General features: G+C 67.7%; 51 protein-coding genes and 1 pseudogene (1 of these 52 only partly in view). 31 read left to right on the top strand and 21 right to left on the bottom strand.

The genetic code is table 11. From position 1 onward, the window contains the following. Nucleotides 1-6: 6 nt before the first annotated feature. The 5 genes from DBO33_RS33455 (at nt 7) to DBO33_RS33475 (ending at nt 4973) form a co-directional block, all read left to right on the top strand. Nucleotides 7-756 (top strand): SDR family oxidoreductase, encoded by a 750-nt coding sequence (locus DBO33_RS33455; RefSeq protein ID WP_107658607.1) that lies wholly within the window; start codon nt 7-9, stop codon nt 754-756. Nucleotides 757-1004: 248 nt separating this feature from the next. Next, nucleotides 1005-1697, top strand: a complete 693-nt coding sequence (locus DBO33_RS33460) for a hypothetical protein (protein ID WP_107658608.1) — start codon at nt 1005-1007, stop codon at nt 1695-1697. Nucleotides 1698-2074: 377 nt separating this feature from the next. Continuing rightward, a complete protein-coding gene (locus DBO33_RS33465) occupies nt 2075-3241 on the top strand; it encodes a transcription termination factor Rho, short form (protein ID WP_107658609.1) in 1167 nt (388 codons plus the stop codon). A gap of 76 nt (nt 3242-3317) precedes the next feature. Continuing rightward, nucleotides 3318-4535, top strand: a complete 1218-nt coding sequence (locus DBO33_RS33470) for an MFS transporter (protein WP_234391176.1) — start codon at nt 3318-3320, stop codon at nt 4533-4535. A gap of 36 nt (nt 4536-4571) precedes the next feature. After that, complete coding sequence (locus DBO33_RS33475; protein WP_107658610.1) at nt 4572-4973, top strand: PaaI family thioesterase; 402 nt, start codon at nt 4572-4574, stop codon at nt 4971-4973. A gap of 169 nt (nt 4974-5142) precedes the next feature. Here DBO33_RS33475 and DBO33_RS33480 read toward each other — a convergent pair whose 3' ends face one another. Further along, entirely contained in the window at nt 5143-5580 is a 438-nt protein-coding gene (locus tag DBO33_RS33480) for a DoxX family protein (protein WP_107658611.1), read from the bottom strand. Nucleotides 5581-5679: 99 nt separating this feature from the next. Here DBO33_RS33480 and DBO33_RS33485 point away from each other — a divergent pair, with 99 nt between their 5' ends. Continuing rightward, nucleotides 5680-6270, top strand: coding sequence for a TetR/AcrR family transcriptional regulator (locus DBO33_RS33485; protein ID WP_107658612.1), 591 nt, complete (start codon nt 5680-5682; stop codon nt 6268-6270). A 71-nt stretch (nt 6271-6341) separates the two neighbouring features. Beyond that, a complete protein-coding gene (locus DBO33_RS33490) occupies nt 6342-6734 on the top strand; it encodes a hypothetical protein (RefSeq protein WP_159080654.1) in 393 nt (130 codons plus the stop codon). Here the strand turns inward: DBO33_RS33490 and DBO33_RS33495 are convergent, their stop codons facing one another. Then, nucleotides 6735-7562: a helix-turn-helix transcriptional regulator gene (locus DBO33_RS33495; RefSeq protein WP_107658614.1), complete on the bottom strand. Its 828-nt coding sequence runs from the start codon at nt 7560-7562 to the stop codon at nt 6735-6737. A gap of 112 nt (nt 7563-7674) precedes the next feature. On the opposite strand from DBO33_RS33495, the gene DBO33_RS33500 reads away from it, so the two are divergent. The 5 genes from DBO33_RS33500 to DBO33_RS33520 all read left to right on the top strand — a co-directional run bounded on the left by DBO33_RS33500 (nt 7675) and on the right by DBO33_RS33520 (nt 13152). Then, nucleotides 7675-8562 carry an NmrA/HSCARG family protein gene (locus DBO33_RS33500; RefSeq protein ID WP_107658615.1) on the top strand — a complete coding sequence of 296 codons (888 nt, stop codon included), beginning with the start codon at nt 7675-7677 and terminating at the stop codon, nt 8560-8562. A 151-nt stretch (nt 8563-8713) separates the two neighbouring features. Next, nucleotides 8714-9877 carry a sensor histidine kinase gene (locus tag DBO33_RS33505; protein ID WP_107658616.1) on the top strand — a complete coding sequence of 388 codons (1164 nt, stop codon included), beginning with the start codon at nt 8714-8716 and terminating at the stop codon, nt 9875-9877. Continuing rightward, nucleotides 9874-10545, top strand: a complete 672-nt coding sequence (locus DBO33_RS33510) for a response regulator (RefSeq protein WP_107658617.1) — start codon at nt 9874-9876, stop codon at nt 10543-10545. Before DBO33_RS33505 ends, DBO33_RS33510 begins: the two co-directional genes overlap by 4 nt. A gap of 374 nt (nt 10546-10919) precedes the next feature. After that, nucleotides 10920-12218 (top strand): MFS transporter, encoded by a 1299-nt coding sequence (locus DBO33_RS33515; RefSeq protein ID WP_107658618.1) that lies wholly within the window; start codon nt 10920-10922, stop codon nt 12216-12218. Nucleotides 12219-12603: 385 nt separating this feature from the next. Beyond that, on the top strand, nt 12604-13152 hold the full coding sequence (locus tag DBO33_RS33520) for a hypothetical protein (RefSeq protein ID WP_159080655.1): 549 nt from the start codon (nt 12604-12606) through the stop codon (nt 13150-13152). 541 nt (nt 13153-13693) lie between these two features. Here the strand turns inward: DBO33_RS33520 and DBO33_RS44245 are convergent. The 7 genes from DBO33_RS44245 to DBO33_RS33560 all read right to left on the bottom strand — a co-directional run bounded on the left by DBO33_RS44245 (nt 13694) and on the right by DBO33_RS33560 (nt 22899). Then, nucleotides 13694-13834: a hypothetical protein gene (locus DBO33_RS44245; RefSeq protein WP_234391177.1), complete on the bottom strand. Its 141-nt coding sequence runs from the start codon at nt 13832-13834 to the stop codon at nt 13694-13696. 1175 nt (nt 13835-15009) lie between these two features. Further along, nucleotides 15010-15774, bottom strand: coding sequence for a 3-oxoacyl-ACP reductase (locus DBO33_RS33535; RefSeq protein WP_107658621.1), 765 nt, complete (start codon nt 15772-15774; stop codon nt 15010-15012). A 28-nt stretch (nt 15775-15802) separates the two neighbouring features. Next, entirely contained in the window at nt 15803-17164 is a 1362-nt protein-coding gene (locus DBO33_RS33540) for an aldehyde dehydrogenase family protein (protein WP_107658622.1), read from the bottom strand. Then, entirely contained in the window at nt 17161-17928 is a 768-nt protein-coding gene (locus DBO33_RS33545) for a gamma-glutamyl-gamma-aminobutyrate hydrolase family protein (RefSeq protein ID WP_234391178.1), read from the bottom strand. The genes DBO33_RS33540 and DBO33_RS33545 overlap by 4 nt, the downstream gene beginning before the upstream one ends. Then, nucleotides 17909-19273: a glutamine synthetase family protein gene (locus DBO33_RS33550; protein WP_107658624.1), complete on the bottom strand. Its 1365-nt coding sequence runs from the start codon at nt 19271-19273 to the stop codon at nt 17909-17911. Before DBO33_RS33550 ends, DBO33_RS33545 begins: the two co-directional genes overlap by 20 nt. A 74-nt stretch (nt 19274-19347) precedes the next feature. Further along, on the bottom strand, nt 19348-20940 hold the full coding sequence (locus DBO33_RS33555) for a type 1 periplasmic-binding domain-containing protein (protein WP_234391179.1): 1593 nt from the start codon (nt 20938-20940) through the stop codon (nt 19348-19350). Nucleotides 20941-20967: 27 nt separating this feature from the next. Next, complete coding sequence (locus DBO33_RS33560) at nt 20968-22899, bottom strand: hypothetical protein (protein WP_159080656.1); 1932 nt, start codon at nt 22897-22899, stop codon at nt 20968-20970. A gap of 737 nt (nt 22900-23636) precedes the next feature. On the opposite strand from DBO33_RS33560, the gene DBO33_RS33565 reads away from it, so the two are divergent. The 9 genes from DBO33_RS33565 (at nt 23637) to DBO33_RS33605 (ending at nt 30944) form a co-directional block, all read left to right on the top strand. Continuing rightward, complete coding sequence (locus tag DBO33_RS33565) at nt 23637-24035, top strand: TOBE domain-containing protein (RefSeq protein WP_107658627.1); 399 nt, start codon at nt 23637-23639, stop codon at nt 24033-24035. Nucleotides 24036-24046: 11 nt separating this feature from the next. Next, nucleotides 24047-24823 (top strand): molybdate ABC transporter substrate-binding protein, encoded by a 777-nt coding sequence (gene modA / locus DBO33_RS33570; protein ID WP_107660812.1) that lies wholly within the window; start codon nt 24047-24049, stop codon nt 24821-24823. Continuing rightward, the gene (modB, locus tag DBO33_RS33575) at nt 24820-25623 is read left to right on the top strand and encodes a molybdate ABC transporter permease subunit (protein WP_199856831.1); all 804 of its coding nucleotides are present in this window, start codon (nt 24820-24822) and stop codon (nt 25621-25623) included. The genes modA and modB overlap by 4 nt, the downstream gene beginning before the upstream one ends. Further along, a complete protein-coding gene (locus tag DBO33_RS33580; protein WP_107658628.1) occupies nt 25620-26669 on the top strand; it encodes an ABC transporter ATP-binding protein in 1050 nt (349 codons plus the stop codon). Before modB ends, DBO33_RS33580 begins: the two co-directional genes overlap by 4 nt. 138 nt (nt 26670-26807) lie before the next feature. Next, nucleotides 26808-27662 carry a hypothetical protein gene (locus DBO33_RS33585; RefSeq protein WP_107658629.1) on the top strand — a complete coding sequence of 285 codons (855 nt, stop codon included), beginning with the start codon at nt 26808-26810 and terminating at the stop codon, nt 27660-27662. A 26-nt stretch (nt 27663-27688) separates the two neighbouring features. Beyond that, entirely contained in the window at nt 27689-27913 is a 225-nt protein-coding gene (locus DBO33_RS33590) for a hypothetical protein (protein ID WP_107658630.1), read from the top strand. A gap of 103 nt (nt 27914-28016) precedes the next feature. Then, the gene (locus tag DBO33_RS33595; RefSeq protein WP_107658631.1) at nt 28017-29186 is read left to right on the top strand and encodes a thiolase family protein; all 1170 of its coding nucleotides are present in this window, start codon (nt 28017-28019) and stop codon (nt 29184-29186) included. A 37-nt stretch (nt 29187-29223) separates the two neighbouring features. Continuing rightward, the gene (locus DBO33_RS33600) at nt 29224-30243 is read left to right on the top strand and encodes a phosphotransferase family protein (RefSeq protein WP_107658632.1); all 1020 of its coding nucleotides are present in this window, start codon (nt 29224-29226) and stop codon (nt 30241-30243) included. A gap of 122 nt (nt 30244-30365) precedes the next feature. Further along, entirely contained in the window at nt 30366-30944 is a 579-nt protein-coding gene (locus DBO33_RS33605; protein ID WP_107658633.1) for a pyridoxamine 5'-phosphate oxidase family protein, read from the top strand. A gap of 85 nt (nt 30945-31029) precedes the next feature. Here DBO33_RS33605 and DBO33_RS33610 read toward each other — a convergent pair whose 3' ends face one another. From DBO33_RS33610 to DBO33_RS33625, 3 genes and pseudogenes are all read right to left on the bottom strand, one after another. Continuing rightward, on the bottom strand, nt 31030-32976 hold the full coding sequence (locus DBO33_RS33610; protein ID WP_107658634.1) for an MFS transporter: 1947 nt from the start codon (nt 32974-32976) through the stop codon (nt 31030-31032). A 318-nt stretch (nt 32977-33294) separates the two neighbouring features. Further along, nucleotides 33295-33621, bottom strand: a pseudogene (locus DBO33_RS33615) (transglycosylase family protein); the annotation flags it as partial. Nucleotides 33622-34045: 424 nt separating this feature from the next. Next, the gene (locus tag DBO33_RS33625) at nt 34046-34513 is read right to left on the bottom strand and encodes a PaaI family thioesterase (protein ID WP_107660813.1); all 468 of its coding nucleotides are present in this window, start codon (nt 34511-34513) and stop codon (nt 34046-34048) included. A gap of 262 nt (nt 34514-34775) precedes the next feature. On the opposite strand from DBO33_RS33625, the gene DBO33_RS33630 reads away from it, so the two are divergent. Further along, the gene (locus DBO33_RS33630) at nt 34776-35723 is read left to right on the top strand and encodes an SMP-30/gluconolactonase/LRE family protein (protein WP_234391180.1); all 948 of its coding nucleotides are present in this window, start codon (nt 34776-34778) and stop codon (nt 35721-35723) included. 190 nt (nt 35724-35913) lie between these two features. After that, nucleotides 35914-38607, top strand: a complete 2694-nt coding sequence (locus DBO33_RS33635) for a discoidin domain-containing protein (RefSeq protein WP_107658637.1) — start codon at nt 35914-35916, stop codon at nt 38605-38607. 18 nt (nt 38608-38625) lie between these two features. Here the strand turns inward: DBO33_RS33635 and DBO33_RS33640 are convergent, their stop codons facing one another. Further along, on the bottom strand, nt 38626-40392 hold the full coding sequence (locus DBO33_RS33640; protein WP_107658638.1) for a gamma-glutamyltransferase family protein: 1767 nt from the start codon (nt 40390-40392) through the stop codon (nt 38626-38628). A 155-nt stretch (nt 40393-40547) separates the two neighbouring features. On the opposite strand from DBO33_RS33640, the gene DBO33_RS33645 reads away from it, so the two are divergent. Beyond that, nucleotides 40548-42134, top strand: coding sequence for a BCCT family transporter (locus DBO33_RS33645; protein ID WP_107658639.1), 1587 nt, complete (start codon nt 40548-40550; stop codon nt 42132-42134). A 17-nt stretch (nt 42135-42151) separates the two neighbouring features. Here the strand turns inward: DBO33_RS33645 and DBO33_RS33650 are convergent, their stop codons facing one another. From DBO33_RS33650 to DBO33_RS33665, 4 genes are all read right to left on the bottom strand, one after another. Beyond that, nucleotides 42152-42907: an NYN domain-containing protein gene (locus tag DBO33_RS33650; protein ID WP_107660815.1), complete on the bottom strand. Its 756-nt coding sequence runs from the start codon at nt 42905-42907 to the stop codon at nt 42152-42154. A gap of 91 nt (nt 42908-42998) precedes the next feature. Then, nucleotides 42999-43814: an RNA polymerase sigma factor SigF gene (locus DBO33_RS33655; RefSeq protein ID WP_107658640.1), complete on the bottom strand. Its 816-nt coding sequence runs from the start codon at nt 43812-43814 to the stop codon at nt 42999-43001. Further along, nucleotides 43804-44235, bottom strand: a complete 432-nt coding sequence (locus DBO33_RS33660) for an ATP-binding protein (protein WP_107658641.1) — start codon at nt 44233-44235, stop codon at nt 43804-43806. The genes DBO33_RS33655 and DBO33_RS33660 overlap by 11 nt, the downstream gene beginning before the upstream one ends. A 128-nt stretch (nt 44236-44363) precedes the next feature. Continuing rightward, nucleotides 44364-45971, bottom strand: coding sequence for a peptide ABC transporter substrate-binding protein (locus DBO33_RS33665; RefSeq protein WP_234391181.1), 1608 nt, complete (start codon nt 45969-45971; stop codon nt 44364-44366). 605 nt (nt 45972-46576) lie between these two features. On the opposite strand from DBO33_RS33665, the gene DBO33_RS33670 reads away from it, so the two are divergent. From DBO33_RS33670 to DBO33_RS33700, 7 genes are all read left to right on the top strand, one after another. Further along, nucleotides 46577-47023 (top strand): hypothetical protein, encoded by a 447-nt coding sequence (locus DBO33_RS33670; RefSeq protein ID WP_234391182.1) that lies wholly within the window; start codon nt 46577-46579, stop codon nt 47021-47023. A gap of 159 nt (nt 47024-47182) precedes the next feature. After that, nucleotides 47183-48109: an N-acetylglucosamine kinase gene (locus tag DBO33_RS33675; protein ID WP_107660817.1), complete on the top strand. Its 927-nt coding sequence runs from the start codon at nt 47183-47185 to the stop codon at nt 48107-48109. Nucleotides 48110-48182: 73 nt separating this feature from the next. Next, entirely contained in the window at nt 48183-49712 is a 1530-nt protein-coding gene (locus tag DBO33_RS33680; RefSeq protein ID WP_107658643.1) for a sodium:solute symporter, read from the top strand. After that, on the top strand, nt 49712-50884 hold the full coding sequence (locus tag DBO33_RS33685) for an anhydro-N-acetylmuramic acid kinase (RefSeq protein ID WP_107658644.1): 1173 nt from the start codon (nt 49712-49714) through the stop codon (nt 50882-50884). The genes DBO33_RS33680 and DBO33_RS33685 overlap by 1 nt, the downstream gene beginning before the upstream one ends. Beyond that, a complete protein-coding gene (locus tag DBO33_RS33690) occupies nt 50871-51746 on the top strand; it encodes a MurR/RpiR family transcriptional regulator (protein ID WP_107658645.1) in 876 nt (291 codons plus the stop codon). The genes DBO33_RS33685 and DBO33_RS33690 overlap by 14 nt, the downstream gene beginning before the upstream one ends. Nucleotides 51747-51852: 106 nt before the next feature. Beyond that, complete coding sequence (murQ, locus tag DBO33_RS33695; RefSeq protein ID WP_107658646.1) at nt 51853-52755, top strand: N-acetylmuramic acid 6-phosphate etherase; 903 nt, start codon at nt 51853-51855, stop codon at nt 52753-52755. Between the two features lie 23 nt (nt 52756-52778). Further along, a complete protein-coding gene (locus DBO33_RS33700; protein ID WP_107658647.1) occupies nt 52779-54284 on the top strand; it encodes an alpha/beta fold hydrolase in 1506 nt (501 codons plus the stop codon). Between the two features lie 22 nt (nt 54285-54306). Here DBO33_RS33700 and DBO33_RS33705 read toward each other — a convergent pair whose 3' ends face one another. From DBO33_RS33705 to DBO33_RS33720, 4 genes are all read right to left on the bottom strand, one after another. Then, nucleotides 54307-55182: an alpha/beta fold hydrolase gene (locus DBO33_RS33705; protein WP_107658648.1), complete on the bottom strand. Its 876-nt coding sequence runs from the start codon at nt 55180-55182 to the stop codon at nt 54307-54309. Nucleotides 55183-55291: 109 nt separating this feature from the next. Further along, the gene (gene ligD, locus DBO33_RS33710) at nt 55292-56260 is read right to left on the bottom strand and encodes a non-homologous end-joining DNA ligase (RefSeq protein WP_107658649.1); all 969 of its coding nucleotides are present in this window, start codon (nt 56258-56260) and stop codon (nt 55292-55294) included. Between the two features lie 31 nt (nt 56261-56291). Further along, nucleotides 56292-56897 (bottom strand): M23 family metallopeptidase, encoded by a 606-nt coding sequence (locus DBO33_RS33715; RefSeq protein ID WP_234391183.1) that lies wholly within the window; start codon nt 56895-56897, stop codon nt 56292-56294. A gap of 64 nt (nt 56898-56961) precedes the next feature. After that, a protein-coding gene (locus DBO33_RS33720; RefSeq protein ID WP_107660819.1) for a cytochrome P450 crosses the window boundary here: on the bottom strand, nt 56962-57671 show its 3' portion. 472 nt of this gene lie beyond the right edge of the window; only the last 710 of its 1182 coding nucleotides appear in the window; the start codon falls outside the window, past its right edge — the gene reads right to left on this strand; its stop codon occupies nt 56962-56964.

The following is a 57671-nucleotide window of genomic DNA, read 5'->3' on the forward strand; positions in this document are numbered from 1 at the left end:
CAGCCCATGACGAGGACCAAGATTCTGATCACCGGTGCCAGCGCGGGCCTTGGCGCCGGCATGGCGCGCGACTTCGCGAGCAAGGGCCGCGACCTCGCCCTGTGCGCTCGACGGCTGACCGCGCTCGAGGCGCTGCGCGACGAACTCGTCGCGGCCTATCCGGGGATCACCGTGGCGATCCGCGCGCTCGACGTGAACGAGCACGCGGCGGTGCCGCGGGTATTCGGCGAGTTGCGCGACGAACTCGGTGGACTGGACCGGGTCATCGTCAATGCGGGTCTCGGCAAGGGCGCGGTCATCGGCAGCGGCCGGGCCGACGCCAATATCGCCACCGCGACAACGAATTTCGTCAGCGCGCTCGCGCAGGCGGAGGCGGCGCTGGAGATATTCCGCGCACAGCATGCCGGGCACCTGGTGCTGGTGTCGTCGATGAGCGCGGTGCGCGGACTGCCGGGCAAGAAGGCCGCCTACTCGGCGAGCAAGGCGGGCCTGGACGCGCTCGGGCAGGCGCTGTCGACCGAGCTGGCCAAGTCGCCGATCGCGGTCACCACGCTGCTGCCCGGGTTCATCGCCACCGACATGGCCGCCAAAGCCGGCGATGCGCGCCTGGTCGCGCCGCTGGACAAGGGTGTCGCCGCGATGGTCGGTGCGATCGAGAAGGAACAGCGCCGGGCGTTCGTGCCCGCGTGGCCGTGGCGACTGCTGGGTCTGGCGCTGCCGCTGCTGCCCGGTTCCGTCGTCGGGCGCATCAGCTGAGCCACCGCAGCCATTTTGCGAAATAACGTGTCGCGCGCCACATTAATGGATGCTGAGAGTTAGCTAAATGTCTGAATTTATGTTTCTTTAACACAGATCACTTCTATTTGACGCTTTCCTAGCGCCTCCTGTTACTTGTCCGAAACATAGGACGACGAGCCTGTTCAAAGGTTCGTATTGATGGGCCGCGCCAGCTCGAGCCCCCTGCGGGCCGACGGTGCTCCTGCTGAGGAAAGTGTCTGAAAAGTATGAGGGTCAAGAAGTTTGCTGCCGCGTCCACCCTGGTCATCGCGGCTATCGGGATCACGAGCGGCACCGCGTACGCGGAACCTGCCGCACCGGCCCCCGCTCCGGGGTCGACCGTGCAAACCGACATTCTGCCCGGCATCCACTACACCGCGAATGTGGTCGACAAATCGGTTGTGCTGAAGACCGACGCCGGGTCATTGACGACCCAGGGCACCCAATTCCAGGTGCTGGACAATCAGGGCCGACTGGTTGCTGGCATGCCGTTGACGTATCTCAAAGACGGTATGGAATGGCCTATTGCGGCTCAAATCGACGGTAATACCGCTACTTTCACCCCGAGCACCGATGCGGCGGACGCACACCCCGCGTCGATGCTGAAGCCGGTCGCCGCGCAGGACGTCGCGGGCGCCGACTTCAACACCGCGCTGAGCACCGCCGCCACCCAGTTCGGCCTGGCCACCGCCATCGGCACCCTGGTCGGCACCATCGTCGGCGGCGCGCTCGGCTGCGTCGCGGGTGCGATCATCGGCGCTCCGCTGGTCGTGCCGACCTTCTTCGCCGGTCCGATCGGCCTGTGCATCGCAGGCGCGGGCGTCGGCATCGCGCTCGGTGCCGCGGCGGGCATGATCGTGCTCGGCGTTCCGGTCGGCATCGCCAGCGCGATCCAGTTCTACAACTCCGTCTACGGATAAACAGCACCTACCGCCGAGGCCCGGCAGGCGACGTGTCCCCCACGTCGCCTGCCGGGCTTTGTCGTATCCGGGCGGCGCATTCGCCCGGGTCACGGGAATATTCATCCGCCGGGGGTCGTTGAGCTGATAGCAGACGGTGGTGGGTGGCAGGCGGTGCCTGGTGACCGACACCATTGCGCGCCGAAGATCGAACCTGTACTCTCGGCCACGTCTTCTACTTGTGGATGTAGCTAGTTCTCCCGCAAGAATTCTGAGATCCCCCGTTCCGACCCGGTCGACAGAACCGTTCCGGAATACCCCGAGGATCTTGCTCCGCGACGTTCGTCGTCGCCTTCACGGCTGTTTCGCCGTACTCACTCCCCCTGTAAGGAAAACCCATGAACCACAACACAATCAACGACAACCCCACCGAAGCCGGGGCGGCCGAACAAGATCCGGCCCGCGCCGTCACCGGCATCCTCGACCTCACCGACAACCGCGGCACCCTGCGCCTCGACGGCTACCTGCCCGGACCGAGCGACATCCCCGTGCCGCAACGACTGATCCGCGAACACCGCCTGCGCCGAGGCGACTTCCTCACCGGCACAACACAATCCGCCGGTGTCAACGGCAAACCCGCACCGCTGCGCACCGTCGGCACGGTCAACGGGCAGCACCCGGACAAGATCGCCCACCGGCCCGCCTTCAACGACCTGGTACCGATCTACCCCAACCAACGCCTCCGCCTGGAAACCGAACGGCACGCCATGACCACCCGCGTCACCGACCTGGTCATGCCGATCGGCAAGGGCCAGCGCGCACTCATCGTCGCGCCGCCGAAAGCGGGCAAAACCTCTGTGCTGCAAGCCATATCGCACGGCATCGCGAAGAACCATCCTGAGTGCGAGCTCATGCTCGTCCTAGTCGGCGAGCGCCCGGAGGAGGTCACCGACCTGACCAGGGCCGTCCCCGCCGACGTAGCCGCGGCCACCTTCGACCAACCCGCCCGCGAACACATCGCGGTCGCCGAACTCGCCATCGAACACGCCAAACGGCTGGTCGAGATGGGCCGCGACGTCGTCGTACTGCTCGACTCGCTGACCCGCCTCGCCCGCGCCTACAACCTGGCGAGTCCCGGCTCCGGCCGGGTGCTGTCCGGTGGTGTGGAAGCCTCCGCCCTCGCCCCACCCAAGCGGTTCCTCGGCGCCGCACGCAATATCGAGAACGGCGGCTCGCTCACCATCATCGCCACCGCCCTGGTGGAGACCGGTTCGCTGGCCGACACGGTGATCTTCGAGGAGTACAAGGGCACCGGCAATGCCGAGCTCAAGCTCGACCGCGCCGCCGCGAACCGCAGGGTCTTCCCCGCTGTGGACATCGGTCAGTCCAGCACCCGCAAGGACGAACTGCTGCTCGCACCCGACGAGCTGGCGGCGACCCACACCCTGCGCAAGACCCTCGCCCCCCTGGACGCGCCGCAGGCACTCGACCTGCTGCTGGAGGGGCTGCGCAAGTCCGAGACGAACGCCGAATTCCTCGCCCCGATGCGCGCCGGGCGCGGCTGAGCGGGTTTTCGCCCTGAATACGGCGGTGGCGTAAACCCGCCGGATCAACGGCCGGCCCGCTGATGAACTGGGCGCCGTGTCCACCGTTCTCACACCCTCCCCGCCATCTCCGCGCAGCACGCTGACCGGCTGGCTCGCCGTCGTCTCGGTGATGCTCGCGATCTTCTCGATCGTCACCGCCGAGATACTGCCGATCGGCTTGCTCACCTCGATCGGTGCCGACTTCACCATCTCCGACGGTATGGCCGGCCTGATGATGACCATGCCCGGACTGGTCGCCGCCGTCGCCGCGCCGGTCACCATCGTCGCCGCCGGGCGCATCGACCGTCGAATCATGTTGTGCCTGTTCATGTTCCTGCTCGTGCTGAGTAACGTGCTGGTGGCTGTCGCACCGGCGTACTGGGTCGTGCTGGTGTCCAGGGTGCTGGTCGGCGTCTCCATCGGCGGGTTCTGGTCCATCGCGGCCGGGCTGGCCCGCCGGTTGGTTCCGGCGGCTGCGGTGAGCCGGGCCAACGCGGTGATCTTCGCGGCAGTGCCGCTGGGTTCCGTGCTGGGTGTGCCTATCGGCACATTTCTCGGTGAGATCGCAGGCTGGCGAATGACATTCGTGGTGATCGGGATGCTCGCGACCGGCGTACTGGGCATGCTGGGCATGTTCCTGCCGCCGCTGCCCGCCCAACAGGCGACCCGAATTGCCGTATTACGTGGGCTACTTCGTGGTGCCAACGTCCGATTCGCCTTGCTGACAACATTTCTCGTAGTGCTGGCGCATTTCGGCGCCTACACCTACGTGACTCCCTTTCTCGAACAGGTGACTCACCTCGGACCCGGCATGGTCAGCCTGCTGCTCCTGATCTACGGCGCCGCAGGCATTCTCGGTAATTTCCTGGGCGGCGCGGCGGTCGAGCGGCATCCCCATGCCACCTTCGGCGGTGCCGCCGCCCTGTTGGCGAGTGCCACCCTGCTGCTGCCCCTGCTCGGCCAGTGGCCGGCTGGTGCGCTGGTGCTCCTGATCGTCTGGGGTATCGGATACGGCGCGGTGCCGGTGTCGTCACAAGCCTGGTTCGCCAAGGCCGCGCCTGATACACCCGAGGCGGCCTCGGTGCTGTTCACCGCTTCCTTCCAGGCGACGATCTCCCTCGGCGCCCTGGCCGGCGGCTTCGTGGTGGACCGCGGCTCGCCCGCCGACGTCATGGTGTCCGGCGGGCTCACAGCGACCCTGGTGATCGTCGCGGTGACCACCCACGCCATGCGACACAGCCGATCTAACCGAGAAGCCTTACCTCACGGGTAATCGACCGGGCGCACCTGGTCGGGCAGGATCGCCGGCATGATCGATGAGACTGGTACCAAACTGTTCCACCAGACCATGCCGTTCACCGAGCGGCTCGACATCGAGGTGCTTCAACACAGCCCCGACCTGGTCCGCAGTCGCATCGCCTGGAACGAATCCCTGTGCACGCTGGGTGGTGTCCTGCACGGCGGCGTCCTGATGTCACTGGCGGACGCAACCGGCGCGGTCTGCGCCTACCTGAATCTGCCGGAAGGCAAGGCAGGCACCACCACCGTCGAATCGAAAACCAACTTCGTCCGGGCAGTTCGCTCCGGTTATGCCACCGCCTCGTCCACCCCGTTGCACGCAGGGCGTTCATTCATCGTGGTGGAGACCGAAATTCGCGATGACGCGAACAAGCTCGTCGCGAAGGTGACACAGACTCAAGCCGTGCTGTAACCCCGCTGCGGCCATACCGGTTGGCGGACAGTCTCTTTCGCCTTAGACGCATCGCATTGTCGCTGCGAAATCCCCAACGGTCGGCCCGAGCGGCCGATGCCTAGCGTCTGCCCAGAAGAAAGCCCGCCTGCGCAACATCTTTCGTTGCGTAGGCGGGCTTATCTGGTGCTCAGGCGAAGAGGACCACACCCAGCGCGGCGATGAAGAGAACCTGGACCAGGGCGCGCAGCGGCAGGGGCATGGTCTTGATGCCGAGGTCTGCCTTCGCGGCGCGAATGTTGGCTGGGAACAGGGAGATCAGTAGGAGGATCAGGGCTGCCGCAGCAAGTTTCGCGGTGGCGGGGATGAGTAGTCCGGCCGCGCCGGCCAATTCGAGGACGCCGGTGAGGGTGACCAGAGCGGCCGGGTTGGGCAGGGCCGGCGGCACCATTGCCACCAGTGCTTCGCGGCGCGGCGAGAGAAAGTGGGCGCTGGCGGTCAGCGCGAACATGGCCGCGAGACCGAGTGCGACGGCGTGCGGCCACGAGTCGAGCCAGTCCGGTCCGGCCAGCCGGCCGATGAGGCGGGCCAATGCGGTGACGACGGCGAGTACAACCAGCGGTGCCATCAGGGTCTCCTACGTTTCTAGCGATCAATCTTGACACTGGAAAGATTAGGATCGAGCGGCAAACTTGTCAATGACTAGATTCTCGGGCACCATCGAGGCATGGCGAAAAGCGGCTATCACCACGGCGATCTGCGGGCCACCATCCTGGCCGCGGCCGCCGACCAGATCGCGAGCGACGGGGTCGACGCGGTGTCCCTGCGCGAATTGGCGCGCCGGGCCGGCGTCTCGCACGCGGCGCCCGCACACCATTTCGGCGATCGTGCGGGGGTGCTGACCGCGCTGGCCATCGAGGGATTCGAACTGCTCGCCGCCGAGCTGACGCAGGCCGGCCCCGACTTCCGCGAGGTCGCCGTCGCCTACATCCGTTTCGCGCGGGAGCACCCCGGACATTTCGACGTGATGTTCCGGCACAGCCTGCTGCGGGCCGACGATGCGCGCCTGGCCGAGGCGCGCACGAAGTCCGCGGCGGCGCTGCGTTCCGGCGTGTCCGCCCTCAACCCCGGCGACGTCGGGCAGCAGCAGGCCACCCAGCTGGCCGCCTGGTCGCTGGTGCACGGTTTCGCCGCGCTGTGGCGCGAAGGGGCGCTGGACAATTCGAGCCTCGCCGACGAGGCCGACCCCGAACTGCTGGCCCGCCGTATGCTCGCCACCGTGCACTTCGACCGCCCGGCAAACTCTGCCGTCCGATAGCAAATCCCGGACAACGCGAGCAACCGCCGCGCGCGTACGGCACAGTGGGGCACCAGGATTGCGGAAAGGAGTTGGCGCCACCGCCGGTGGCCGCCGTCGACACCATGGACATCCATGCTTACCCGACCGAGTGCACCACCCCGGTAACCCTCGCCGAGGCCGAACGCCTTACCGAGCGTTACCTGTCCTTCGACGACGACGCTGGGCGCGGGATCACCAATCGGATCACCGAATTCGACAGCTGCTTCGTCGTCGTCGCCATCTTCACGCCCCCGCCGCCCACCGAAAACCGCACTCCGCCAAGCCCGCTGCCGATCGGCGGCACGGTGAGCACCATCGACAAGGCCACCGGCGCCATCACCCTCTGGCCGACCTACCCGCCCGACGTGGTCGCCGAACACCACGCGGCGGCGGTGCACGCCGGCCGCCTGATCATCGAGGAGAACTGGCCTGCGAGCGGCTGATCAAGCCAACGCGGCGGTGATGCGCCTGCGGTCGTCCTCGGTCGACGGCAACTGCACGACCAGGAGCAGGTCCGGGTTCTCGACCAGCCTGAGCTGGAAGAGCTCGAGGTCGAGAGCGCCCGCCGTGGGGTGGTCGATGCCGATGGTGGCGGCGCGGAATTCTTGGACCGGGTACTCCGACCACCAGGTGCGGAATTCGACGCTCACCTCGTTCAGCACCGCGACCAGCGCGGCCAGCCGCTCGTCGTCGGGTCGACGGCCGACCGCGGCACGGAACTGGCTCAGCACCGCGCGGGCGGCGGGCTCCCAGCGGCGCATGGCTTTTCGGTTGACCTCGTCGGTGAACATCATCCACACCATGTTGCGGCGTTCGGGCGCGAGCTCGGCCGGGTCGATCCGGATGCGTGCGTAGGCGTCGTTCCAGACCACGAAATCGAAACGGCCGTCATGGATTCCGGCCGGGCTCGGCATCATCGAGTCGACCAGTCGCTGCAACCGCGCCCGCTCCTCGCCCGGCTGCGGGGCGGCGACCGGATCGGCCAGCCCGGCCAGCCTGCGCAGATGCCGGTGCTGTCCGGTATCGAGCCGCAATGCGCGGGCGAGCGCGTCGACCACCTGCGGGCTGGCCGCGATCTTGCGGCCCTGTTCGAGCCAGGTGTACCAGGTGAGGCTGACGCCGGCCAGCTCGGCGACTTCCTCGCGGCGCAGGCCGGGGGTGCGCCGCCTGCCCGGCTCCATATCGGGTGGCAGTCCGACGTCGGCGGGCTGCACCCGGGAGCGCTGTGCGCGCAGGAATGCCGCGAGTTCGGCGCGGTGATTTTCGGTCATCGAATTCCCTTTGTGGGTAGCAGTATTGGTAACAGGACCAGACCGCCGCCCGTCTCTAACGTCTTACTCAACAGGAGATCGGAACACGATCACCACATCCGAGGAGTTTGACATGAACAGCAACAAAGGACCGGTCCTGGTCATCGGCGCCACTGGACAGCAGGGGCGGGCGACCACCGCGCAACTGCTCGAACGTGGCTGGGAAGTGCACGCTTTCGTTCGTGATCTCGACGCACCGGCGGCCCGCGCACTGCGCACCTCCGGCGCCAACCTGATCGAAGGCGACCTGGACGATGCGGATTCCGTGCGAGCGGCCATGGACGGCACGTACGGCGTCTTCATGATGTTGACGATGATGACCGGCGTGCACATCACCAGCGCTGGCATCGAGGCGGAGCAACGACGCGGCAAAGCGGTGGCCGACCTCGCGAAAGCGTCCGGTATCGAGCATTTGGTGTACAGCTCACTCAAAGGCGCGGACGAGAACTCTGGCGTCGAATATTACGCGGCGAAGACCGCCATCGAGGCGCACATCGCCTCGCTCGACCTGCCTGCCACCGTGTTGCGCCCGGTCTTCTTCATGGACAATTTCAACGCGTTCAATCGACCCATTGTCGACGAAAACGGTGAACTGGTCCTGAATCTCGCGGTCCGCGCCGATATCCCGCTCTCGCTCATCTCGGTACACGACATCGGCGCCTTCGCCGCCCTCGCGTTCGACCGCCCCGCCGACTACCTCGGCCGCGCCGTCCCCCTCGCGGGCGACCGCCTCACCCCACCTCAGATCGCCGAGACCTTCGGCCGCGTCGCAGGTCTGCCCGCCCGCAGCAATCAAGTGCCGATCGAGCAGGTCCGCGCCTTCGACGAACAGGTGGCAAAGATGTTCGCCTACTTCAACGACGGCCCCGACGAACCCATCGATACCGCCGCCCTCCGCAAAGACCACCCCACCCTGCAGACCCTCGAATCCTGGCTGCACACCACCAACTGGAAGCCGTGACCCGGTCAACAGACGTGGGACCGGTTGTCGGCCGAGCAGGTGGCTGACAGCACCGAAGTCGCAGCGGCCCAACCTCACCCGTAGGGATGAGGTCGGTATCAGCCCGCAGAGTGAGGCGACGAAGCTCGCGGGCAGACCAGACTGAACGCTTGTGAGGCTTACCAGTGCGGCGACCCGGACCGCGGGCGCCGTCGACGACGCGACCCGGGGCGTCATCGAACGGTTCGAGCGATTCCCGTCCCACGCGGTCGATGCCGTGCTGACCGTGGTGATCACCGTGGCCAGCGTCGGACCCGCGGTGCTCGCGCAGCAACCGTGGTGGGTGATCGTGCTGTCGGCGACCGCGTCCGTGCCGGTGCTGTGGCGGCGGCGCGCACCGGTCGCGGTATTCCTCGTGGTCGGGCCGGCGATCACCGCGCTCGCCTGTCTGCACGCCATGCCCGCCCTCCCCTACGGCACCGTCGTCTGCGCGTACACCATCGCGGCGTACAGCCCGCCGGTGCGGCGGCGCGGTGCTTTCGTGGCCGGCGCGTTCGGCATCCTGCTCTCCCTCGCCATCCCGCACGAGAGCCCGGACTCCTACGGCCACGCCGCGATGTCCTTCCTCACCGCTTGGACACTCGGCACCGGAGTTCGCGCCAGGCGCGCCCAGATCGCCATGCTCGAGGAACGCGCCCGTCGGCTCGACGAGGAACGTCTCGCGGCGCTGGCCCGGGAGCGCCTGCGGATCGCCAGGGACATGCACGACATCGTCACGCACTCGGTGGGTTCGATGATCGTGCAGGCCGAGACCGGCCCCCTGTTCACCGGTAGCGACCGCGAACGGGCGGACGCTACGTTCGCGAGTATCGCGGACACCGGCCGCGTTGCGGTGCACCAACTTCGGCGCACGCTCGGCACCCTGCGCGGCGAAACCGCCTATCCACCAGCGCAGCCCGGCATCGAGGCGATTCCCGACCTGGTCGAGCAATCGCGGCGCGGCGGACTGACCGCGGCGCTGGACGAGCACGGGGCACGTCGAGCAGTGTCCGATGACGTCGCGGTCACCGCATACCGCGTGGTGCAGGAAGCTTTGACCAACACCATGAAGCATGCGCGCGCGAGCTGCGTGCGTGTCTCCTTGCGCTGGTCGGATCAGCTGCTGACGGTGCGGGTTTGCGATGACGGCATCGGCCGGACCCGTGCGAAATCCACCGGCTACGGCCTGCTCGGCATGCGCGAACGAGTTACCGGTAACGGCGGAACGCTCTGGCACGGCCACTCGGACAACGGGTTCCACGTCTGCGCAGAACTCCCGCTGGGACAGCGCAGTTGAGCGTGCGTGTGCTGGTGGTCGACGACCAGGACCTTTTCCGGGCCGGCTTCGGCCTGATCCTCGCCGCGCAGCCGGATCTCACCGTGGTCGGCGAGGCCGCCGACGGACTGGAGGCCATCGAGAAAACTCATGCGCTGGCCCCCGACGTGGTGGTCATGGATGTCAGAATGCCGCGCCTGGACGGCGTGGCCGCTACCCACCGGATCTGTGCCGAGACCTCAGCGAAAGTATTGGTGCTCACCATGTTCGATGTCGACGAGTATGTCTACGATGCCTTGCGGGCCGGGGCCGGCGGGTTCCTGCTCAAAGATGCTCGCCGCGACGAGCTGGCCACCGCGGTGCGCGTTGTCGCCGCAGGCGAGGCTCTGCTGGCACCGACGGTGACCAGGCGCTTGATCGCGGAGCTCACCGAGCGCGGACGCCCGCGGCCCGAATTGGCTTGCCGCCTGAACGAACTGACCGAGCGGGAGCGAGATACGTTGCGCCAGCTCGCCCGTGGCCTCTCGAACGCCGAAGTCGCCGCGGCGCTGACGGTCAGCGAGCACACGGTGAAGACGCACGTCAGTTCGGTGCTGTCGAAACTCGGTCTGCGTGATCGGGTGCAGGCGGTGGTGTTCGCCTACGAAGCGGGGCTGGTCAAGCCGGGGGCCGCCGCAGCGACCGGGTGACTCACCGGATGCGAGACCGAACTCGGCCGTCGGCGGCGCGAAGGAGGCGACCACGCCGAGTTCGACGACAGGAACGTGCGCGAGGTGTTCACCGAACCAACGCTGACGATTTTCGGTCCGTTATCAATTCGTGACCATCCTCACATCCACCCCCTCCGCCGCAGGTCGCGGCACTCGCAAGAGGTGGGCACAACGGGATGCCCTGTTTGCGCCGGATGAAACGTGGGTATCGGTCTATTTCGTGCCCAGTCTCTGGTGTCAGGACCCGGAGGCGGGCCGAAACGAGGTCCGTTCAATGGACTGGAGAGGACGCGCACGTGAGTGATGGGGACCCGGGGAGTTTTCCACTGAGGCGATCGGTCGCCGCTTCCGCAATGGGCAATGCCACCGAATGGTTCGACTACGGCGTGTATGCCGCGACGGCCACCTACCTGACCGACGCTTTCTTCCCGGGTGACCTGGGCACGCTCGGCACCATGCTCGGCTTCGCCATCTCGTTCCTGCTGCGCCCGCTCGGCGGCATGGTGTGGGGTCCGCTCGGCGACCGGATCGGCCGAAAAGCGGTGCTGGCCACCACGATCCTGTTGATGGCGGCCGCCACCGGCGCCATCGGCCTGCTGCCGACCCATTCCCAGGTCGGCGTGCTCGCGCCGATTCTGCTGATCGCGCTGCGCGTCGTGCAGGGCTTCTCCACCGGCGGTGAATACGGCGGTGCCGCAACATATCTGGCCGAATGCGCCAGTGACAAGAAACGCGGCTTCCTAGGCAGTTTCCTCGAATTCGGCACACTCGCAGGCTTCGTCGGCGGGTCGGCGACGGTGCTCACCTGCCAGCTCGCCTTCGGCTCGGCCGCGATGCACGACTGGGGTTGGCGCATCCCGTTCCTGCTCGCCGTGCCGCTCGGCCTGGTCGGCTGGTATCTGCGGTCGAAACTCGACGAGAGCCCGGTGTTCACCGAGGTCGCCGAGGAGGAGAACCAGCCGCCCGGCGGCCTGCGCGGCCTGCGCGAGTTGGTCACCACCTACCGGCGCGAACTGCTCACGCTGGCCGGCCTGGTCGTCGCACTCAACGTCGTGAACTACACCCTGCTCACCTATCAGCCGACCTACCTGCAGAAAACCATCGGCATGGGCGAGTCCGACACCACCGCGATGATGCTGATCGGCCAGACGGTGATGATGCTGGTGCTGCCGTTCTTCGGCCGGCTGTCCGACCGGGTCGGCCGCCGCCCGATGTGGCTGTTCTCGCTGGTCGGCCTGGCCGCGCTGGCCGTCCCGATGTACTGGCTGATGGGTCAGGGCACCGTGTGGGCCATCACCGGGTTCGTGGTGCTCGGCCTGCTGTACGTTCCGCAGCTGGCGACCATCAGCTCCACCTTCCCCGCGATCTTCCCGACGCACGTCCGCTACGCCGGATTCGCGCTCGCCTACAACCTCTCCACCGCCGCCTTCGGTGGCACCGCACCGCTGGTCAACGAGGCCGTCATCGAGGGGACCGGCTGGTCGCTGTTCCCGGCCGTCTACATGGTCGGCGCGAGCCTCGTCGGCCTGGTCGCCTGGTGCTTCCTGCGGGAGACCGCAGGCACCTCCCTGCGCGGCACCGAGGTTCCCGACGCGGGCGACGACATCACGCTCGGCTCGCTGGTCCCCGCGAAGGCAGCAATAGCGCCGTAGTTCGACACGGAACGGGACGTGACCGGGCATCTGTTCGGTCATGTCCCGTTCACTGTCAATGATTTCGGTTGCGGGGTTTAATTATCCGCGCTTGGGGAACAAGCGCATCCGGGGTAATGACCAATTGGAATTACCGCTATGTGGGCTGGTGCGCGCAAGCGAAAGGGACTTGCCTACGGTACCGACGTCCTGCTCATTTCGAAGGATCACCACTAACGTGTTGAACGTTTGATCAGCATGTACCACTTCGAAACGAGAAGGGGCTACACATATGATTTGCAAGATCGGAGCCGCGGCCGCAGGGCTGACCGCGACACTATTGCTAGCCGGTGCCGCCGGGGCGAATACATTCCAGACCGAAGATTCGGTCGGCGGATTCACGAGGGTGAGCCAGACTGCACCCGAGAAGTGCCCAGAGAGCAAGAGCGGTACCGAAGACCCGGCCAAGAAGAAAAAGAAGCCGAGCGAACCCAGCACCAGCCAGACCGACCCGAGCGGTGCAGGTAGTGACAACGGCGCCAGCAGCGACAACGGCGACAGCGACGAGAGCGGCACCCCACAGGGTGGCGCGCCAGCCGGCTTGCCCAGCTCCGGCAGCGCCGGCCTGCCCGCCAAAGACGACGAGACGGATGACGAGTCGGCCAAGCCGGTCGAGGAGTGCCCGAGCACCGAAGCTGATCAGGAAGCAGACAACGGCGGCACAGGTAACGGCGCAGGCACCAGCACCAGCCCAGGTGCAGGCACCCGCACCAGCCCGGGCGCGGGCGGCGCCCCCGGCGCAGGCGAAGGCACTGGCACGGGCGAAGGCACCGGCACCGGCACCGGCACCGAAACCGAGACCGGCACCGGTACCGGTACTGACACCGAAACCGGTACTGGTACCGGAGCAGGCACCGGTACCAGCCCGGGCGCAGGCACCGGCACGGTGCGTTGAAAACGGCCCTGAAACCGGCAATTTCGCTTTATCCGTGGAGACTCACTGCGGTGCAGTCTTGCGACTGAGCAGTCGATCGGCTCGCCCGCGGCGTTCACCCCAATTCGCGTAACCACCTTTCCGCAATAGGGGTCGGACGTCGCGGCAAACCGCACTGTTCGGCGTCGCCGCCACGCTTCGGCGTGGCGGCGACGCGCTCGGCCTGCGGCTCCGCTATCCGACGCGTTGAGCCGACCGGCATTCCGGGCCGTAACCGCCCGACAATTCGACATTCTTCCGCAAGACGACGGCGGCGGGCCGCGCCGAAACCAACCGAATTCCCGACTTCGGACCCGTTCCATACCGACCAGTTTTGCTGATTGTGATCTGAGCCACTACTGTGTTGAACGTTTGATCAGCATGTACGCATGTACCACTTCAACACGAGAAGGGGCTACACACATGAATCGGATCATCGCAGCCGCGGCCGCCGCAGGAGCGACCGCAACACTGCTCTTCACTGGCGTCGCCGGTGCCAGCGCATTCCAGCCGTCCGCACCCGCTAACCCAGCAGCACCAGCCAACCCGGCCAACCCGGCGGCACCAGCCAACCCAGCGGCGCCGGCGGCACCCGCCAACCCAGCGGCACCGGCGGCACCCGCCAACCCAGCGGCACCGGCGGCACCCGCCAACCCGGCCGCACCCGCTAACCCAGCCAGCCCAGCTGATCCTGCGAACCCGGCTACTCCTGGCGGAGGGGCACCCGCACCCGGCGGACAGACCGCACCCGGCGGAGGGATACCCGGCATGCCGCAGTTCCCCGGCGTGCCACCGGTACCTCAGCTCCCGAACCTGCCCCAGATGCCGACATTCCCGGGCTTCGGCTAGTCCTCGCTATGCCTGGTGCAAATCTGAGTTGAACAGCCGATCGGTTCACCGACGCATTCCTTGACGCTTCGCACCGCCGCCAGGTGGTCGAATGGTTTGTCCGATGCCGAAGCGAAACCCGAACTGTTCGTCGTCGTCGCCGAGCGTCGCGCTCGGCGACGACAACCACCAGGCACAAAGTCCGACGGCGGAATACGTGAGCCCCAACAGGGCTGATCCCGATCACTACGGTGTCGAAGGGCTTGCTCGCGGTCATACGCGCTCAGCGCGTCGAATATCCGAACTACCTGGACCACTTCGAGATAAGAAGGGGCTCTACATGAAACGCACGATCGGAACCGCGGCCATCGCAGGCCTGACCACGACACTGTTGTTCGCCGGCATCGCCGGAGCCAATGCCTTCCAGCCGAACGGGACCGCGCCTGGCGCACCGGCCGCACCAGCGCCCGCAGCGCCCGCAGCACCGGCTGCGCCCGCGGCCCCAGCACCAGCCGCACCGGCCGCGCCAGCAGCCCCAGCACCTGCCGCGCCAGCAGCCCCCGCAGCGCCAGCGCCGGGCGCGCCAGCAGCACCGGCCCCAGCGCCGGGCGCGCCAGCGGCACCGGCCCCAGCGCCGGGCGCACCAGCAGCCCCCGCAGCGCCGGGCGCACCTGCCGCACCCGCACCGGGCGCGGGCGACCAAGGCAGCGAGTCAGCACCGAACGCCGCAGAAGCCCCGAGCGAAACCCCTCCGGGCACGACAGGCACCGATAACAATGCAGCCGACTCAGGCGCCGGCGCCCAGACCCCTAATGTCGGCCTGGCGGAGAAAGTGGACAGGCTGACGCATAGCTTGAGCCTGCTCGACTATCTCCTGCAGCCACCGCCGCCCCCGGCCGCTCCTCCCGCGGCTCAGTAGTACTCGATGGCCGGTCGTCGCCGAGCCCGATGCTCGGCGACGACCGTGGGGCGGCGCTCGCGTGACCTCAGCGGTCGCGATGCCATCCGCTACTACAGCGGCGTCACATAAGCACCGGAGATCCCACCGTCCACCAGGAACTGGGATGCCGTGATGAACGAAGCATCGTCGCTGGCGAGAAACGCTACGGCGGCGGCGATTTCCTCCGGTTCGGCGAAACGACCCGTCGGGATGTGCACCAGGCGACGAGCGGCCCGCTCCGGATCCTTGGCGAACAACTCCTGCAGCAACGGCGTATTGACCGGTCCGGGGCACAGCGCGTTGACCCGGATCCCGTTGCGGGCGAACTGAACTCCGAGTTCGCGGCTCATCGCGAGCACGCCACCCTTGGAGGCGGTGTAGGAGATCTGCGAGGTCGCCGCACCCATCACCGCGACGAACGAGGCGGTGTTGATGACCGACCCCTTGCCCCGTTCCAGCATGTGCCCGATGGCGTATTTGCTGCACAGGTAGACCGAGGTGAGATTGACCTCCTGCACCCGGCGCCATGCGTCGAGACCGGTGGTCAGGATCGAATCGTCCTCCGGCGGTGAGATTCCCGCGTTGTTGAAGGCGATGTCGAGTCCGCCATAGGTGTCGACGGCGGTCTGGAACAGGGCTTCGACCTGCGCCTCGTCGGTCACGTCGACCTTCACGTACAAGCCGGCGACCTCGGCGGCCGCCGCCTCACCGGTGCCTGCGTCGATATCGGCGACGACGACCTTCGCGCCCTCGGCCGCGAAGCGACGGACCGTGGCAAGGCCGATGCCACTCCCGCCGCCGGTGACAACGGCGACTCGATCCTGTAAGCGCTGCAAGGCATCTCCTGTCGGGTAGAAGAAAGGTTCACTGGGTGGCGATGAAGACGTTCTTGGTCTCGGTGAACGCGAGTGCGGCGTCAGGACCGAGCTCGCGCCCGAGGCCGGACTGCTTGAATCCGCCGAACGGAGTCCAATACCGCACGGAGGAATGCGAATTCACCGACAGGTTCCCGGCCTCGACGGCGCGCGACACCCGCAGCGCCCGGCCGACGTCGTTGGTCCAGATGGAGCCGGACAACCCGTACTCGGTGTCGTTGGCGATCCGGATGGCGTCGGCCTCGTCCTCGAACGGCAGGACCGCGACCACCGGGCCGAACACCTCTTCGGTGAGCACCCGGTCGGTGGGCGCGTCCGGCAGCACAACCGTTGGCGGATACCAGAATCCGGGCCCGTCGGGGCGCGCACCGGTGAACGCGACCTTCGTCGACGGCTCGATGTAGGCGGCGACGCGGTCGCGATGCGCAGCGGAGATCAGCGGCCCCATCTCGGTGGACTCCTGCGTCGGATCGCCCACCCGCACCCCGCGCACCGCGGGCTCGAGCAACTCCAGGAACTTGTCGAAAACACTGCGCTGCACGAGGATTCGCGACCGCGCACAGCAATCCTGACCGGCGTTGTCGAACACGCCGTACGGCGCGGTGGCCGCCGCCCGCGCCAGATCGGCGTCGGCGAACACGATATTCGCGCTCTTGCCACCGAGCTCCAGCGTCACCCGCTTCACCTGCTGCGCGCAGCCCGCCATGATCTGGGTGCCCACCTCGGTGGATCCGGTGAACACCACCTTGCGCACCGCGGGGTGGGTCACGAACCGCTGCCCGACCACAGACCCCTTGCCCGGCAGCACCTGGAAGACGTGCTCCGGCAGGCCCGCTTCGAGTGCGAGCTCGCCCAGCCGGATCGCGGTCAGCGGCGTCAGCTCGGCGGGTTTGAGCACCACCGTGTTGCCCGCCGCCAGTGCTGGTGCGAATCCCCACGCCGCGATCGGCATCGGGAAGTTCCACGGCACGATCACCCCGACCACGCCGAGCGGTTCGTGGAAGGTGATGTTCACCCCGCCCGCGACCGGAATCTGATGGCCCAGCAACCGTTCCGGCATGCCTGCCGCGTAGTGCAGCACGTCGCGGACGTTGCCCGCCTCCCAGCGCGCATTGCCGATGGTGTGCCCGGAGTTGCTGACCTCCAACTGGGCCAGCCGCTCCAGATCCGCGTCGACGGCCTCGGCGAACCGGCGCAGCAGCCGGGCCCGATCGCCCGGCGCCACCTCGCGCCAGGTGAGCGCGGCCCGCTGGGCCCGCTCGATCGCCGCGTCGGTCTCGGCCACGCCGACCAGCTCGACCGTCGCCACGACCTGCTCGGTCGCCGGGTTCAGCACCTGCGCTGTCGTCACGACATCCGCTCCCTTCGATAGTCTTCGGCCGCCGCGACCAGCGCCCCGATCAACCGGCGGTCGACCGCATCCACCTCCGGATGCCATTGCACACCGACCAAGAACGGTCCGTCCGCCGTCTCCGCCGCCTCGATCGTGCCGTCCGTCGCGTGCGCGGTGGCCACCAATTCCGCGGCCAACACGTCGATCGCCTGGTGGTGATGGCAATTGGCCTTCACCTGTGGCCCCGCAATGGCCGCGACCTTGCTCCCGGCCACGGTCACCACCTCAGTGACCGTGAAGCCGCCGACGGTGCCCGAGTGCTCGGCATGCCCGACCACATCCGGCAGATGCTGGACCAGTGTGCCGCCCAAGGCCACGTTCACCACCTGCAGGCCCCGGCACACCGCGAGCACCGGCAGCCGTGCCGCCCGCGCCAGTGCGAACAGCTCGAATTCGGACTCGTCGCGGTCCGGCCGGGTGTAGGTGAGGGCATGCTCGGGCGCACCGTAGCGGGCGGGCGCCACGTCGGCCCCGCCGGTCAGCACCAGTCCGTCGAGGCGCGCCACCAGTTCCGGGCGGGCCACTCCGGCCGGTGGCAGCAGCACCGGAATGCCGCCTGCCGCCACCACCATCTGCACGTAACTGGCAGGCAGCACGGCACTGTCGACGTGCCACGAGCCGAACTTCGCGGGCTCCAAGTAGGTCGGCAGGCCGATCACGGGCCGCGGCCCGCCGTTTTTCACAACTCCGGTGCGCAGACCCTCAGAGTCGTTCGAATCCACGAATTCGCTCCCAGTCGGTGACGGCGGCGTCGAAGGCGTCCAGCTCGACCTGCGCCGCATTGCGGTAGTGCTCCACTACATCATCACCGAACGCGGCTCGCGCCACCTTGCTGTCCCCGAAGAGCTGCGCGGCCTCGCGCAGCGTGCGCGGCACCCGCGGCCGCTGCGAGCGATAGGCATTGCCGGTGAACTCCGGCTCCAGTGGCAGCCGATGCTCGATACCGTGCAGCCCGGCCGCGATGGCGGCGGCCACCGCGAGGTAGGGGTTCACATCGCCGCCGGGCACCCGATTCTCCACCCGCAGCGACGGCCCGTGCCCGACCACGCGCAGCGCACAGGTCCGGTTGTCGCGGCCCCAGGCGACCGCCGTCGGCGCGAAGCTGCCCGGCACGAAACGCTTGTAGGAGTTGATGTTCGGCGCGAGCAGGTAGGTGAACTCGCGCAAGCAGTCCAGCTGACCCGCGACGAAATGCCGCATGAGTGCGGAGAATCCGTGCGCCTCGTCACCCGCGAGCACGGCCTCGCCGGACGCACCGCGCAGGCTGATATGAATATGGCACGAGTTGCCCTCGCGCTCATTGTATTTCGCCATGAAGGAGAGACTGCGCCCCTCCTGGGCGGCGATCTCCTTCGCGCCGGTCTTGTAGATGCTGTGGTTGTCGCAGGTCGCCAGCGCCTCGTCGAAGCGGAAGGTGATCTCGTGCTGGCCGGGGTTGCACTCCCCCTTGGCCGACTCGACATACATTCCCGCGCCTGACATTTCGGTGCGGATGCGGCGCAGCAACGGCTCGATGCGCGCGGTGCCGAGCAGCGAGTAATCGACGTTGTACTGGTTGGCCGGGCGCAGGTCACGGTAGCCCGCCGACCACGCCGCCTCGTAACTGTCGTCGAACACCAGGAATTCGAGTTCGGTCCCGACGTAGGCGCGCAGCCCGTGCTCGGCGAGCCGGTCCAGCTGGGCGCGCAGCACCTGCCGCGGCGACACCCCGACGGGCTCCTCCGCCGGCTCCACCTTCTCCACATCGCACAGCACCAACGCGGTGCCCGGCCACCACGGCACCAGCCGCAGAGTGTTCAGGTCCGGACGCAGCACGAAATCCCCGTATCCGGTGTCCCAGGACGACATCGTGTAGCCGTCGACCGTCGTCATGTCCACGTCGACGGCGAGCAGATAGTTACACGCCTCGGTCGCGTGCTGGACCACCTCGTCCAGGAAATACTGTGCCGCGCAACGCTTTCCCTGCAATCTGCCCTGCATGTCGGTCATCGCGACCAACACCGTGTCGATCTCCCCGACCGCAACCAGCTCGCGCAACCGCGCCAGACTCAACATCCCGCTACGCATCCACAGCCCCTCTCGGCACCAACCGTGCCCACGCTAGAGCAAAAGACGGGCATTCGTGATCGGACACACAAAGTTCAGCGTGCGCACTGCGGGACGGATTCACCTGGCCTGGCCTCGACCGTCGGCACGTACGGCGGCCGATCCACCGAGGTGGTGACCGGGCACAGCCGCACGACCTGCGGACCGGGACCGGTGCGGTTGCCACTGTTGTCGAAGATGATCGGCCCGCCCGCCCCCGGCACCGCCGCGTCCGGCGCGGAGAAGCCGCTGATCGTCGCGTTCACCTGACTGCGCTGCACCGGCGAGGTGGCAGGCAGGCTGCGCAGGGCGGTGGCGATGGTGGTCACGGCGTCGTAGGCGTTGACCGCCCAGCCGTCGCCGACGTGGGCGAGGTCGAAGCCCGCCTCATCGAACGTGCGCTCGAATTCGGTCCAGTTCGGGTTGCCGGCCTGCGGTCCGTCCGCACCGGCCACCAGCGTGAACAGCATCCGCACCCGGCCGTCGGCGAAGGTGCGCGAGCCGAGCGCCTTGGTCCGCAGATCTTCCAGCGCCGGATCCGCCTCGACGGTGCGCAGCCGGTTGCCATCCGACGTGCTGACCACCGTGACCGAGGTCGCGGCGCACTGGCCGTTCGAGTACGCCTCGTCCAGCGCGTAGAGCAGCCTGCCGAGGTCGCGGCCGCGGGCGATGTAGGCGATCGTCACGTCTTTCACGGTGGCGCACACGCGTTTCGCGGTCTGCGGCACGGTGCTCGACTCCGTCGTATCGAACTTGACCTCGAGCAGGTTGCCGCCGTACTGGCGCTGCAGAAACGGCAACGTCGTGCAGGTGTAGGGGTCCGAGCCGCCGATCGGCACCATGATGAAGTCCGGCCGCGCGGTGACCACCGCGCCGATGGCCTGCACCTGCACCGCCACCCGGAATGCGACTCGGTAGTAGTAGTCCCTGGCGATGCCGCGTGGATAGGTGATGTCCTTGTCGCAGCCGTCGAACTCGGGGTTGTCGCCGCGCGAGCCGTCCTGGTCGAATCCTTCCGCGGTGACCACATCGGCGACCATCGGAATCTTCGCCGCGGCAAGCACGTCCGCGACCTCCGCGGTGATCTGATCGCTGAGGCCGATGCCTGCGACGGCGACCACATCGGCCCGGTCGGCCAGCTTCCTGGCGACCCCGAGTGGGTCGCCGTTGCCGTTGTAGTTACCGATCTGACCGACGACGAGCTTCATCGGATGCAGGCATCCGGTGCCGTTGGCCCGGCGCTGACCGGCCGCCATGCCCTCCAGTTCGTGCACGGCCCGGCTGCCCGCGAGCTCGTCGGTCATGGTCAGCAGCACGCCGACGGTGGCGGGGGTCCCTGGGCACTCCTCGGCGGCCGCGCGGTTCTGCTCGGCGATCACGCCCATCACCGGGGCGAACGCGTCGACCTCGAAAGCGTAAGGCCCTTCGGATAATCCGACACAGCGCGCGCCGGCCTGCCAGGCGCCGGAGTCGGGCAGCCAGCTCTCGTTGCAGGTGGCCAGATGGTGCAGCGGCCCACGGAAGCCGAACCCGGCACCCGCCAACAGCAGCAGGGTCAGCACCAGCCCCAACCGCACCCAGTCGGTCCACGGACGCGGGAAGGGGCGGTCACGCTTCGGGAAGATGCCTAGCCGGTATCGTGATGCCACGATCGGGTCTCCTTCCGCCGCAGCGGGTCACTGGAATTGGTCAGCGAGGCCGTGATATCTGTTGGCGCGCACCAGAAATGGCAGCTTCTGCGGGGCATGATCGGCTAGCTTCTCGTAGCTGTGCTCGATCCGCGAACACAGCAGCGACTTCTGCTCCGGCGCGGTGATCCGGATATCCGACTCGAACGCGGGCACCAGCGCGACCAGGACCGCGAGGTACTCGCGCAAGGTGTGCGCGCGATCGTCGCCGTCGATCAGATCGCGATCGCGCGCGGATGGGTGCGGTGTCTCGACTACCTCGTCGAACAACCGCAACCACTGCGCGGACGGCAACTCGGGCAACAGCTCGGCGAGCTCGTCGACCACCGCGCCGCGACCGCTCAGCAGGCGAGTGTGGTGCAGTCTGCTCGCCCGATCATCGGCGGCGACGTTGTCGCGCAGTTGGCCGAAAACCCTTGCCCAGTCCTGCCCTTCGGTGCGGGCGGCCAGCGCGCGCAGGCCGAGCAGTCGCGCCAGCGCCGGCAGTCGATCCTCGCCGCCGGGAGTGACGTACCACATCGACCGCAACTGGAACAGCGGCGAATCGTGCTCGACCCCGGCGGGCAGCAGCGCGACCAGACCTTGCGCCTCGGTTTTGTGCCTGGCCGCCGCAACCGTGACGAGCGCGGTCGCCAGCTCCCGGCGGAAGAGTTTGTGCACGCTCAGGCCCCGAACGAAGACGCGCAACAGATACTGCTCGACGGTGGTGCCGGATTCGGGTCCCGGACTCTGGAGCAGGCCGTCGAGGTCGCCGAGCAAGTCGTGGTCGTGTTTGATCCGGCGCAGCAGGTAGTCCGTGCCCGCGGGATGACCTCGGGTGAGCCGGTAGATCGATGCGCCGATGTTCTCCGACTGGTACGGGTCGACATCCTTGGCCATCAACTGGACATCGCTCAGGCCGAGTTCCGGCAACCGCACCCGGGCCCACGGCGATCCGGCGGCCGCGATCCGCGGCGGCGCGAGTGGTTCGGGCAACACCGTCGGCGCGGGCACCTGCCCGACCAGCCCGTCGACCAGCGCACCGGAGCTGACGGTTACCAGCGCGAGTGGATCGGACAGCCGGGCGTTGGTCGCCGCGATCGACTGCCGGACCCGCAGCAAGGAACCGGTGAAGGAGGTGGCCGCCGACGCGTCACCGTCGTCGATGAGCACCAGAATATTCGAGGTGCGCCAGTTGACCTTGGCGACGCTGTGCCGCAGGTCCGCGAGGAACGCGCCGACCAGCACGTCGTCGACCCCACGTCGGATGATCGGATCGGTACTTCTGGCGTTGTTGCTCAGCTCGATCAGCGTGTGCTCGGCATCCAGGCGCAGGCCGAGGTCCTGGTGGGCGAACCACGCGGCGTTCGGCCCCCAAGTGAACCTGCTCATCAGCCGGCCGCCCATCAACCGGTCGACCACCGCGTCGGAGATCGCGTTGGCCACCCCCGGTGCGATCACCTGGGCGCCGGGCACCTGGATGTTGGCGGCCAGCGACCCGGCCAGATTGATCAGGTTGCGGACGAATCCGATGAGGGCCGAGCGGCGCTTGTACCGGTTGAGCAGCAGGTGCAGCTGGTTGAGCTGCTCCTCGGGTGGGACGCCATTGAAATCCTCGGCGATGACGATCTGCGCGATGACCACCCGATGGAACGCGACGGCGTAACCGGGGATGTCGGCGCTGAGCCCGAGCATGGCCGCGGCCAGCACGGTCCGCAGCGGATTGTGCACGTCGAAGGGGCGTTCCAGCGGCCGGACCAGCACCGAGGGCGTGTGCCCTTTCCACTTGTCGAGGACCTTGTTCAGCAGGGCGGTCCGGCCGGAGCCGCCGCATCCTTCCACGACCAGGACCGGCTTCGGCGGCCGTACCGCGTCGGTCGCCGGAACCTCGATCAATGTGTCGATCAATTCGAGTAGATCGGTGCGCCCCACAAACACCAAGCATCGCCTCCCTGGGCTTGGCGTCACCATAACAACAACCAGGGGCTCGCGGTAGCCGGATTAAGCTCTGAGACAACGTATTAGGGCGATAAGCGAACCAGTCGCCGGTTCGAACCAACCGGCCTGGACCTTAAACCTGCGCCCGGCGGCCGAGGTGCCGCCGGGTCACAAGATCGATTAGATGACGTGCCAGGCCTGCAACAGGTAGGTGATGTTGGCGGCAATGGACGTCACGACGTTCGCGAGATTCAAAGCGGACGAACCCAGATCGATAAGCGGCACCGAAATTCCTCCATCAGATGGGACTGCGAAACCCTCTCCAATGTAATGATCGCCGGGTGAACTCGCGCCGGTTGATCACCGGTGGCCAGTCCACGGGAATGCGCGACTACGGTGCGAAATCATGTGGCGGACAGGGGTTTTTGCCTTGTCGGGCAATAGTTCGGTCGACGTATGTTGTGAGACAGTTCACCGACAATTGCGCCACACCGATCACATTCGGCACATATCGGAAAAAGCGGTCATGCGGGCGTAATGGATTGCGCTTATTAAGACGGTTCTGCCCGGCACACCAGCGTCGTGCGGTCACGAGGGCACGCCGGCTTCGTGCGGTCACGAGGATGAGCTCCGCCAGATGGCCGGAACGAACGCGGCCGGGGACAGGGCGCGCGCCGGCAAGCCTGCACTCCGGGTAACTGGCTCTTGCTTTCCGCAGATGCGGCAATAAACTACGAATCGTGTCGGATTTGCGGATCAGTGAGGTGGCGGTGCTGGCAGGTGTCAGTGACGACACCGTGCGGCGGTGGATCGAGCAGGGCAAGCTGACCGCGATCCAGCTCGGCAACGGGCGCAAGGGGGTGCGCGGGCGCGAACTGGCCGAATTCCTGCAGGCCAATGCGGAGACCCCCCAACCGGGCGTCACCGTTGCCGCGTCCGCACGCAATCGGATGCGCGGCATCGTGACGCGGGTGCTCAAGGACACGGTGATGGCGCAGGTGGAGATGCAGGCCGGACCGTTCCGGCTGGTGTCGCTGCTCAGCCGGGAATCGGTCGACGAACTCGGGCTCGAGGTCGGCAGCGTCGCGGTGGCGTCGGTCAAGTCGACTCACGTCGTGGTAGAGATCCCGGAAAGTTGATGAGGTCGAGCATGATTCGCGCGCTGAGCGCCGCTGCTGTTGCCGCGGTGACCGTACTGACCGTGGTGGGCTGCACGGACGACCGAGCGGCGCCCGCCGACGCAGGTCAGCTCGGCGGCACCGTCACGGTGTTCGCCGCGGCCTCGCTGACCGAGACCTTCACCGAGTTGGGCAAGCAGTTCGAGGCCGCGCACCCCGGCGTCCGCGTGGTCTACAGCTTCGGTGCCAGTTCGGCGCTGGCCGAGCAGATCAACCAGGGTGCACCCGCCGACGTCTTCGCCGCCGCGGCGCCCAAGAACATGCAGCAGGTGCGGGACAAGGGCGAGGTGACCGGCGCGCCGAGCACCTTCGTGCGCAACCGGCTGGAGATCGCGGTCCCCAAGGGAAATCCCGGACGCATCACCGGCCTGGCCGACTTCGGTAAGACCGAGCCGAAGCTCGCGCTGTGCGCCGAACAGGTGCCGTGCGGGGCCGCCGCGAAGACGGTATTTGCGGCCGCGGGCGTCACGCCGCAGCCCGATACCCGCGAGGCCGACGTGAAAGCGGTGCTGACCAAGGTCAGGCTGGGCGAGGTGGATGCCGCGCTGGTGTACCGGACCGATGTGCTGGCCGCGGGGGCGCAGGTCGAGGGCATCGACTTCGCCGAGGCGGCCGCGGCGATCAACGACTACCCGATCGCGCCGCTCGCGAACGCGCCCAATTCGGCTGCCGCCGTGGCCTTCGTCGACTTCGTGCGGTCCGAGCAGGCGCGGGCGGTGTTCGCCGAGGCGGGATTCGACGCACCGTGACGCGACGCCGGGCGGTGCGGGGACGACGCCCGCTGGTGCTCGTCTTGCCCGCGCTGTTCGCCCTGGCGTTTCTGCTGGTTCCCCTGGTCGGGCTGCTGGTGCGGGCACCGTGGCGCAGCATGCCGGATCGCCTGCTCGATGCCGAAGTCGGTCAGGCCCTGCAGCTTTCGCTCGTGACCGCGAGCCTCGCGACGGTGATCTGCCTGATCCTCGGCGTGCCGTTGGCGTGGCTGCTCGCGCGCGGTGAGCTGCGCGGTCGCGCGGTGTTGCGGGCGCTGGTGACCGTGCCGCTGGTGCTGCCGCCCGTGGTCGGCGGTGTCGCGCTGCTGCTGGTGCTCGGCCGACGCGGGCTGGTCGGTCAGTATCTGTACGAATGGTTCGGCGTCTCACTGCCTTTCACGACGGCAGGGGTGGTGCTCGCGGAAGCTTTTGTGGCGATGCCCTTTCTGGTGATCTCGGTGGAAGGCGCACTGCGAGCGGCGGATCCGCGCTTCGAGGAGGCGGCGGCGACTTTGGGCGCGTCGCGCTGGTTGACCTTCCGACGGGTGACGCTGCCGTCCGTGCTGCCGGGTGTCGTGGCAGGTGCGGTGCTGTGCTGGGCGCGCGCGTTGGGCGAATTCGGTGCGACGATCACGTTCGCCGGCAACTTTCCCGGGAAAACGACCACCATGCCGCTGGCGGTCTACCTGGCCCTGGAAACCGATCCGGCGGACGCGATCGTGCTCAGCCTGGTGCTGCTCACGGTGTCGGTCGCCGTGCTGGTCGCCTTGCGCGAGCGGTGGATTCGAGGCGCCGCATGACGTTGCACGCCGAATTACGGGTGACGCGCGGCGATTTCGATCTCGATGTCGAGTTGTCGGTGGCGCCTGGTGAAGTCGTCGCCCTGCTCGGCCCCAACGGTGCTGGTAAGACCACCGCGTTGCGGACGCTGGCCGGGTTGACACCACTCACCGACGGGATGCTGAGAATCGGTGAAAAGACTTGGGACGCACCACCGAAGGTGTTCGTGCCTGCCGAGCATCGTGAAGTCGGCGTGGTCTTCCAGGATTATCTGCTGTTCGGGCATCTGAGCGCGCTGGACAATGTCGCGTTCGGCCTGCGCGCCCGCGGCCATCGCCGCGCCGCCGCGCGAACCCGCGCCATGCAGTGGCTGGACCGCGTCGGCCTCGCCGACCACGTGCACGCCAAACCGCGTGCCCTGTCCGGCGGCCAAGCCCAACGCGTCGCCCTCGCTCGCGCGCTGGCCACCGAGCCCGCACTGCTCCTGCTGGACGAGCCGCTGGCCGCGCTCGATGCAAGCACCCGACTGCGCGTGCGCTCCGACCTCGCCCACCATCTCGCCGACTATCCCGGCCATACCGTGCTGGTCACGCATGACCCGCTCGACGCCATGGTGCTGGCCGACCGGCTCGTCATCCTCGAAAACGGCGTGGTCGTCCAGGAAGGTTCCCCGAGTGAGGTCGCGCGCCGCCCGCGCTCCGACTACGTCGCGAACCTGGTGGGCCTCAACCTGTATCGCGGCATTGCCCACGGCACCACCGTCGAGCTCGACACCGGCGGCACCCTCATCGTCGCCGAGCCCGGCACCGGCCCGGTGCACGTCGCCTTCGCCCCCACCGCCGTCAGCCTGCACCCCGACCACCCCACCGGCAGCCCGCGCAACGCCTGGCCGGTCACCATCTCCGGCATCGAACAGCACGCGCACACCATCCGCCTGCGCCTGGACGGCACCCCACCCGTCCTCGCCGACGTGACCCCCGCCACCGTCGCCGACCTACGCCTGCGCCCCGGCCTGAAACTCTGGGCCGCACTGAAAGCCACTGAAACTCATACCTATTCAGCATAATTTCCACACCCTCGACGGCGCGACCAGCGGCTGTCGGAAAACCGCTGATCAAACGGGGTGCAGTGCTCGGCGGCGTGTTGCACTGGACGCGGCCGGAGCCGGAAAAGTCTGTCGGTGCGCGGTGGCACTGTTCCCGCCATGCCGAGCATCCACCACGAAGCGCCCCTCGAATTGTTGCGCCACAACCCGGAATTGGCGGCCGCGCTACTGGCGGATACCGGCATTCGGCTACCCGCTGGAGCCACCGCCACGATCAGCGACAGCAACCTCAGCACCTGCAACCCGCCCGAGTTCCGTGCCGACGCCGTCACGCTGCTGCGTGGCATCGACGGCGACAAGCTCGCCATCATCACCGAATCCCAATCGGCCCCACCCAAACGCGGCAAACGCCGGGCCTGGCCGGCCTACGTCGCGGTCGCCCAATCCCAGCACGACTGCGACGCCGTCCTGGTCGTCATCGCCGCCAGCCCAGCCACCGCACACGCCTGCAGCCGCACCATCCACACCGGCCACCCCGGATTCAGCCTCGCCCCCATCGTCATCGGCCCACACAACACCCCCGATCCCACCAACCCAGCCTTCGCAGGCGTAGCCCCCGAACTCACCGTCCTAGCCGCCCTCACCCACGCCCTAGACCTCACCGAAGACGCCAACCGCCGCCTGGTCCTCGATAAACTCGCCACCCTCGATCGCGAGACCCGCACGACATACACTCGATTTGTCCGGCACGCCGCCTCGGACGCGGCCAGAAAAGCCCTGGAGGAACTCATGGCCAGCCCTACTTACCGTGACGACTGGGTCGACGGTCTGCTCGACCAAGGAGAAGCAAGAGGCGAAGCGAAGTCGCTACTGCGGGTCCTCGCCGTTCGTGGATTTCCGGTTGCGGATGACGTCCGCGAGCACATCCTTTCCACCTCGGATACCGGACAGCTAGAAGCCTGGCTCGACAAAGCGGTGGTCGCCAAGTCGCTGGATGAAGTCTTCGACTTTTAACCAAGCTGTCGTCAATCGGGAGAATCATGACCAGCCCTACTTACCGCGACGACTGGATAGACGGTCTGCTCGACCAAGGACGCGCCGAAGGCGAAGCGAAGATGTTGTTGCGCGTCCTTGCTGCACGGGGATTCGCCGTCTCGGACGAACTCCGCATACGCGTTGAATCGTGTCTAGATACCGTCCAGTTGGAGGAATGGGGCGATATGGCGATGGCAGCCGACTCGCTGGATGCGATCTTCGGCAACTGATCGAGCAACGTCCAGCAGACCTCTGCCTTCTCGATCCCGCACACTGCGAATCCGTGTTAACTTAGACGAGAATCGCAACTAACTTAGCTGATCGGAGAGGGCTATGAGGTCCGCCGTCATCGTCGATGTCGTTCGTACCCCGTCGGGCAAAGGGAAGGTCGGGGGTGGGTTGTCGGGGGTGCATCCGGCTACCTTGCTCGCCGGGGTGCTGGCCGAGTTGGTGGCGCGCAACGGGCTGGATCCGGCGCTGGTCGATGACGTGGTCGGCGGGTGTGTGACGCAGAGCGGTGAGCAGGCGTTCAACATCAGCAGGACGGCGGCGCTGGCCGCGGGGTTCCCGGAGTCGGTGCCCGCGACGACGGTGGATCGGCAGTGCGGGTCGAGCCAGCAGGCGGCGCATTTCGCGGCGCAGGGGGTGATCGCGGGGGCGTATGACATCGCGATCGCCTGCGGGGTGGAGTCGATGAGCCGGGCGCCGATGTTCTCCAACGCCCAGGGCAAAGATGCGAACAAGGGGCCGCTGGCGCATCGGTATCCGGAAGGCCTTGTGCAGCAAGGCATCGCGGCCGAGGTGATCAGTGCGCGGTGGAAGTTCGACCGGGTCGCGCTCGACGAGTTCGCGGCACGCTCGCACCGGCTGGCCGCGGAAACGGCCGCGGCAGGCGGATTCGGGAACGAGCTGGTCGCCGCGGGCACCTTGACCGCGGACGAGACCATCCGCCCCACCACCACCGCCGAGGGCCTGGCGGGACTGAAGCCCGCGTTCGTGGACGACCAGTTCGCCCAGCGGTTCCCGGAGATCGAGTGGTCGATCACGCCGGGCAACTCCTCCCCGCTGACCGATGGCGCGTCGGCCGCGTTGATCATGAGCGAGGAGGCGGCGAACAAGCTGGGCTTACGCCCCAGGGCACGGTTCCACTCCTTCTCGGTGGTCGGCGACGACCCACTGCTCATGCTGACCGCCGTCATCCCGGCCACCCGCAAGGTGCTGGAGCGGGCAAGCCTGAGCATCGACGACATCGACGCCTACGAGGTGAACGAGGCGTTCGCCCCGGTTCCGCTGGTGTGGCAGCACGAGCTCGGCGCGGATCCGGCCAAGCTGAACCCGCGCGGCGGCGCGATCGCCCTCGGCCATCCCCTCGGCGCCTCGGGCACCCGTATCCTGGCCACCATGGTCAATCATCTCGAACACACCGGCGGCCGCTACGGCCTGCAAACCATGTGCGAGGCAGGCGGTTTGGCCAACGCCACCATCATCGAGCGTCTCGGATGACGTGCAGCGAGCGCCGGCCCATCGAGCAGGTGACCCGGTGACCGCGGCCCTCGCCGGCCTCGATCTGCCTGCGCTGCAACGGTATTTCGAGGCGCACGTGCCGCAAACCGCAGGACCGTTGACGGCATCGCTGCTGAAAGGCGGCAAATCCAACCTCACCTACCGCCTCGACGACGGGACCAACGACTGGGTGCTGCGCCGCCCGCCACTCGGCCCGCTCACCCCCACCGCGCACGACATGGCTCGCGAATATCGCATCGTCGCCGCGCTGCAGGACACGAATGTGCCTGTCGCGCAGACGGTCACGTTGTGCGAGGACACCGAGGTGATCGGTGTCCCGTTCGCAGTCGTCTCGTTCGTAGACGGCCACGTCCTGCAAGACGGTGACCAAACCGCGGCACTCACCACCGAGCAGGCCCGCGCCTGCGCGGAAGCGCTCGTCGACACCCTCGCCGCACTACACGCGGTCGACTACACCGCCGTCGGCCTCGCCGAATTCGGCCGCCCCGCCGGCTACCTTGGCCGCCAGGTGAAACGCTGGCGCGGCCAATGGGACCGCGTCGCCACCCGCGAACTCGACGCCCTCGACCGCCTCACCGACGCACTGCGCACCGCGTTGCCGGAGCAGGCGGCCGAGACCATCGTGCACGGCGACTACCGCCTGGACAATACGATCGTGGCCCGCGACGACTTCGGCAGGATCGCCGCCGTGGTCGACTGGGAGATGGCCACGCTCGGCGACCCGCTCGCCGATCTCGGCCTGCTCCAGGTCTATTGGGACGATCGCTGCGAACCGGTGCTCGGGGTCCGGCACGCGCCGAGCGCCAACCCTGGCTTCCTGTCTACCGAGGAGATCGCCGAACGCTACGCCGCCGCAACGGGTTACTCGCTGACGCATCTGCCGTTCTATCAGGCCCTCGGCTACTTCAAGTTGGCGGTCATCGCGGAGGGCATTCACCAGCGCTTCCTCGCGGGCAAGACGGTGGGTGAGGGCTTCGCCACGATCGGCGCGGCCGTGCCGCTACTGCTCGACGCCGGGCTCGAAACACTCGGATGACGGGCAGGACCCGCGTCACGGGCCGGCACGTGATCTGAGCCTCAGCCGCCCGTCGGCCCTCACCTCCGGAGTTACGCTCGAACCCGGAGTCCTGTGATGGGACGGCTAGGGAAAGGGCCCGGATGGCGAAGGTCTTCTCGCATCTCGACGACGCACTACGCAAGTTCATCGGTGAGCAGTCGATGTTCTTCGTCGCGACCGCACCCTCCGAAGGCGGCCGAGTCAACCTGTCCCCCAAGGGCTACCGCGACACCTTCGCCGTGCTCGACGACCACACCTTCGCCTACCTCGATCTCTACGGCAGCGGCGCGGAAACCATCGCGCACCTGCGCGACAACGGGCGCATCACGGTGATGTTCTGCTCGTTCTCCCGCACCTCGCGGATCCTGCGGCTCTTCGGCACCGGCCGGCTGGTGCGCCCGGACTCCGCCGAATTCGACACCCTCCGACCGCATTTCGGTCTCCAGCATCCCGGCCTCCGCGGCGCCATCGTCATCACCGTCGACCGCATCGCCGACTCCTGCGGCTATTCGGTCCCGTACCTCGAGCTCGTCGACGAACGGCCGGTGCTGGACAAACTGCACGGCGGCCGCAGCGACGACGACTTCGCCCGCCGCATCGTCGGCGACAACGCGACCAGCCTCGACGGCCTGCCCGCGCTCGAGCCGGACCACCCGATACCCTCCGCCATCCCCCGCTGACCACCCGAGACGGCGTCGACGAGGTGGAACTCGCGGACGGCGTCCCGGGTGCTGATCGGATCGAGGTCACCCCGGCGGCGGGTGCTTACCGCCCGCTCGGCAGCGGCGTCAGCGCCGCCAATTCCTGCTGCACCAGCCGATCGTGCGCGTCGGCCTCGGCCGCCGCCTTCTTCGGGTTCCAGTGCCCTGCCATCAGGAAAACGAACGGCAGGAACGCGATCTGGGCGATCAGGCAGATCCACCACCACCGCTCCCACTGGTTCGGCGAATCGGCCTGAGCCTGCTGGACTTCTTTCGCGTGCGCGGCCAGATAGGCCTGATCGTCGGCGGGAATGGTGCCGACCGCCTGGAGCTGCTGGCCCGCCTGCTCGAGCTTCGCACCCACACTGCCGAGAACAGCGAGGTCGGCGGGCGGAATCTGCTGGACCGCGGTGAGCCGGGTGATCGCCTGATCCGGCGGGATACCGAATTTCTTCGCCACCTGCCCCACCGCCGCGAGCCCGGCGGTCCCGTCCTGCGGGTTCGCGGCGAGTGCCGCCTGCGTGGCCGGTTCGATGGCCTGCAGCGTCGCGAGTTCGTCGGTGTATCGGCCGCTGAGCACGAACGCCTGCTGGATCTCGGCGGGCGACGCACCGGTCAGCTTGTTCAGCGCCGTCACCATGGCCACCTGATCGTTCGGGTTCTCCCCCAATGCCGCAAGGGTTTCCGGCCCGCCCTGTTGGATCGTCGCCAACTGCGGACCGTACTTCGACTGGATCTCGTGCAGCCGCGGACCGTGGTTGACCAGCGGACCCGCCGCGTTCACCACCACGAGCAGGCCGAGAAGCACCACGGTGACGACGCTGCGCAGCGTGCCACCCCACACCGCGAGGCCCACCGCGGTCGCCGCCGGATTGCGCTGCTCCACGGTCTCGGTGAAGCTGGCCATCCAGGTCGAGTAGGCGATGCCGGTGCCGACGGCGATGATCACGAAAACCCAGGCGAAGGTGTAGTAGTCGGTGCCGGGCTCGTCGGTGTACCCGATGAACAGATACATGCCGACGAGGCTGATCAGGGCGCCGACGATCATGAACGGCTTGCGCACCTTCAGGTAGTCCGAGGCGATGCCCGCCAGCACCAGGGCCAGCGCGTTGGCGGTCCAGTACCAGTTGCCGAGCGCATTGGCCTTGGCCGGGCTGAAGCCGAAATTGGTAGCCATGTAGACAGGCAGGAAGGACACGATCGTATAGAAGAACGCCAGGAAGAGGCTGATGGCCAGCGCCGACCCGACGATGTCGAGATGCAGCATCTGGCGCCACTGCCCCTGTTCCAGTGCGCGCACATCGAGTCCGCGGGCCCGCGCCTCGATCAACGCCCGGTCGCGCAGCGACACCATGATCTGATCGCGCAGTCGCGGGCTGAGCTCACGCAGGCCGACGACCGCGATCACCGCGATGACGAGGCAGATCACCCCGCACAGCCGGTAGTGGTACTGCCAGTCGGGATGCGCGTCCAGCGTCCGGGTGGAGATCTGAGTGGTGACCAGGGCGCCGATCACCGGCCCGAGAGTCCAGAAGCCCATGGCGGAGGCGCGGCCGAGCTGCGGCGAGAAGTCACGAATGAGCGCGGGCGTGGCCACCAGGACCGCGCCTTCGACGATGCTCACCAGGCAGTAGACGACGAGGTACTGCTCCTTGGTGGTGGTCGCGGGCACCGCGAACAGCGTCAGCAGCGAGCAGATCACCACGCCGTAGGCGACGATATTGGCCCGTCCCCACCGGTCGAGCACTCCCGCGAGCACCGAGGCGGCCGCGCCGAACGCGGCGCCGATGATGAAGATCCAGACGAAGTAGGCGAACGAGAGGTCGAAATAGGCGATCAGCTCATTGCCCACCGCGCCGGTGACGAACAACTGGTAGTAGAGCGCGATCGAGGTGATGACGACGACGGTCAGATACCAGGAACGGGCGGGGGTATCGGGATAGTGCGGTAGCTTGCGCTGCCACAGCCCGGTGAGAATGGTCGGCGGGGCCGCGGTGGTGGTCGAACTCATGGTCGAGATGCCTTTCTAGCCACGGCATCTCGTCCAGATCTACGGCGAGCCAGCACGAAGGAGCCGGGTGGCAACAGGCTAGTGATAGCCGTCACCGGCCGCAGGCATTTCGCCCCACGAGACCGAAACGTGTTCTAGTTCGAAATCCTGGGATGAAATATCTGAGCGCTCGCCCGGACATCCGCGTATTCGATAATGCGAAAAGACATTCGACCTGCGATAAATACTTTCGACGTCGGGCAATAATGCCCGCCCGCTAATCGCCCCGAAATAGCCCGGCGCCTACCACGTTGCGCGGTAGGCGCCGGAGACGCATCAGAGGTAGGCGCCGCACACCGGCCAGGCGCCGGGGCCCTGGGTGGCGAGCACGTTCTCCGCGACGCGGATCTGCTCGGCCCGGCTGGCGTTGCTCGGGCTGCCGACGCCGCCGTTGGCGGTCCAGGTGCTCTGGGTGAACTGCAGGCCACCGGAGAAGCCGTTACCGGTCTCGATCCCCCAGTTGCCGCCACTCTCGCACTGCGCGACGGCGTCCCAGTCGTGGGCCGACGCGGTGGCGGTGGACAGGCCGAAGGGGACGGCCACGAGGGCGCCCAGTGCGGCGGTGAAGCCGAGGACGCGGGTACTGAACTTGCGATTATGCGACATATGAGTTCCTGCCTGCGCCTACCGGCCCGGCATCTGCTCGCCGTGCCCCTGTCCCCAGGGAGGTCGGGGATCCTCGAACCGTGGGACAGGGTCACCGGCATTCAACGGTTCGAGTTCGAGCCCGTCATCGATCGGGCTCCGGCGACGGTAGCGAAGAAGTCGCCACTAATCACGTCCCGATCACGCAGGAACTTCCTGAACCACAACTGGAGGGTTATGCCGTTTATGCATCTCGAGCAGGCAAGAAGAATCGCCGTCGAGCACTGAGATTGTTACGTTATGTGCCCGAGATCACCGCGAAATTGTGGCGCCGGTCGCAGGACGGCACGGCGGGGTCCCACTCAGCGGGACAACAAAGAAAACCTCGCTGTGCACGCCTCGAAAAACGAGTAATCCCCGCGCCGAACGGTTCGGCGCCGAACCCTTACTTACCGTGTGCCCGCAGTTGATAAAGCCCCTCGGTCTCCGCGACAACAACGCCGTCGGCATCGGTGACCACGGCGGTCAGCGTGAAGTCCGACTTCCCGGTGGCCGCGGCTTCTTCGGCGATCCGCGCGATCTCGTCCTCGGACAACCTCGCCTCGGCGCGCACATCCGTCTTCGCCGGCTTGCGGAAGAACACGTGCAGGTCCTTGACCAGCGGGTAGAACTCGGAGTTGTCGAAGGTGGCGATCGCGATCGCGCCGCCGAGGATCTCGGCCACCGTGAACAGCACCCCGGCGTACATCACCCCGTAGTGGTTGCCGTTGCCCTCGATCGGCACCGTCGTGGCCGCGAACCCGCGCCGCACGTCGACCGCGGTCACCCCCATCCGGTGCGCGATCGGAATGGTGAACTCCAGTGCCCCGTTGACGATCTCCGCGAACGGCGGAGTCTCCACCTCATCACTCATCGCGCACCACTCCTTCACACCGGAGGCGACCAGCACCTCTTCTCTGCCACCTCGGCCGATCTCCCCGAAGCGTAGCCCGCCCGATCGCAAACGCGGTGCGGCGCTGACCGTCTCGTGGGTTTGCCGGTGCCACGCCGGGGCAACCCGCGTACGTGATCTCCCGCCGCCAGGAGCGCATACTGCACTGGATTTCCCAGGCTTCCGCCGGCGCTCCGGGCTCCGTGGCGGCGAATCGCACCCAGCAGAGACAGCCGAGGTATGCATGAGCACCATGGACAAAGCCGCGATCACCGTGGCCGCATTGACGTTCGCCGGATTGTCGGCGGTGGTCGCGCCCGCAGCGCACGCCGCGCCGGTGTGCGGTGGTGCGGGACAACCGACGCTGCCTGCCGCGGCACTGCCCGGGGCGCTGGAAGGGCTGACCGTCGACGCACGCGGGCGGGCCTTCACCACGGATCTGGCGACCGGGCGGGTGTATCGCATCGACGCACCCGGCGCGGTGCCGGTCCCCCTTGCCACCGTGCCGAGCGGCGGTGGCGGTGCCCTCGCGTGGACGCCGGACGATAAATTGCTGGTCGGCTACGGCGCGGACGCGCGCTCCTTCGCCGGTGACACGCTGCGCCACGCCGGGATCATCACCCTCGATCCGGATACCGGTGCGGTCGCGCCCTACGCTGCGGGTCTCAGCGCCGCGAACGGCATGGACGTCGCGAAGGACGGAACCGTCTACGCCACCAACGACTTCGGCAATCTGGTCGGCCGGGTCTACTCGAACGGTGCGGTGCAAGCCGATTGGGCGTCGTTCCCCAGCGCGAACGGTGCGGTCCTCGGCACCGACGACGAATACCTTTATGTGAGCAGGACATTCGCCAACCCAGGGGTGAGCCGGATCCCCACCGCCAACCCCGGTGCGCCGCAGTCGCTGCTCGACCTCGGTGGCGGCGACGCACTCGCCGCGCCGGACGGTTTGACGCTCGATTCGCTGGACCGCCCGGTGGTCCCCCTCAACACGGCAGGCCAGGTCATCCGGATCGACGCCCCGAACCAATACTGCGTCCTCGGTAGCGGCAACCCGATGACGAGCGTGCTCACCTACGGTCGCGGTACCACCGGCTTTTCGGCGGGCCGCCTCTTCGGCGCCACCTTCACCGGCCTGATCTACGAGATTCCCGGTGGCTTCGACCCGAACGCCCGCACTGCGACGCCGTAAGGGGCGCGAACGCGCGACCACGTGACGAGAAGACTTCCCGAATACCTGCGGCGGATCAACGTGGCCGAATCGCCGCCGACGGGCGATCATAGGATGACTACTGGTCGGCTGTCCCCGTCATATCCCACCGGACCCGGACCCGCGTAGCCGAGCACGACACCATCGTCCATGCGTCACATGGAGGTACGGAATGCGTTCTCGCACCACGAGCCTGATCGGTATCGCGCCGCTCGTAGCGGTCGTATTGGTGGCAGTCGGGGTGGTGTTCGCCGTCCGGCACAACCCGCAGGAGCAGTCCGCGTCCGTCTGCCCGAATGACGACACCGCGTCCGAACCGGGCTGGACGTCGTCGAACGCCGAGGTGGACGCCGGGTTCGAACGACATCCGTTCGTCGGCAACGGTTATCTCGGGTTGCGCGTGCCACCCCGTGGCGCCGGGTATGTGTCGACAGGCGAGCCGAGCGGCTGGCCGCTGTACACACCGCGCTACGACGGTGCTTTCGTCGCAGGCCTGTACGGGCACACGCCGGCGCTGGCCGACGATCGGGAGGTCGCCGCGGCCATCCCGAACTGGTCCGGGCTCACTGTCGGTGTCGGCGCCGACACCTACGCGGCCGACACCCCGGCCGAGCGGATCACGAACTTCACCCAGACCCGATACCTGCGCTGCGGGCTGGTGCGCACCGCGCTCACCTGGACCAACCGGGACGGTAAGGCCACCGATCTGGTGTACGACGTCATCACGGATCGGGTCGACCAGCATGTGGGCGCGGTCCATCTCACCCTCGTCCCGCACTGGTCCGGGGAGCTGACCGTGACCGATCTGCTCGACGGCACGGGCGCCCGCCGGATGACCCAGACCTCTGGTGATGCGGGCGCTGACGGTATCCGGGTCGGTTTCCGCACCGACGGCACCGGAGTCGAGGGCGCGGTGGCGTCGGTACTGAGTACGGGAGCTGCGCAGCAGTCCACGGCGCGGGATCTCACCGCCAGCCAGCAGACGCGACTCACCGTGCAAGCCGGAAAGTCTTACGAGGTAACCAAATTCGTCGGCGTCGACACTGAGCTCACCACCGCCGATCCCGCTGCGGCGGCGCACGACGCCGCGCTGCGGGCGGCGCGCAAGGGCTGGCCGGATTTGCTTGCGGACACGGCGGCAGCGTGGCGCTCGTTGTGGCAGGGCGACCTCGAGATACCCGGCAACCCCGACCTGCAGTCGTGGACCCGCGGCGCCCTCTACTCGCTGTATTCGAGTACGAATGCCCAACAGGACAACAGCATTTCGCCCGTCGGGCTCAGCAGCGACAACTACGCGGGCGCCGTGTTCTGGGACGCCGACATCTGGATGTTCCCCGGTCTGCTCCAGTTGGCGCCCGATCTCGCGAAGTCGGTGGTGGAGTACCGATATAAAACCTTGCCCGCCGCGCAGGCGAACGCACAGCAGCTCGGCTACCGCGGCGCCTTCTACCCGTGGACCAGTGCGAGCCGGGGCGCGCTCGCGGAATGCCACAGCTGGGATCCGCCGCACTGCCTCACCCAGATCCATCTACAAGGCGACATCTCCCTCGCGGCCTGGCAGTACTACCTCGCCACCGGCGACACCGGCTACCTGCGCGGTCGCAGTTGGCCGATCATGCGGAACCTGGCCGAGTTCTGGGCTTCGCGGGTGACGCCGAACCCCGACGGCAGCTACTCGATCGACAATGTCGCGGGCCCTGACGAATACAGCAACGGCGTCAAGGACGGGGTCTACACCAACGCGGTCGCCGCACTGGCGCTGCGCAATACGGCTCGGGCCGCCGAGATCCTCGGCGAGCCCGCCCCGCCCGAGTGGACCGCGATCGCCGAGCACCTGCGCATGCCCTTCGACCCGGCTCGGCAGATATTCGCCCAGTACGACGGCTATCCCGGGACCTCACTGAAGCAGGCGGACACCGTGTTGCTGATCTACCCGCTGGAATGGCCTATGTCGCAGGAGGTTTCGACCAACACGCTCGAATATTACGCGGAGCGTACCGATCCCGACGGGCCCGCGATGACCGACTCGGTGCATGCCATCGACGCTGCGGCCATCGGCACGCCGGGTTGTGCGACCGATACCTACCTCGAGCGCGCGGTGCGACCGTTCGTGCGCGCGCCGTTCGGGCAGTTCGCGGAGGCCCGCGGCAGTAAGGCGGGTGCCAAGGATCCCCTGGCGGGCGCGCCTGCGTTCACCTTCGTCACCGCCGCGGGCGGTTTCCTGCAAACGTTCACCAACGGCCTGCTCGGGCTGCGACTGCGCGCCGACGAGGTTCGCATCGATCCGATGCTGCCGCCGGAGCTGAGTTCGGGATTGCACCTCCGTGGTATGCGTTGGCAAGGAAGGACTTTCGACGCTGATATCGGGCCCGATGATACGAAAGTCACGCTGAAAGACGGTGCGGAGATGCGGGTCCAGACCGCGACGGGCACCCAATTGGTCAGCCGTGACCAGCCGTTGAGCGTCAAGACCCGCCGGCCGGACCTCACTCCAACCGACAACGTCGCCCGCTGCAAGTCCGTCGCGGTGAGCTCGGCCGAACCCGGTCGTTACGCCGACGCCGCCGTCGACGGCAGCACCGCCACCGGCTGGGCGCCCGACGCCGAACAAGGCACCCTCACTGTCGATCTGGGCACCGAAACGCTTGTCGGCCGGATACTTGCACGCTGGTCGGATCCCGCGCCGGCGACGTCCACGATCTCGGTGTCCACCGACAACCAGACCTGGACGACGGTCACTGTCGACCCGGCAACCGGCGCATCCGCGAACCCGATCGCTGCCCGCTATATCCGACTGAGCGTCACGGCCGCGGATCCGGCCGTCCATCCCGGGCTCCGCGAACTAGAGGTCAGCGCCGCGAAATAGCCGACCCGCAGCCACGGTTCAGCGCCCGACGGCGTAACCCTGCATGCCGCGCGGGTTCGCGGCGGCCGACAGCACACCCGACTCCGGGTCCCGCGCCACGGCGCACAGCCGGCCTTCCGACCAGGGATCGCCGACAGTGACATCGTGGCCACGTCGGCGCAGGTCATCGATGATCGACTCGCCGATCCTGGACTCCACCACGACACCGCCGGGTTCCATGTCCCGCGGGTAGAACGAGCTGGGAAACGACGTGCCATGCCAATTCGGTGCGTCGATCGCGGCTTGCAGGTCCAAGCCGCCGTAGGCGACGGACAGGAAGAAATGCAACTGCCACTGGTCCTGCTGGTCACCGCCGGGCGTGCCGAAGGCGAGCACCGGAACGCCGTCGCGCAAAGCCAAGGACGGGGTCAGGGTGGTGCGCGGACAATGGCCGGGCACAAGGGTATTCGGCAGGCCCTCGTCCAGCCAGGCCATCTGCAGGCGGGTGCCGAGCGGGAAGCCCAGTTCTGGAATGACAGGATTGGAGTGCAGCCAACCGCCGCTCGGCGTTGCCGAGATCATATTGCCCCACTGGTCGACAATATCGAAATGGCAAGTGTCGCCTCGTGTTTCGCCCGCACTGGCCAGTGAAGGCTCACCCGCGCCCGGCTCGTCGGGCACCGGGCCCGAGCCGCCGATGTGCGAACTGAGCAGTGGCGTACGCCCATCCGGGCTGCCGGGACGCAGTTCGTAGCAGGCCTTCGCGTCGATCAGCGCGCGCCGCTGTGCGTTGTACTCCGCCGAAAGCAGCACGGACACCGGCACATCGGGCACATCGCCGTACCAGGCTTCGCGATCAGCCATGGCCAGTTTGCAGTTCTCGATCAGCAGATGGACGTACTCGGCGGAACCGTAAGCCGGTAGATCAGCGGGCAGCAGGGCGAGTTGCTGCAGGAAGACCGGTCCCTGACTCCACGGCCCCATCTTGCACAACGTCCAACCGTGCCAGTCGTAGGTCGCGGGCGCCTCGTAGGTCGCCGACCAGCCGGCCAGGTCCGCCGCCGTCAGGGTGCCGACGTGCCGCGCACCGCTGGTGTCCAGGGTGGGCCGCGCCGACTGCCGCAGCATCGCCTCGGCGACGAATCCGCTGCGCCAAATCCGCCGGGCCGCTTCTATTTCCGCCACCCGGTCGCCACCGCCCGCGGCGACGGATTCGTCGATCAACCGGCGCCATGTCCGGCCCAGCGCCGGATTGCGGAACAACTCACCGGGTTTCGGTGCGATGCCGTCGCGCAGGTAGACCTCAGCCGAAGAAGTCCATTCGGTGGTGAAGAGTTCGCGGACCTCCTCCACCTGTTGCCGCACCCGCGGCACAGGTGGGTGCCCGTCCTCCGCGTAACCGATGGCGAAGCTGAGCAGCTCGGCGAGCGAGCGCGTGCCGTAATCACGCAGCAACACCATCCAGGCGTCGAACGCGCCGGGTACCGCGGCCGCCAACGGCCCGGTGCCCGGGATGAATTCGAGTCCGAGCCCGCGATAGTGCGCGGCGCTCGCGCCGGCGGGCGCGGGTCCCTGTCCACACAACACGCGGACCGGTTCACCCACCGGGGCGAGGATCATCGGCGCCTCGCCCGCCGGCCCGTTGAGGTGCGGTTCCACCACGTGCAGCACGAATCCGGCGGCCACCGCAGCGTCGTAGGCGTTGCCGCCGCGTTCGAGCACGGCCATCGCGGACTGCGACGCCAGCCAGTGGGTGGACGACACCATCCCGAACGTGCCCCGCAAAGTCGGTCTGGTGGTGAACATGTCGAACCCTCCGGTCACGCGCTCGCCCGCGCCCGGACCGGCGCGATTCCCTGTGGAAAATACCGTCCGCGCCGCCCGGACCGCCGCACGCACCCGCGCCCGGGAGCGGCGCGTCCATTCGGCTAATCGGCCGTTACCCGTAATAGTTGAGGGCGATGGCTACCGACACAGACACCACCCCGACCGGACCCGACCTTCGCCTGATCGGCATCGGCATCGCCACGGTGATCGCCGGTGTCGGCTGGGCGGCCCTGGGCAAGGACAGTTTCGGCTCCGCGTCGAAGACCGCGCTGGACTGGGTACTCGGCAACTTCGACTGGTTGTTCGTGGTCTCCGCCGACGTCTTTCTCGTGCTCTGTGTCGTGATCGCGGTCAGTCGTTTCGGGCGGATCAGGCTCGGAAAGGACGATTCGAAACCGGAGTTCAGCAACCTCGCCTGGATCGCCATGATGTTCAGCGCGGGCATGGGCATCGGGTTGATGTTCTATGGGGTCGGCGAGCCGCTGCAGCACTTCGTCGAGCCGCCGCCGTCGACCGGGATCGAGCCGCAGACCACCGCGGCCGCCAGTGCGGCACTGCAGTATTCGCTGTTCCACTGGACTCTCACGCCGTGGGCGATCTACGGCATCGTCGGACTTGCCTTGGCCTACGCGGGCTTTCGGAAAGGGCGCGGTAATCGATTGTCCGCCGCCTTCGTGCCGTTGCTCGGCGAGCGCCGGGCACAGGGGTGGGCGGGGCAGGCCATCGACCTGCTCGCGGTGTTCGCGACCGTCTTCGGCACCGCAACCAGTCTCGGCCTCGGCGCGTTGCAGGTCGCGAAGGGTTTGCAGCTCACCGCGGGTGCGCCGGACACGGTGACCGTGCAGCTCATCATCATCGGCGCACTCAGCGCCGCCTTCGTGCTGTCCGCGTTCTCCGGGCTGCACAAGGGCGTCAAATGGCTGTCCACCGTCAATATTCTGCTGGCCGGGCTGCTCATGCTGTTCGTCTTCGTGCTCGGGCCGACGGTGTATGTGCTCGACAGCATTCCGTCCAGCATCGGCAACTATCTGACCAACCTGCTGCCGATGGCCACCCGGACCGGCGCCTACGCCGACCCGGCCTGGCTCGGTTCCTGGACCATCTTCTACTGGGCCTGGTGGTTGTCCTGGGCGCCGTTCGTGGGCACCTTCATCGCGCGCATCTCGCGCGGCCGCACCATCCGCGAGTTCCTCATCGGGGTGCTGCTGGTGCCCAGCGGGGTGACCGTCGTGTGGTTCTGCATCATGGGCGGCAGCGCCATCCGGTTGACCACCACCGGCGTCGCCGACCTCACCGCGAACGCCGCCGACGCCGAGGCCTCGCTGTTCGACATGCTCGACGCGCTGCCCGGCGGCACCATCACCTCCTGGGTGTCGATGATCCTGGTGATGACCTACTTCGTCACCAGCGCCGATTCCGCCTCCCTCGTCATGGGCTCGCTCACCAGCCGAGGCGCCCTCAATCCCCCCTCCTGGCTGGTCATCACCTGGGGCATTTTGATGGCCTCGGTCGCCGCCGTCCTCCTGGTCGCAGGCGGCCTCAACTCCTTGCAAACCGCCACCATCCTCGTCGCCCTCCCCTTCGTCCTCGTCATGCTCGCCCTCTGCTGGTCCCTCATGAAAGAACTGCGCGAAGACCCCGGCGCAGGCCCCACCCCCAACCACCCCCTCTANACCTACGTCCGCGACCTCCGCAACCGCCCCATCCCCCTAGAACGCTGAACGGCTGAGCCCCGCTGTTACTTAGCGGGTGGGCGGTTGCGGAGGTCGCGGACGTAGGTGACGGCTTGTTTGCCTTCGCCGGGGCTGCGGGTGTCTAGGTCGAAAAGGGTTGTTGCGGTGAAGAGTTCGCCTAGTTTGCTGTAGCCGTAGGTGCGGGGATCGAAGTCGGGGCGCTGTTTGTTGATGATCGAGCCGACGCTGGAGAGGGTGGCCCAGCCGGAGTCGTCGGAGGCGGCGTCGACGGCGTTGCGGAGCAGGTTCATCAGTTTGGCGTCGCCTTTGAGCTGGTTGGCGGCGGTGCGGCGGGCCGGGGTCGGCGACTCTTCCGTTGTGCCGGTGAGGTTTTCGGTGTAGATGAACTTGTCGCAGGCGGCGACGAAGGGTTTGGGGGTCTTGTGCTGGCCGAATCCGTAGACGGTGCGCCCGGATTCGCGGATGCGGCTGGCCAGGCGGGTGAAATCGCTGTCGCTGGAGACGATTACGAAACCGTCGAGGTTGCCGGTGTACAGCAGATCCATCGCGTCGATGATCATCGCCGAGTCGGTGGCGTTCTTGCCGGTGGTGTAGCCGAACTGCTGGATCGGCTGAATCGACTGCGCGAGCAACTGATCCTTCCAACCCTTGAGGTTGGTACTGGTCCAGTCGCCGTAGGCCCGCTTCACGTGCGCCGTCCCGTACTTGGCCACCTCGGCCAGCAATCCGTCGGCGATGCCGGGCTGGGCATTGTCGGCGTCGATCAGCACCGCAAGCCGGGTCGCGTTCTCGCTGCTCAAGGCATTCCCCTTCGTCGGTCGGCTACCGGACAACGGTAGCCCGGCACCGCCGAACAGCACGACACGCCCGGTACCGGACGCGCCGACGACCTCAGTCGCGCAGCGCCTGTTCGCGCAGCGTACTCAGCGTTTTCGACAGAATGCGCGAGACTTGCATCTGCGAGACGCCGAGCTGCGCGGCGATCTGATCCTGGGTCTTGGACTCGAAGAACCGCATGATCAGCACCTGACGCTCGCGTTCCGGCAGCGCCGCGATGAGCGGCTTCACCGCGAGGTAGTCCTCGACCGTCTGGTATTCCGGCTCTTCGGCGCCCAGGGTGTCCAGCGGCGAGCGCGGCGCGTTGTCGTCGTCGCTGTCCAGACCCACATCGATCGACGAGGTCTGATACGCGTTGCGCGCGATCAACGCCTGGGTGACCTCGACCAGGTCGGCGCCGAGTTCGTCGGCGATCTCCCGGGCCTTGGGCATCCGGCCGAGCCGCTGCGCCAGCGTCTCGATGGCGGGCGCGATGGTCTGTTGAATCTCCTTGAGCCGCCGCGGCACTCGCACCGACCAGGTGTAGTCCCGGAAGTGGCGGCGCACCTCGCCCATGATGGTCGGCACCGCGAAGGCCAGGAACGGCGAGCCGTGCGAGGCATCGAAACGGTCTACCGCGGCCACCATGCCGACGCGCGCGATCTGCAGCAGGTCGTCGAAGTTCTCGCCGCGGCCGGTGAACTTACGGGCGATGTGCTCGGCCAGCGGCAGGCAGCGGCTGATCAGCTCCTCGCGCACGGCGGCGCGGCGCGGGTCGTCGGCGTCGAGCTCGCTCAGCTCGACGAACAGGGGCTCGATATTGTCGTAACTGTCCCCACCACGCCGGCGCGGCTCATGATCCACGCCCGACGCTGTCGCGTCATTGTTCATCGACGTCGCCCCGGGCCCAGACGAAGTCGACGACAGTCGGGTACCCGGAGACGGCGGCGTCGAACGGCGCCCTGGTCGCCGTGACCGAGTCGGTCAGCGTCTGCACGATGTGCCAGCCGAAACTGCCGGACCCGACCTCGGCGTCGGACGTGCCGACCGCGTGGATGGTGGCGTTGAGCACGCCTTCGCGATAGCTGAACGCGCAATCGATGGTCGACCCCGGTGCCGCGTCCTGCATCAGCACGGTGGCGATCTCGTCGAGCGCGAGACGGATATCGGTGACCTCGTCGAGCCCGAAATCGGCGATCAGCAGCACGGTCTCGGCGAGGGCGCGCAGCATCGTCAGCTGTTCCGGCGATGCGGGCACCGTGACGGCGACCGTTGTTGTCCCCGTCACGGATTCGGATACCCGTTCACTCATTCCGCCACCACCTCGTTTACGCGCGCGTGTCCGATCGACGGGTCAGCCTACCCGGACCGGAGCACACCGGCAGCGGGGCACACCCGTGTGCCGCGCCGCCGTCCCCGGCGACGCGGCGGATCACGCGGCTACTTCTCGATATTCTCGAAATCGAACTGGCCGTTCCAGGCCAGTTCGGCCTTCTTCACCTTGTCGCCGAGACCCGCGGTGGCGATGTAATCGAGCACCGGGATATCCGGCATGTCCTTGAACAGCAGGGTCTGCGCCTGCGCCACGAACTTGTAGGACTCCTCCAGCGTCGGCGCGGCGAGCGCGGCGTCGATGAGCTTGTCGAACTCGGGGTTGCTGTAGTCGACGTTGTTGGTGCCCGCGCCGGTGTAGTACTGCGCGGTGAGGAACTGCAGCATCGTCGGGTAGTCGCCCTGCCAGCCGTATCGGAACGCCTTACCGATCGTCCTGGACGTGATCGCCGAACGGACGTCCTTGAAGGTCGGATACGGCGCGCCGAGCGCCTCGATGCCGAGGGTGTTCTTGATGCTGTTGGCCACCGCTTCGATCCAGGCCTGATGGCCACCGTCGGAGTTGTAGGCGATCTCGTAGCGACCCGACCAAGGCGAGATCGCGTCGGCCTGCGCCCACAGCTTCTTCGCCTCATCCGGATTGTACTTCAGCACCTCCGAGCCCGGCAGGTTGCCGTCGAAGCCGGGCAGCGTGATCGCGGTGAAGTCGCGCGACGGGATCCTGGTGCCGTGGAAGATGTTCTCGCAGATCTGCTCGCGGTTGATCGCCAGCGAGAGCGCCTTGCGCCGCAGCACCCCTTCCTGGCCCGCGAAATGCGGGATATTGGTCTGGCTGCTGATGTGCTGGTTCTGCGCGGTCGGCTTGGTGATCGCCCGCTCGCCGAGGTCCTGCTTGTAGGACGCGAGCGCGCTGTCCGGGATGGTGTCGAGGGTGTCGAGGTTGCCCGCGATCAGGTCGGCGTAGGCCGTGTCGAACGACTGGTACATCACCATTCGCAGACCCTTGTTCTTGGCTGGGCGGGCACCCTTGTAATCGGGGTTCGGCACCAGGTCGACCTTGACGTTGTGTTCCCACGCGCCCGTGCGCGCGAGTTTGTACGGCCCGTTGCCGATCGGGTTCTCGCCGAACGCCTTCATGTCCTTGAACGCCGCCTCGGGCAGCGGATAGAACGGGGTGAAGGCGAGCGCGAGCTCGAAGTCGATCGACGGGCTCTTCAGCGCGACGGTGAAGGTGCGGTCGTCGACCACCTTCAGGCCCGACATCGTCTGGGCCGCAGGCTTTTCCGCAGCGACCTCGTCGTAGCCGACGACGCTGGAGAAGACGTAGCCCTGCAGCTGTGCGTTGGTGCTGAGCGCGCCGTAATTCCACGCGTCGACAAAGGATTTCGCCGTGACCGGTGTGCCGTCGGTGAACGTCCAGTCCGGCTTTATGGTGATCTTGTAGTTCTTGCGGTCCGTCGTCTCGATGGACTGCGCCATATCGTTGTGCGCGACACCGTTGGCGTCGTAGTACTTCAGCCCGGCGAAGATCCGGTCGACGATGCGGCTGCCGCTGTTGTCGTTGTTGCTGGCAGGCAACAGCGGGTTCTGCGGCTCGGTGATATTGGTCGTGACGATGCCTGCGTCGGTACTGTCGTCCGACGAACAGCCGGCCAGTCCCAGGCTCGTGGCCAGTAACAATGCCGCCGTCAGCGCACCGGCTCTGGTGAATCTCACTGCGTTCTCCCCAGGTCGAGCAGGGGCAGCACCCGCGACACGCGTGAGGTCACCAGCGCGGGCCGAGATGAGCTGCCGTGAATGTCCTCGGACAGTAGCGATTCCGGCGAGCGCTGTCAGGAGATCGACATCTCCCGGCGATTCGGGCCGGGCTGCCACCCGACTCGTCGACCACCCGGTCCTGCGGATACCGGGAGACTCAGCCGCTGCACCGGTTTCCAGCGTTCCCGCAGCAACTCACGAAAACACCGCTCCCGATTCCGCTTTCGCTCAGCAGGTCTGCGCCGACCGCACCCATACCGCCGTGCAGGGCACCAGCGGCGCGCACCACGCGCCCTAATCGATTCGGCAGCCAGCAAATTCGCCGGATTTCGTTGCGCGGAATTCGCGGAATCGATCACTCTACGCAGGTCGCGAAGCGAGAATAGAGGTGGCCTGATCCGGCTTCACGGGACGTATCGGCCGTCGTGGCCGAGAAGAACATGTGGGGAAACACGATGAAAGTCAAAGGATTTGCCACCGCCCTTCTCGCAGTAGGGGCCACCGGAATCACTGCGGGAATTGTCAACGCTCAACCATTAGCGCAACCATCGGCCCAGGTCAGCGTGTCCAGTGTCGAACGTGGCATCGGATACACGACGGCCACCGACGGCACGGGGGTGATCACCACCGTCGATGCCGGCGCCTTCGCGTTGACCAGGGATGCCGCCGCGGTCACCCTGACCGACCACGCGGGCAACGTCGTCGTCACGTTACCGACGTCCTTCACCGCGGACGGTCGCACCATCGCCGTGCGACCACAGATCAGTGACACCGGACGCACCTTGACGCTGACACCGGTCGGCGCCCCGGAAACCAGTGCCCACCTGGCACAACTCGTCGATCAGCAAGACGACACCATCGCCCGCAAGCAGTACAACGCGGGCATCGGCGCCCTCATCGGCGCGGGCATCGGCGCGGTGATCGGCTTCTTCCTCGGCGGCGTCGGCGCCCTGGTGACGATCCCCATCGGCGCGGGCATCGGCGCCCTGATCGGTTATTCCACACCATAATTCGCTGACCTCGGCGGACGCGTATGCCGCACGGTCGTGCGCGTCCGCCGGTCGCAACACCGGCTCCGGTCCCGGTGCGCCTCGCCATGGCCCGAGCCACGCTGCGCCTGACCTCAACTGGGCGCCACAAAAACGCGTGATCGCGCGAGGATGGTCGGCATGACCGACCACGTGCTCGCCATCGACCTCGGCAAAACGGGCTGCCGGGGATCCCTGCGGCTCAACGGACGCGAGACGCACACCGCCGAGGGGCCCGGCTCCCCCGGCCTGGCCAACGCGGGCGGCGTCGCGGCTGCGGAGCAGGCGATCCGCGCCGTGCTCGATCGGATCGCGCTCAGCGGGAACACTTTCACCTTGTCCGTCGGCGCCGCCGGTGCCGCCGCCGCTCCGGACGCCGCCGCACTGCTCGCACGTCAACTGGCCGAGCTGCCCGGCGCGCAAGCGGTCGCCGTCACCTCCGACGCCGTGACCGCGCACGCCGGGGCACTCGGTGGCGCGCCGGGCGTCGTCCTGACCGCCGGGACGGGCGCGGTGGCCACCGCGGTCGACGCCGCAGGACGCTTCACCAGGACCGACGGCTGGGGCCCACTGCTCGGCGACGAGGGCGGTGGCGCGTGGATCGGCACCGAGGGCTTGCGGGCCGCACTGCGCGCGCACGACGGACGCGCGGCACCCACCGAACTCGCCGCGAAGGCCGCCGAGCACTACGGCGTCACCCTCGCCGAGTTGCCCAAACACCTTGGACAGCACGAAAATCCGGCGCTGCTGGCGGCGCGCTTCGCCCCCGTCGTCGCCGCGGCCGCCGCCACGGACGACACCGCGGCCGCCATCATGACCGCGGCCGGACACGCGCTCGCCCGCACCGTCCTGGCCACCGTCGAACGATCCGGCATGCGGCCGCCGGTGCCCTACGCGATCACCGGCGGGCTGGCCAACCTCGGCGCGGCCCTGCTCGACCCGCTCGACGCGGCGATAACGCAGGTGATCGAGCGCCGACCCGCCCACGGCGGATCGATCGACGGTGCGGCGCTGCTCGCCATCGACACGACAACAGCCCTGGAAGCATTGGTGGTACGAATCACGTGACACTCATTGACAGAACATGCACATGCCCTGACACTTACTTGCATTCCGCTCGCCGCGTTACCGAGGAGCTGCGATGAACGCACTCAACGTCGCCGTCATCGTCGTCTACCTCATCGTCATCGCCTGGATCGGCCTGCGCCTGTCCGGCAAGCAGAAGTCCAGCAGCGACTACTTCGTCGGCGAAGGCAAGATGCCGTGGTGGACGGTCTGCTTCTCCGTGGTGGCGACCGAGACCAGCGTGCTCACCGTCATCTCGATTCCCGGCGGCGCCTACACCGACCAGGCGTTCGGCAACGTCGAACTGGCCATCGGATACATCATCGGCCGCACGATCGTGGCGACCGCCCTGATCCCGCTGTACAAGCGCGGCGGGTTCGTCAGCGCCTATCAGTATCTGGAGCTGCGTTTCGGCCGCTACCTGCAGGGTGTCGCGTCGGTGACCTTCGTCTTCACCCGGCTGCTCGCCGAGGGCGTGCGCCTGTTCGCCTCCGCCATCCCGATCAAGCTGCTGCTCAGCGAGTTCGGCCTCGACCTCGGGTACGACGTCATCATCATCGTGCTGACCCTGGTCACGGTCGTGTACACCTACCTCGGCGGCATCAAGGCGGTCATCTGGACCGACGCGCTGCAGATGGGTCTGTACCTGTCCGGCGCGATCATCGCGATCTGCGTGCTCACCGGGCACGTCGGCGCGGCGGGGTGGTCGGACGCGCTGGACAACGGCAAGTTCCGCATCTTCGACACCGACTTCGGCCTGGCGCACATTCTGACCAACACCTTCGCCATGCCGACCGCGATCATCGGTGGCGCCATCTTCGCGATGGCCTCGCACGGCTCCGATCAGCTGATCGTGCAGCGCATCCTGGCCACCCGTTCGCTGCGCGACAGCCAGAAGGCGATGATCGGCTCCGGCATCTTCGTCGCCATCCAGTTCGCCGCGTTCTCGCTGGTCGGCGCGCTGCTGTGGTCGTACAACGAAGGCAAGTCGCCCAAGGAACTCGGCCTCGCCACCGCCGACAACCTGTACCCGAACTTCATCCTGCACGGGCTGCCGGTGGTGATCTCCGGCCTGCTGGTCGCGGGCATCCTGGGCGCCGCCATGGGCTCGCTGTCCGCGGCGCTGAATTCGATGGCGAACTCGACCGTCGCCGACATCATCCGCAGCTTCTCCACCCGCGAGATCTCCGATCAGTCGCTGCTCGAGCTCGCGCGCTACATGACGCTCGTCTGGGCGGTGCTGATGGCGTTGTGCGCCATGGGCTTCAGCGCGACCACCGGCAACGTCTACCTCACCGCGCTGACCATTGCCGGATACACCTACGGCGCGCTGCTCGGCGCCTTCCTGCTCGGACGATTGGTCAAGCGCGCCAACCAGTTCGACGCGGTGCTCGCCTTCGTGGTCACGGTGATCGTGATGACGTTCATCGTGCGGGTGGTCAAGATCGACGTCACCGTCGCGGGCAAGGTGGTCCAGAAGGGCATCGCGGCGCAGTGGCTGGTGCCGATCGGCGTGCTGGTCACGCTGTTCGTCGGCGGGGTCGCGAGCCGCTTCCATCCGGCGCAGGCGCCCAAGCCGCCGGAACCGGTCGAGGCGGTGGCCTAGTGCGCGGCATCGGCCTGATGTCGGGGACCTCGCACGACGCGATCGATGCGGTGGGCGCGGATATTCAGCTGCGGGACAGCACTATTCACGTCGAGGTGCTGGGGCTGCTGAGTCGCCCCTACTCCGACGGTCTGCGCGCCGAACTCATCGGCGCGCTGCCGCCGGGCACGATCGACATGGCCACGGTGTGCCGGCTCGATACCGCGATCGGGCAGGAGTTCGCCGCCACCGCAGCCGAGGCAGTACACGAGTTATGCGATGGCACAGCGGATCTCGTCGCGTCACATGGCCAGACGGTGTACCACTGGGTGGCCGACGGACGGACCTGCGGCACACTGCAACTCGGCCAGCCGGCCTGGATCGCCGAACAGACCGGGCTGCCCGTCGTCAGCGACTTCCGCTCGCGCGACATCGCCGCGGGCGGCCAGGGCGCGCCGCTGGTCGCACTCTTCGACCTGTTGTGGCTCGTAGGCCGGCCCGGGCGTTCGGCCGCGCTCAATATCGGCGGCATCGCCAACGCGACCGTCACGGGTGACACCCCCGTCGCCTTCGACACCGGTCCAGGCAACACGCTGATCGACGCGGCCGTCGAACTGGCCACCGACGGCACCGAACACATCGATCGAGACGGCCACCGCGCGGCCCGTGGCCGGATCGATGAGCGATTGCTGAAAACCCTGCTGGCCGACAGCTACTACCGGGCAACGCCGCCGAAGACGACCGGCAAGGAGCTGTTCAACCGGGCCTATCTCGAGCGGGTGTTGCGCGATCATCCCCTGCCTGCCGACGATATCGTCGCCTCCGTGACCGCGCTGACCGCACAGACCATCGCCGACGCACTGGCACCTTTCGCACCCGACGAAGTCATCGCCTCGGGCGGCGGCACCCGAAATCCGGCCCTGCTGAGCATGCTCGGCGAACGGCTGGGTAACTCCACCCTGTGCACCTCCGACGAGCTCGGTCTGCCGTCCGCCGCCAAAGAAGCCGCCGCCTTCGCCGTGCTCGGGTTCCTCACCGTGCACGGACTCGCCGGCACCGACGCGGTCTGCACCGGCGCGACGCGGGCGCGGGTGCTCGGTTCGATCACGCCAGGTGCCACCCCGCTGACACTGCCCGAATCACCCGGTGCGGCACCGCGACAGCTCAGGTTGGAGAACCATGAACGAGGGTGACGACGTCCGCACACGCCTGCTCGGGGCGATCCCCCGGCTGACCCCGACCGGGCTGCGGGTGGCCCAGGTGATTCGCGACGACCCCGCCGCCGCAGCACAATTGACCGTGAGCGAGCTCGCCGAGCGCGCCTCGACCAGCACGTCCGCGGTCGTCCGGCTGTCCAAAGCCCTTGGCTACGAAGGCTATCCGCAACTGCGCCTGGCGCTGGCCGCGACCAGCAAGGACGATGGCTCACCGGTGTTCGCCACCGACATCGACGCCGACGACCCACTGGCGAAGGTGCTGCACAAACTCACCGCCTTCGAGACCGAGGGCATGGTGGCCACCGCCGACCTCGCCGATCCGTCGACCATGGCGGCGGTCGTCGACGCCCTGGTGCGCGCGCGGCGGGTGGAGCTCATCGGCATCGGCGCCTCCGGGCTGGTCGCGATGGATATGGCGCAGAAGCTGACCCGGATCGGCATGTGGTGCGTCGCTTGCACTTCCGAAGACGACGCCCTCGTGCAGGCCAGCCTGCTCGAAGCCGACGACGTGATCATCGCCTTCTCCCACTCCGGCGAGACCGCCGCCATCATCGACGCCGTCGATCGCGCCGCCGGCCGGCGCACGACGACGGTCGCTGTGACGTCGGGCGCACAGTCCAGGCTGGCTCGGGCGGCCGCGCACACGGTGCTCGTCGCCGGGCGCGAGGACGGCTTCCGGTCCGCCGCGATGGCGAGCCGGATGAGCCAGCTCCTCATCGTCGACGCGCTCTACATCGGCGTCCTGCAGCGCACGCCGTCGGCCGCGGTGGCACTGCGCCGGACCTATGACGCGGTAGCGGATCGCCGGATCTCGCGCACGGTGCGGAAGGCGCCGTGAGGGAGCCCAGCACGCTGATCGCTGATGCAGCCCCACAAATAGTCGCGACTCGGTCGGGACCACACCACTCGTTCGACGTAGTTCGCGCATAGACATAGGAGGCGATATGAGCGATATCAGCACACTGAGTACCGAGGAAGCCAATCCGCGGACCGCCGCACTCGACTCCATGACTGTGGACGAGTTGTTGCGCACCATGAATTCCGAGGATGAGGTGGTGGCTTCCGCGGTGGCCCAGGCGATTCCGGAGATCGCCCGGGCGGTCGAGCTGATCGTCGCGGCCCGCAGGACCGGCGGCAGGCTGATTTATGTCGGCGCGGGAACCAGCGGCAGGCTCGGGGTGCTGGACGCGGTCGAGTGCCCGCCGACCTTCGGCACCGCCCCCGACGAGGTCATCGGCATAATCGCCGGTGGCGCAGCGGCATTCGCGCACGCGGTGGAGGGCGCCGAGGACGACCCCGCGCTCGCCGTCGCGGATCTCGCCGATATCGACGTGACCGCCGACGACGTGATCGTGGCGCTGGCGGCCAGCGGCCGGACCCCGTACGCGATCGGTGCCCTGCAGCACGGCCGATCGATCGGCGCCGCCACCGTCGGCGTCTCCTGCAATCGCCATGCCGAGTTGAGCGAGCACGCCGACGTGGGCATCGAAATCGAAACGGGCCCCGAGGTATTGACCGGATCCACCCGTTTGAAGGCGGGCACCGCCCAGAAGATGGTGTGCAACATGCTCACCACCGCCACCATGGTGCAGTCGGGCAAAGTCTACGGCAACCGCATGGTCGACGTGAAGCCGACCAACGCCAAGCTCGTCGACCGGGCCCGCCGCATCATCGAGGACGCCACCGGCGTCGACCCGGTCACCGCCGCCGCCCTGCTGGACGCCGCCGACGGACACCCGAAAACCGCGATCGTCATGCAACTGGCCGGCGTCGACGTGGCCGCGGCCCGCAGGCTGCTCGCGGGTGCCGACGGGTTCGTGCGCACCGCCGTCGGCAGCGCCGGGTAGGCGGGGTGTACCCGCGAAGGGGTATGTCGACTGCAGCACGCCTGGCCCTGTGCGTAACAGCCGTCCTCGCAGTCTGCGTCGGCTGCGGGACCGACGACGCGCCGGACAAGTCCGCGACCGAGGATCGGCAGCCGATCGGGTGGGGTGCCTGTCCACCGGGTTCCAGCTCCGCCGTTCAGTGCGCGAGCATCGATGTACCGCTGGACTGGAACAACCCGGGCGGGGCGAAGATTCAGGTCGGAGTCAATCGACTACCCGCGACCGATCCGGCGCAGAAGATCGGGGACCTGGTCGTCAATCCCGGCGGTCCCGGCGGCGCGGGGACGCAGTTCGTCGCCCTCGAAGGCGCCGAGCCGGGTCTGTTCCCCGGCGGACTGCGCCAGCGTTTCGATCTGATCGGATTCGATCCGCGCGGTGTCGGCGCCAGCCGGCCATCTATCCAGTGCGACGCCGATCTGGCCAACCGGTTGCCCCGCCAATTCCCGCGCGGGCAGCAGGAATTCGACGAGATGGTCGCGGCGAACCGCACGTTCGGCGACACCTGCCGTCGCCGGACCGGTGATCTGCTCGACCATCTGGACACGGTGAGCGTCGCCCGCGATCTCGAGGTGCTGCGCCGACGCCTCGGTGGCGCGCCGCTGACCTACCTCGGCCTGTCCTACGGCACCGAGATCGGCGCGGAGTACGCCCGCCTGTTCCCCGACAAGAGCCGCGCCCTGGCGCTGGACGGCGCGCTCGTGCACTCCCAGCCGACGAGCACCATGAGCTTCTACGAATCCGTCGCGCTCGAGGACAGCTGGAATCGCTTCGCGGCCTGGTGCCGAGCCGCGGCCGAATGCGCGGTGCGCGAACCGGATCCGTCGCAGGTCCTGGACGACCTGGTCACCAAGGCGGAGCAGCACCCGCTGCCCGCGCCGACCTGCCAGAGCACGGGCAAGTGCCGCAGCGAGGTCAGCACCGACGACCTGCTGACCAATCTTCAGGGCAGGCTGCTGTCCCGGGATCCCATCCCGAATATCGGCGACGAAGGCTGGCCCGGCCTGTCCGCCCGGCTGGACCAGGCGCGCAACGGTGACGCGAGCGGCTTCGCCTCGGCCGCGTTCACGGCCGAGAGCAACCACGCCGATCTGGGCGTCGGCTGCGCGGACTTCCGGCCCGACTTCGACAGTTACGCCGCACTGAAAGCCCAGCAGACCCTGCTCGCCACCATCGCACCGCACACCCGTGGCGTCAGCCAGTCCTACCGGTATCTCGCGCGGTGCCAGGGCTGGCCTGCCCGAGCCAATCCCGCGCGGGAAACCATCGCCGAACCCACCATCGCGGCCCTGATCGTCAACGCCACCCACGACCCGTCGACCTCCTACGGCTGGGCACAGCTGATGCTGACCCAGATCCGCGGTTCCGTCCTGCTGACCCGCGACGGCGACGGGCACACGTCCTTCATGAGTCCCGGTCGCACCAGGGACGCCATCGTCGGCTACCTCATCGACGCCACCCCGCCCGCCGCGGGTCTCGTGCTGCCCGACTGAGAACTGCTGGGCAGCAAGGCCGTCAGTCCTTCGGCCAGTGCCGGTCCAGGAAGTCGGCGATGAGCGGGGCGATGTCGGGGAGCTTGTCCTCGAGGGCGAAGTGGCCGGTGTCGAAGATGTGCAGTTCGGCGTCGGGGAGGTCGTGCAGGTAGGCGTGCGCACCCGGCTCGGGGAAGAAGGGGTCGTTGCGGCCCCAGACGATCAGGGCCGGTGGGGTGTGCGTGCGTAGCCATTCTTGCCACTGCGGGTACTGCTCGACGTTGCTGTGGTAGTCGAAGGCCAACGCCACCTGGGCTGCTTTGCGGCCGGGCAGGTCGAGGAAGTGCTGGTCGAGAGTCCAGCCGTCGGGGGCGAGCAGCTCGGGTTCGCCGACGCCGTGCTCGTACTGGCCGCGGGTGCCGGGCAGGGTGAGCAGGTCCAGGATGGCGGGTTCGGCGTCGGGCTGGTCGGGGCGCAAGGCCACGAAGTCGCGCGCGCCGTCGGACAGGCCCTCCTCGTACGCGTTTCCGTTCTGGACGACCAGCCCGGCGACCCATTCGGGGTGCCGGGTCGCGATGCGGAAGCCGACCGGTGCGCCGAAATCGAAGGCGTACAGGAAGAATCGCGTCAGTTCCAGGCGCTCCAGGAACCCTTCGACGATGTCGGCCAGCCGGTCGAAGGAGTAGGTGAAGGAGTCGGGCGCTTCCGTGTGCCCGAAGCCGGGGTAGTCGGGCGCGATGAGCCGATAGCTGCCGCCGAGGGCGTCGATCAGCCGGCGGAACTGGTGCGACGCCGACGGAAATCCGTGCAGGAGCAGCAATACCGGCGCGTCGTCGGGCCCGGCCTGCCGGTAGAACACCCGAACACCGTCGACCTCGACGAACCTGTGCTCGACCCGAGGTAGATCATTAACCGGCATTGCTGCCCTCTTCTCTGCTAGCTCGACATCCCGCGCCGGAGCGCCGGGATTGGTGGAACCATCGAGAGTGGGCAGAACATTCCCGAGGCCGCGCGGAACCGGTTCCGTGTTACTGCTCCGGTTGCGGATTTTCCCGGCGCGCGCGAGCCCGGCGCTTACCCTCGTGCATCGCTTGCACGCGGGCGATGGGAATGGTGTGCCCCTCCTCGATGAGATCGGCGGGCAGCGTTTGGGGTTCGGGCATCTCGTCGGCCCACGGGTCGCGCTCACCGAGTCGGTCCAGTGCGGTGCGGACGGTGAAATCTTGCGGCGTGACGTTGTCGAGATCGGCCCAGCCGACCGGGAACGACACCGTGGTCCCCGGCCGGATCCGCGGGCTGTACGCGGCGACGACGGTCCCGCCGCCCGCTCGGGTGGAGTCGAGGAACACCCGCCCGCCCCGGTCCTCGCGGATGAAGGCGGTGGTGGCGAGGTCCGGATCGAGCCGCTCGGCGCGGGCCGCGACCGCCCGGGTGGCCGCCGCGACGTCCTCGATCGACAGACCGGGCTGCAACGGCACGAAGACGTGCACACCTTTGGCGCCACTGGTTTTCACCGCACCGGCCAGCCCGTCGTCGGCCAGCGCCGCGCGGATCAGCTTCGCGGCCAGCACCGCCTGCCGGAACGGCTGGTCCGGCGACGGATCGAGGTCGAGCACGAGATGGGTCGGGCCCTTGCTGTGCTCGGCGAGCAGCAGCGTCGTGTGGTACTCGACCGCGCGCTGATTGCCGAACCACAGCAGCGTGCGGACGTCGTCGCACAGCGCGTAAGTCACCTCGCGGTGCGAACTCTCGGCCCACACCGTCACCCGATGCAGCCAGTCCGGGGTGTACTTGGGCAGGTTCTTCTGCATGAACGGCTGCTGCCCCGGCCGCACCCGCACCACCGACAGCGGACGGTCGCGCAGCTGTCGCACCAGTCGATCTCCGACGGCCTCGAGGTAGTCCACCAGATCGCGCTTGGTCGCCTCGGCACCGTCGAACAACGGCTTGTCCAGATTGGTCAGCGTCACCCCGGCGCGGACCTCTTCACTGCCCATCGGCTCACCTTGCCCGCCGCGGACAGCGCGGTCAACCCGCCTGCACCGCGTGCCGCACCTCGGCGAGCGCATCGACGACAGTCCGGTTCTCCCCCTGCGTGTTCTGCCCGAGTTGCGCCCACCCCCGGCCGTCCGGACCGCACAGTTGCGTCCACACCTCGCGGGTCCGATCGAGCAGTTCACGCTGTTCGGCCTCGCCGAGCCCCCACAGGAAATCCTTCGGGTAGGCAGCGCCGCGCAGCCACGCCAGCGGGTCGATCTTGGCACCGGGGTCGTACCCGTGCGGCATGACACTCAGATGCAGGTGCGGGCCGGTGGACCCGCCGTTGCTGCCGACGTAGGCGATCAGCTGCCCCGCTTCGACGCGGTCACCGACCGAAAGTCCGGTCGCGCCCGCGTCCCACATGTGTCCGTATTCGCTCACCCCACCACCGTCGGCGCTCGGGTGGTCGATCACGATCCACTCGCCGTACCCCCCGGCGGCGCCGAGGAACAAGACGGTGCCGCCGGCACACGCGTAGATCGGCGTCCCGTCGGGCGCCGGGAAATCCTGCCCGGCATGGAAACCGCCCTCGCGGGGGCCGAACGGTGAGCCGATCGTGAGTGCTGCTCGAGTCATGGGCCAGTAACGGGTCATGGGTGCCCTCCTCTCCGCTCCGAATATCGGGGAGCGGGTGGGAGAACGTGCCCGCCCGGTCCGCTCAGCGGGCCGTGACGGTGGTGGGCAGGGCGGCGAAGCCGCGGTTGTTCGAGGCGTGGATGCGGCGCACGCCCGCGGGGTCGATGTCGTAGTCGGCGACCTTGCCGACGATCTCCTGCAGCGCGACCCGCAGTTCCAGCTGCGCCAGGTTGGCGCCGAGGCAGTGGTGCCGGCCGCTGCCGAACGCCAGCGACGCACCGGCGTCCCGGTCCAGGTCGAAGGTGTCGGGGTCGGTGAAGACCGCGGGGTCGCGATTGGCGGAGCCCAGGAGCAGCAGCATGCGCGCGCCGGCCGGAATCGACACCCCGTGCAGCTCGAACGGCTCGGTGGCGGTGCGCAGCGTGGTCTGGGTCGAGGGTTCGTAGCGCATGGATTCGGCGATCCAGGCGTCGATCCGCCCGTCGAAGGCCTTGCGGCGCTGCTCGGGATGCTGCCACGCGGTGTGCCAGAGGTTGCCGAGGGTGAGCATCGTGGTTTCGATGCCCGCGCCGACGAGCAGGATCAGCACGCTGACGATCTCCTCTGGCGTGAGCCGATCGTCCCCGTCGGCCGCGTCGAGCAGCCCGGACAGCAGGTCGTCGCGGCGGTCCTGGCTCCGTGCGATGGTCAGCTCGGTGTAGTAGCCGATGAGGGCGCCGATCGCCTGGATGGCCTCGGGCCGCAGATCGGTGGACTGCTCGTCGTTGTACATGATCTCCATGCCGAGTTTGC

The organism is Nocardia suismassiliense, from assembly GCF_900269665.1.
Taxonomy (GTDB): Bacteria; Actinomycetota; Actinomycetes; order Mycobacteriales; family Mycobacteriaceae; genus Nocardia; species Nocardia suismassiliense.

Excerpts from the sequence above, each read along its gene's own strand:
- DBO33_RS33455 (WP_107658607.1), top strand. The coding sequence starts at position 7 with ATGACGAGGACCAAGATTCTGATCACCGGTGCCAGCGCGGGCCTTGGC.
- DBO33_RS33460 (WP_107658608.1), top strand. The coding sequence starts at position 1,005 with ATGAGGGTCAAGAAGTTTGCTGCCGCGTCCACCCTGGTCATCGCGGCT.
- DBO33_RS33465 (WP_107658609.1), top strand. The coding sequence starts at position 2,075 with ATGAACCACAACACAATCAACGACAACCCCACCGAAGCCGGGGCGGCC.
- DBO33_RS33475 (WP_107658610.1), top strand. The coding sequence starts at position 4,572 with ATGATCGATGAGACTGGTACCAAACTGTTCCACCAGACCATGCCGTTC.
- DBO33_RS33480 (WP_107658611.1), bottom strand. The coding sequence starts at position 5,580 with ATGGCACCGCTGGTTGTACTCGCCGTCGTCACCGCATTGGCCCGCCTC.
- DBO33_RS33485 (WP_107658612.1), top strand. The coding sequence starts at position 5,680 with ATGGCGAAAAGCGGCTATCACCACGGCGATCTGCGGGCCACCATCCTG.
- DBO33_RS33495 (WP_107658614.1), bottom strand. The coding sequence starts at position 7,562 with ATGACCGAAAATCACCGCGCCGAACTCGCGGCATTCCTGCGCGCACAG.
- DBO33_RS33500 (WP_107658615.1), top strand. The coding sequence starts at position 7,675 with ATGAACAGCAACAAAGGACCGGTCCTGGTCATCGGCGCCACTGGACAG.
- DBO33_RS33515 (WP_107658618.1), top strand. The coding sequence starts at position 10,920 with ATGGGCAATGCCACCGAATGGTTCGACTACGGCGTGTATGCCGCGACG.
- DBO33_RS33550 (WP_107658624.1), bottom strand. The coding sequence starts at position 19,273 with ATGCGTAGCGGGATGTTGAGTCTGGCGCGGTTGCGCGAGCTGGTTGCG.
- modA (WP_107660812.1), top strand. The coding sequence starts at position 24,047 with ATGATTCGCGCGCTGAGCGCCGCTGCTGTTGCCGCGGTGACCGTACTG.
- DBO33_RS33580 (WP_107658628.1), top strand. The coding sequence starts at position 25,620 with ATGACGTTGCACGCCGAATTACGGGTGACGCGCGGCGATTTCGATCTC.
- DBO33_RS33585 (WP_107658629.1), top strand. The coding sequence starts at position 26,808 with ATGCCGAGCATCCACCACGAAGCGCCCCTCGAATTGTTGCGCCACAAC.
- DBO33_RS33590 (WP_107658630.1), top strand. The coding sequence starts at position 27,689 with ATGACCAGCCCTACTTACCGCGACGACTGGATAGACGGTCTGCTCGAC.
- DBO33_RS33595 (WP_107658631.1), top strand. The coding sequence starts at position 28,017 with ATGAGGTCCGCCGTCATCGTCGATGTCGTTCGTACCCCGTCGGGCAAA.
- DBO33_RS33605 (WP_107658633.1), top strand. The coding sequence starts at position 30,366 with ATGGCGAAGGTCTTCTCGCATCTCGACGACGCACTACGCAAGTTCATC.
- DBO33_RS33610 (WP_107658634.1), bottom strand. The coding sequence starts at position 32,976 with ATGAGTTCGACCACCACCGCGGCCCCGCCGACCATTCTCACCGGGCTG.
- DBO33_RS33625 (WP_107660813.1), bottom strand. The coding sequence starts at position 34,513 with ATGAGTGATGAGGTGGAGACTCCGCCGTTCGCGGAGATCGTCAACGGG.
- DBO33_RS33630 (WP_234391180.1), top strand. The coding sequence starts at position 34,776 with ATGAGCACCATGGACAAAGCCGCGATCACCGTGGCCGCATTGACGTTC.
- DBO33_RS33635 (WP_107658637.1), top strand. The coding sequence starts at position 35,914 with ATGCGTTCTCGCACCACGAGCCTGATCGGTATCGCGCCGCTCGTAGCG.
- DBO33_RS33640 (WP_107658638.1), bottom strand. The coding sequence starts at position 40,392 with ATGTTCACCACCAGACCGACTTTGCGGGGCACGTTCGGGATGGTGTCG.
- DBO33_RS33655 (WP_107658640.1), bottom strand. The coding sequence starts at position 43,814 with ATGAACAATGACGCGACAGCGTCGGGCGTGGATCATGAGCCGCGCCGG.
- DBO33_RS33660 (WP_107658641.1), bottom strand. The coding sequence starts at position 44,235 with ATGAGTGAACGGGTATCCGAATCCGTGACGGGGACAACAACGGTCGCC.
- DBO33_RS33675 (WP_107660817.1), top strand. The coding sequence starts at position 47,183 with ATGACCGACCACGTGCTCGCCATCGACCTCGGCAAAACGGGCTGCCGG.
- DBO33_RS33680 (WP_107658643.1), top strand. The coding sequence starts at position 48,183 with ATGAACGCACTCAACGTCGCCGTCATCGTCGTCTACCTCATCGTCATC.
- DBO33_RS33690 (WP_107658645.1), top strand. The coding sequence starts at position 50,871 with ATGAACGAGGGTGACGACGTCCGCACACGCCTGCTCGGGGCGATCCCC.
- murQ (WP_107658646.1), top strand. The coding sequence starts at position 51,853 with ATGAGCGATATCAGCACACTGAGTACCGAGGAAGCCAATCCGCGGACC.
- DBO33_RS33700 (WP_107658647.1), top strand. The coding sequence starts at position 52,779 with ATGTCGACTGCAGCACGCCTGGCCCTGTGCGTAACAGCCGTCCTCGCA.
- DBO33_RS33705 (WP_107658648.1), bottom strand. The coding sequence starts at position 55,182 with ATGCCGGTTAATGATCTACCTCGGGTCGAGCACAGGTTCGTCGAGGTC.
- ligD (WP_107658649.1), bottom strand. The coding sequence starts at position 56,260 with ATGGGCAGTGAAGAGGTCCGCGCCGGGGTGACGCTGACCAATCTGGAC.
- DBO33_RS33715 (WP_234391183.1), bottom strand. The coding sequence starts at position 56,897 with ATGACCCGTTACTGGCCCATGACTCGAGCAGCACTCACGATCGGCTCA.